Below are 57671 nucleotides of genomic sequence, written 5' to 3'. Positions count from 1 at the left end.
ACATAAAAATCGAATCCTGCAAGTTCTGGAACTTGAAAAGGTGAAATACTGACTTTAGCAAGGATATTGCTGAAGTCGCTCATTTGAGTTTCGAAATCGGCTCTTACTCTTGCGGGCTCAGGTGCAATATTTCCATCGGGGTTTACTGGAATCAGGAAATCCCGGCAGAATTCAAATGTGCCTTGAACTCCCATGCCTGTGAAACCATTACAGTCGAACTCAACATAGGTCTTTCTTTCACTCCCTTTTAATGTAAGCTTTAGTTTATTGCTGATTCTTATTGGAATATCAACTGCCAGATTCAGTCTTGCAACACTGGCTCCCTTTATCCCATTAGGTGTAATGTTTATTTTTGATCCAGAGAAGGCAAGAAAATCTCCTGTAGCAGGTACTTCAACCATTGATGAAGCTGAAATATAGGATGGGCCCTCAGAGTTTAAAACAATACTATCTATTCCAACAAGATAATCCTGACCTCCCATGCTTTTAGATAAGCCAATCGGCATATCAGTAGGTAAAGCCTGATTCATCTGGTTTATAATTCTTCCTTCTTCAATAATTGCTGCATGAATGATTCCTGCATTTGAATAGGAGTCCTGTGCAACAACAATACCTGTAGTAAGGAGAAGGAGAATAGATAGTATTGTTTTCATAAAAAGGTATTAAAATAAGGTTCTTATCTTACTTGCATGCGTAACTTATTTTGCTTTTTTGTTCATAATAGGGCTGATCTGGTCTATTTGAATCCATTACTAAATAATTTCGGCCAACTATAAATCCATCAGAGTTTAAGTTATATTCATAAGTGGTAGTCATTACACCATAACCCGGAATGGTTTCAACTTCTTTAGTAACTAAATTTTTACTTCCTTTTCCATAAAAGCCGGGTATGAAAACTCTATCATCAAAAATATTGTACTTATTTTCATATTGAGAAGTAGTATAAGTTACTTCATGTTTTTCACTGGGAAGAATAACTAATGAAGAAACAAGGTTACCTTCAGAATATACATAGCTTGTAGAATCTACAGAAGTCGATGCATCTTCATAACGTGCCTTTCTAACCTGCAACACAATTTGATTATCGCTATTGTAGGTATAAAAAACAGTATCATAACTTAAATTATTATAGTTCCACATTTGAGAAGAGTAGTTTACACTTCCATTATCATTTAAGTAATGCTCACCTTCGAATAGTTTGGTTCCATTTGCATCATAGCTAACTTCTGTAATTTTATTTGCCGAATAGGTAAAAGCCATGTATCCGTCATACTTACCATCCTTATCAGATTTATTGACTTTTATAAGTTGCTTTTGTGTGTTATATTCAAGTACGTATTTCCCATTATCCTGAAAAGCAATTGTGTCAGGTAAGCAAATAATAGATTGGGCATCGTCAGGCTTCACGTCCTTGTCTTTCTTGCAGGCCGTAAATGCAAGAACTGTCGAGCATATTCCAAAAGTTAAGGTTAAAAGATGTTTTTTCATTTTTTATTGATTGTGTTTTTGATTTATAGATTCATACTCATTTAATCCCTATGTCCAATAATGTTGTTACATTAGGATCATCAGGTAAAGGCTTTAATGTTTTTATTGTAGTTGAAGAATTATTTAACTTACCTTTTGTAACCTTAAACCAATATTCTCTAGGCTCAAGATTATCAAAATATGCGGTTCCATCAGCTCCGGTAGTATCAGCAAAATCACTTGCGCCTAGGCCAAAATAAGTCTGCCAAGAAAATGAATTACTATAAAGTGGGTTTGTATCACTATCATAGTCATCCTTAGTATAGAATAATTGTACAATAGCCCCATCTACTGCATTTCCATTATTCTTAATGTTAAGCTGTAACCGAGTCGGAGTATTTGAAAGATTAGTTTTCAATTGCAGGGAACTATATTCATCACATCCTCCTATATTTCCATGACTCTCATAAACACTTTTACATTTATCGGGATCAGTGCAAATTTCGTTACTCCTGAGATTATTAAGTGAATCTTGTTTTATACGTACCCAATAAAATGTTTTATTCTTGTCATTTACCTGATAAGACCTACGATTAAAGGAGGGAATGATTCTGTTTTGATCAACCAAATAATCTTCTTTAGTTTTATAAAGATAAACTTTAAGGTTAGTTGTATCAGGCTCAGGTGTGAAGTTCCATCTTTCTAATGAAATTTCAGTTGTCCAGGAAATGTCTTTATCACATTTCTCACATGATGAATTTATTATCAATAATAAAATGATAATAATATTTTTATTGAAAGATTTTAATAAAAACAAAGACTTCATGGTACATTCATTTACTTTATTAGCCATTAGAATTAAATGGCCAATATTGATAATTCACATTTTGTCAATATTGTGAGTACTATTATTGTTTGGTTGCTCCATAACACTTTCCAAACTTACCTGTATTAGGATCTAATTCTCGTATTTCATACCAGTCATAATTAAATCGCACACCCATTACCAGAATTTCTTTGTCATCTTTTTCCAAATAAAATGGCCAAAGAAATCTAATATCTTTCTCTGCTTCTTTTCTTCCAACTTCCTTTTCATACTCTTTATATTTATCGGAGACAAGCTGAGGCGGTATAAGGTTTATTCGTAAAGAACCATCTGCATTACATATGCAGGCGTTATATGGAGAGGTTAGATCCTCCAATGCTCCAAAAACTAGAATAACACTATCCTTTTTGGGGGTTATTGATGGAATGAGTCCATGTTTTTGTCTGTCAACAACCCTTTTGGTGATCAATTTACCGCCATAAATCCATGATACTTCAAATCCCATTTCTCCATCCTTTTCAAAAGGATGTTCAGTTCCGAATACATCAACTACTTTTGCGTTTTCTATCATATTATGACCAAATGGCTTTCTGTTATTCCAGATCACTGTTTTGTCGCTCCAAAGCACTGTCCAAACTTACCTGTATTAGGATTTAATTCTCGTATTTCATACCAGTCATTGTTAAATCCAACAGCTATCACCAAAAAATCATGTCCATCCTTTTTAAAATAATATGGCCAAAGAAATCTAATATTCTTTTGCGATTCAATTTTTCCTACTTTTATTTCGTACTCCTTAAATTCTTCTGAAATTAATTTTGGAGGAATTAAATGAACTCGCACAGAGCCATTAGCATTAAATATACATGCGTCATAGGGAGATACTAATCCTTCTAATTCTCCAAAAACTAGAACCATACCATCACCTTTGGGTGTTATGCATGGCATCAATGATTGTTTTTGCCTATCAACTACCTTTTTACTTATCAATCTATCATTATCCAGCCAGGATAATTCCACCCCCATTCTACCTTGTCTAGTAAAATAAAGTTCTCGTCCAAAAACATCTACTACTTTTGCATTTTCAATCATGAGTTTATTTTTTACTTTAACTCTTGTTCTCCAATTAGTTTAAAGAACATGGTGTATGGATTATTTTTATTATTAAACACTCCTTCTAATACTTCATATTGATGACCTCCACCAGGATATGTTTGTCCTGCATTAGGCCCAGTTAATTCTAATTGTGGACCAACTATACCATCTCGAACTTTGGTCGGATTAACTATTTCATATTCTCTCACAACCAGAATACCTTTAGTCTCATCTTTCCAGCTTTGTAAAACTGCGAGCTTCTCTCTTAACTCCTTAACCGTTGAGATTTGATGCCTTGAAATCCATCCTCCGGGTTGCAGTTGAGTACTATATTCGACACAATATATTTTCTCTCCAGGCTCTAATAGCCTCTCTGTAACATAGGTTCCTCCAAAGTAGGGCTCTCCCGTTGGATTTTTTTCTGTAGCTTTTATCAAATATTCATTTACTTCTTTGGAAGTTAAATTTCTTCCCTCTTTAAATCCTAAATCAATTGCCAAATCTCCATCTTTTGATTTAAGTATTTTATAACCACATTCAGTCTGAGTCACACTTTCATACTTCCAGTAAGCTCCCCATTTGGAAACTATAAATTTGCCATTAACAACTTTTCCAATCTCATCCCCCTTTATTCCTTTGATCAATAGAATATTTCCATTTTCAATGCTTAATTTAGCTCCTGATTTTTCAAATTCCGAAATTAAACTTTGTATTTCATCAGTATAGCGGGAGATTAATTCTTCCAATTCTTTGGATAGAGCAGTTATCTCTTCAGTTTTTCCTAATAGCCCATCAAGTTGATCTATTTGAGTTTTATTGATAATACCATCGTCTACTATCTGTTTCCTGTTTCTTTTCCAAAATATAATAGCATCATCTAATCTCTTTGGTAAACCAGTAAGATTAGCACCTACGCTGAAAGTATTATAAATTGTTAATATTGTATGAATATTAGAAATAAAATCACTTCCACTCTGTCCAAATTTATTTTCTATATAACTTTCGACAGACGTGATATCCAATGTAAGTGCCGTTGATGCCGAAATAACATCAAGAACTCCTATAATTTTAACCGTTGATGTAGTTGCATTTCCCACAACTCCAATACCTGTAGCTAAGGCCAGAAAGTTCGCTGAAATTCCGGCAAGTTGAATGACGCTTTTTGTCTTTGCTTTATCTTTTAGCCAGTATAAATATATTGCAGGGACAGCTCCCACATAATAGCCAATTGTATTTGGTAATTCTATTCCAGGTAATTGACTATTACTGATAATTCCAACAGACGAAAAAGGATCAAAGGAAACCTCTATGTAGTCCATGCCTTCTCTGACATGAATTACAGAGGTGAATTCTCCACTGGCATTTGGCTGAATTGTAAAATTAACCCCCTTTTCATTCCATCTGAATACTTTATTGCTATTCCACAGATTGTCCCAGTTATTGTCAAATGGATTAGCTTCTGAAGCAAGTCTGTATAAGGCAAAAATCAAATTGGTGTAATCCTGTGGACCAGTAGGAAGATCGTCTGTTTTATTGATGAAGTTTAGGTATAGCTTGTCCTTCTTTAAATCAGCAATTAAATATCCTGCTTGGGAAAGTGGTGCATACTGCAATAAAGAAACCGAAGCTTTTTCACCTCCATTATTATCAGTAAGATCATACGATGCAAGTATTTTCAAAAAGCGAATACGATCTGAATATGGAATTTTTTCTATATCAAAACTGGCAAGACTGTTGATCAGGGAAATAATGTTTGGAGCAGTTTTAAATTCCGATAGCCTGCTCAAGATATTACTATTTGAAGCGTTTTTTATATCGTTTAAGACAGCGATTATATTGTGAATCTGTTCAATAATAATATTACAACACTGGCTCTGTGTATTGTCACAATCAGAACCATTTGAAGAAGCATTGTCTTTTGCAAAAATATTGTCAAAAAATCTATCCCTGACATCAGGCTGGAGCTTCCTGTCAAAATATATAACAGGCTCAATCGTCTCTTTTATATTCTCCTCTGCAGGTTCAGTTGAAAATGTATAAAGTGCCAATACAACATATACTCCGTCTTCACCAAGGTTACTTTTACGAGCTACATCTTCAATGAACCTTTTCTTTATATTGCTTACTTCCTGTTTTATTTTCTTAAAATCTTCGCTATAAATCTGATCACTATTTAAGGAAAAAGCAGCTTCATATTTATCAGGATCTTCTATGTAATAATGCCAATCCGTGTCTATAAATAATGTATATAATGCTAGAGTTTGAGGCGGTCTTTCGTAGAAGCTTTTAAGGTCTGAATTCAGATTGGGATTGCAACTTATCCGTGATTTATCTTTTCGTAAATCAAAATGAAATTCCTTTTCATTACTTTTCTTCTGTTTATTAATGAAGACAATGGTTTCTTTCAGTAATTTATCATAGCGATCTTCATTAATATAAATTGTATCCTGTTTTTCTCTTCCCAATACATGAAAAGAGAAGAATATAAGATAAACAATGATGCTATTGTACAATAATGTTTTAAATAATTTCATTTAACCTATTTATTAAAATTCTCTTCCTTGTATTTAATTATCAAGGGTTCAATTATTTTTTTCAATTCTTTGTCTGATGGCTTATCCTTGTTCTTTACAGATTCGTAGGCATCAGCAGAAAATGCTTCTATATTTTCCTTTCTCAGTATTTCATTGGCAGCGGCAATTGTTCCATAGAGAGATAGAAGTAACTTCCTTTGCTTTATAAATTCATTTTGTTCAGATGACAAAGTACTGTTGCTTTTAACCCGTAATGGTTTAAAACTCTTTGCTGAACTTGTATCATAATCAAGCGTAGCTTTATTACCTGTCCCAAATTCTATTACAGTGTTTTCGTTTAACTTTTTAAACTGATTCAGATTCGATAAAAATACTTTTTTAAGTTTAACCAAGCTATCGTATTTCTCTTCCCGTATTGCAACCAAAATTTCCTGAAGTATTAACTTAAACTCTTGCGGCACAGAAGGACTCGTTGCAACATTCTTACTTTGTACACTATTCACATTAATCGTCTTCCCATTAGCAACCACAGTATCACCTTCTTTAATCTGCGTATCTTTTGTAACAATCACCTGCTTACCATTAACTGTAATTGTATCACCCTCTTTCACCTGTATATTTCCGTTAAGAATAATCACAAAAACCGAATCCGATTTAGCTGACGGGCTAGCCTTTTCATTTGCCTTATTATTTTTTCCAGAGTTCTTATTTTCTGTTACTTTATTGTCTGGTGTTTCCTGACAAATATCCTTCTTCAAAGGAGGTGTTGGAGCCATTGACCTGTATTTGTCGATGTTGGCTTTTACAGATACTATTTTTCCTTTGTATACCTCATATTTCTTGTTTACACTAATGCTATTAAAAGCTGTAAGAATATAAGTATTAAGAAATGGAATATATGCTACACCTGTTCCTGAAAAGATTCCATTTGTACCATTAGCAGAAGTAACTCTTACCTGAAAGCCATCTACAAGCAATACATCATTGGGAAAAAGCAATTCCAGGTTGGTTGTATTGTCAACAGTTGGTTTATTAACAGAAACACCGCAATCCTGAAATGTGGATGTAACTTTGGTGCTGAATGTATCAATAGGACTGAATTCGCTTTCAATCGGATCGCATGCACTTTGAATCTGGTACTCATACTGCTTATTGGCAGTAAGTCCCTTAATGTCGGATGAATTCTGAAAAGCTTCGTTCTTATACCACGTACTTGTTCCTTTTTCCCTGTAGCGGACAATAAAGCTTTGCGGGCCAAACATCTGATCCCAGTTTATTTTTGCCGTCTGAGGACTCTGAACTTCAGCCTTAATATTGACAGGTGGTTTGCATGGATCTCCATAAGTAAACATACAGACTTCTGAATATCCATTGTTTTTGAAAAGGTCTTTTCCGCCTTTGTCTTTTGCCTGAACTCTCCAGGCATATTGCTGTCCGGGGATTAACTGTGTTTCAGATATGCCATAGTAAAGTGTGGAGTTATCAGTTACCGCCTCAAATATAGGAGGAGAGCTTAACATGGCATCGTTAGGGTTTCTGCCGATTGGCATTATCTGAACCAATCTGAAATGATATTCAGTCGTAAAGGATGCGTTGGGGGAGGTTAAATGCATCGGAAGCCATTGAAATACGATGTTCTGAGGATAAAGCACTTTTATCAGGCTTTGACAGGTTGGGGTAACAATTCTTGGAGGATCATTCAATACAATCCATGCCTGACTAATTGATTTATTCGATATAAGCTTGTTTCTTTCATAATCAAATACCTGAATGGAAAACTTATAAATACCTTCAGGCAAGGAAGCATTTTTCTGGTATTGTTCTTTGGTGATTCCCTGAAAGATCAAATTATTAGGATCAAAATACGGAGCAAGATCAGCTCCGCTCAGTCTTTCCATCATGCCTGAAGTAAGTGCTATTGCAGGATAGTAGCCATCTGGTTTGGACTGTATTTTAATTCCGACTCCTTCAATGGTGAGTTGAAGCTTTACATTGTAGGTCGAAATATTGGCATCGTTGAAAAGGAGACTAACAAACAACTTTTCGTTTTCAGGATTGGCATAATCCGACAAATACAATGAATACGGAGGTATCAATTGAGAATTTACCGTGACAGGATAAGTTTGGGCAAAGACATTCTTTCCTGTTGCGATAATTAAAAATGCTATAAAATAAAAACGTAAAAATCTCTTCATGTTAAAATGTATAGCTATAGCCTAAGTTTCCAGTGAACTCTGTATAATCTGGAGAAACCTTAGAGTATTTGTTTAGAATAATCATGTTTAAAGTCAGATTGCTTTTCTTCTGAAATTTGTATGCAAGTCCTGCCACAAAGTTGATAGCCCTTCCGGTATTCACTTTTTCAGTCAAAAGAAAATTGTATGTTGTAGTCAGGCTCGTTTTTAGTTTTTTGTCTAGAAAAAGCTTGGAGAAAGAAGCATTCGGCCCAACAGCATAGGAATTAATATCAGCCATATTATTCTGATTGGCATTCACGCCTGCCGAAATTGATAGCTGTAATGGCACTAATGAATATCTGTAGGCCAGATTGGTATTATAAAATCTGGATGTGTTATTAGTAATCTGTTCGCCTTGTGTCTGCGTGGCCTTTTGAAATGAGAAGTTGAGATTTACCCCATGTTTCTTTTCTTTTCCTGTAGAATTATATCCTGTATTAAAGCTGGCACTTTCAGACACCTGATAAAAGTTTAATGTATCGAGAGTTTGGAACTGATTGAAGTTCTGAGAGATCTTATTGTAAGTTTTAAAGTTCGAATACTGAGCAGCAAAATTCCATTTCTGATTTGGTACAAAACTTATCGCTCCTGAACCAAGCAATCTTTTTACTGTACTTATTTCCTGTTTATTCAGATTGTTTCTTTGCATTCCGACATTGGCTGAAACATTCATTTTCTGTTTGAACAATCGGACAGAAGGAGCTACTGTGATGTTCTCCAGATCATTGTTAAAGAAATAAGAACCGAGTGTTTTATATTGTGGATCTATTCTTTCATAGATCAGTCCGAGACTATATAAATTAGCACTGTATGTCAGACTGCTTTTAAACGCTCCGTAAAACTGTGTAGAGTTTCTTACAGGAAAGAAAGGACTGAACATGTTCGTTTGTTCCCCTGTTTCAATCGGAGCTCTTAAATCTCTTGTATAAGCGCTTCTGGCATATTCGGCAGCTACTACTATTCTTTTTGCCAGTTCCTTTTGCATATTGATTGAGAAGACCATATTCTCAGCCGGGCGAATATCACTCTTTACAGGAACCTCGATTGATCTTACATCATCTTTTGACGAAAACCAGATCAGATCTATAAAATCACTTCCTTTGCCAACCCCGATTTTAAAACCCATTCCCATTCTTTTATAGGATGGTATTTCACCTGCAACATTCAACGTGTCTTCTTTCACTGCTTTACTGAGTCTTCCATACATGGCTGAAAAGCGGAAGATTCCGGGAGTAAGATCAACTCCACCACCCAGAAAAGTATGTCCTGCCAGACTGTATTGTGAAAAGGTCATGTTGCGATAACCTATATGCGCTGTAACCCACTTCCAGTGAGGTGTAAGTCCATATTGCGAGAACGGCTGGTTATAGGCCATACGGTTCTGGTTAGACCATGTAACGGAGAAGGGGACAACCCACTGGTATATGTTTAAAGTTACCCCTCCATTGATAAAAGTCATAAAAGGAGGTCTTCTGTTAGGAATTCCGCTCACTCCATAAAGAGTCTGAGTAGTTCCAATAGTACCTGAAACTTTAATAGGTTTTTCTTTGCCAATTGCTTCGAGATCCTGAGCCTTTAAATCAGTAAAGGATACCCAAAGTATGGCAAAAAATACCAGAATATAAATTATAAATCTGTCAGTAATAAAAATGTAAAAAGCTGGCATTTTGGTGTTTTTAACTACCCCATGTAAAAAGAATCATACAATATAATGAGATTTTAATTTACGCTCACAAAACGCAAAGTAATTTCGATGAATAAATTATTCTAAGCCTTTTTAAAAATGTTTAATCTAAAATAATGCCGGTAAAATACAATTTTAAACCTTGTAAGATAGAGGGCAGATTGTTATGTTTTTTAAAGTTGTTTGTCCTTGTTTGATCCAGCTATTGAATGTCTGAAATGTTCGGAAACCGTTTTAAAGCATTTTTCAAGGTCTTTATAATCGATCGGTTTAAAGATGTTAGCAGTCATTATTTGGTATCATTTTGAGAAAGTTAATTGGGCTTGAGAGATCTTTGAAGTATATTGAAATTCTTTCAAAGATCTCTTTTAAGGGGTTTTATCACATTATGGTATAACAACCATCTTCTTTGTATCAGAAATGCTATTGCCTGCTTTCATCAAGTAGTAATATGTACCAGCAGGTAAACTAGAATTATTTAATAGCACCATTCCGAATGTATTGTCTACTCTTAGGGTTTTCATTATTGTGCCTTGCTCATTATAAATCACTATCTCGCCTTCGTTTAATGATTCAGGTAATTTGAAATTAATACTTGCAGAGGTTGAAGAGGGGTTAGGGTAGGGAAATGAAAGATTAAAAGGTACCTCTTGCCTTGGATTAAGAGAAGATGTGATTTTGGGCATAGTTCCGGGAAGACTATATACTTCAACTTTGCTATTGTTAGGGCTTACTGGTTGACTATATGTAAGGGCGAATAATTTCCATCCGGTGGCTGTATTGCAATACATTCCTGATTCGTTTTTATTCTCATTTATAAAATTGATCCCTCCATTGTAATTATAACTTGGATAAATTGAATCTATTTCAAAAAGTGAAGAACCGTCTTCAGAGTAAACTATGTATTTATTGGCGAAGGTATAGTCTGCAAAGTTCTGGTAAAATATTCCGAATTCTATTTTCGAATCGGAATTAAACAAATTATCAGATATATGATTGGTTTTGATGGCTTGATAACCTTCTAATTTTGGAATCGAAATAGTTTTATATAGTGAAAAGTCAGAATTGTAAATTCTGTATGTTGTGCCGGTATCATTATTTACAACAAACTTTTCCCCAAGTAAGCTAAAGTTTACATATTTGACAGGTGTTTTCGTATTGGGAATTACTTTTTCCAGTTGGATTTGAGCAATTATGTTATTTGCAAAAAACAAAAGTAATAGTGAACAGATAATTTTGGGTGTAAGCAGAGTTTTTGTGCTAAAGACAGTTGTTTGAAGTTGCACTAATGATTTTTTCATAATAAAAATTGTTTGTTGCCTTAAGGCCTTGAGGCGGGTTAAATTTAAATTGAATATAAGATCATAAAACAAAAAGGGTGGCCTTTAAACTGTCTATCCGACCTAGGAACGGCCAAGCCCCCAAATGGATAAAACAGAATAAGGCGCACCCTTTCTGGATGCGTCCCTAAACTATTTCCCCATTTGATCTTAAAATTGGCCGTTTTAGGTCGGAGAAATTTCAGTTACGCTTATGTTATATGTCTGTTATTTAGTTAGTTTTCTTCTATAGATTATCTTATTTTTTCACAAATTAACCTTAAATTCTTGAAAATTCAACGATTTTTCATTGATAAAGATTTGAGAAATCTCCGATTTAAGAGTTTTTTTTAATTGAAACAGGTAAACGTAGTCCAAGTTGAGAATATTCTCTTAAAACCTCTTAGAATTAGTTATAGAAGCTTCAAAGAATACCTATATTAATTGATTGTACCTTGATTATACCGCCGAAAGAAAAATGCCTTGAAATTATATTTACTTTAAAAACTTAGAATGGTAAAGGGCCAAAAGAAATCAACTCCGTACAGACTTGTCAAGCTAAGATGTCGCAATTGCAATAAGATTGTCGAACGCTATATGTATTTGATTAAAACATTCAAGTATTGTTCCGCAAAATGTAAACAGGTATCAAGCCGAGGGAAGGAACCTGTGAACAAAATCAAGTATGTAGATCTGATTCCTTGTACTTGTGAAAATTCAGATTGTAAAAAAATACTAAAGTTAGCACCTCATAAAGTCAGGAGCTTTAAGTTTTGTAGCCGATACTGTATGTATAAAACTTTAGCTAAGAAAAGAATTACTGACATTGCACCGCAATTGGTAGATATCAATTCTATTAATTTCGTTGGATCATTTGTAAATCAATCCTACGTTTACGAAAATGATTTCGTGAATGAAAAGGAAAAGGGTAAATAATCTTTTGAAATCTGAAAATCTTTCTGAAGTTGAATTATCATATAAGTACAAAGCCAAGCCCTCTTCATTGCCTCAAATAACTTGTTCAGGAGATGCCTATAATTTATTGCTTAGTATTTGGCAGATGGATAAAATTGAATACATCGAAGAGTTTATAGTTCTTTTATTGAATAGAAGCAATAGAGTATTAGGCTGGACTAAGGTAAGTAGTGGGGGAGTATCTGGTACTGTAGCAGACCCAAGAATAATTTTTCAAACAGCTCTTCTTTCGAATGCATCAGGAATTATATTAGCACACAACCATCCCTCAGGCAATATCTATCCATCAGAACCAGACATTCAATTGACTAAAAAAATGAAAGAAGCTGGGAAAGTACTGGAGATTCCAGTATTAGATCACATAATAATTACTTCTGAAAATTACTATAGTTTTGCTGATGAAGGTAAGCTATAAGCTAACTTGATTTAAATACTCAGTAAAAGTTTATAGGACTGCTTATAAAAGTATTTGTCGATTTTGTAATGAAAGTTATTTGGGAAACAGTTCTCTTGTTATAAGCAGTCTATAGCTGTTTTAAAAGTGTTTATTCCTGAAGTTGCATCTCTGCTTCCTGTTTTATTTTATTATTCAGTTCAATAATTCCCTCACAGGTTTTAACAAGAGAAGATTTACTACATAGCTCTTTAAGCTTATATATTAATCTTCTATCTTTTCCTGTATTTTTAAATGTTCCTTTATTTTTTTCTTGTTCAAGCATTTCTAGAACAACATGTTCTCCTCCAAGACTATTTAATCCTAAAATCATTAATTGTTTTTCAAGGTTTCTGATGTCTTTAAAAATAGAAGTATCAAACGATAATTTTTGGTATTTATAAATTTTAAAATATTCGTCGCTCCAATATTTAACCACTTCCTTGTAAAAGTCTTTATCAAATAAATCTTTAACAAGTAAATTTTTTCTGAAAAATTTTAATGCAACAGACTTTTGAAATTTAATTTCATATCGTAAAACATTTTGATTTATAAATTCTGGAATTCTATTAATGCCATAAGCATCTGTTTGTCTTGTTTTGTCATAAAAGGTTAACTTTCTATATGAGTTTTCATAATACAAAGTCCCATTTATAAATGGTGAAGTTTTATAACCTTGAAGTGGGCCTAATAACCTAAAGTAGAACTCAACTTCATTGTCAACAATTATATTTGAAGCAGCTTCAAATAGCATTACTGAGAAATTTTGAATTGGTAGTTTTAACGCTTTTGAAAGTTTATCAAAAGCTTTTTCTGTTGCTATCCTCGTTAAAGTATATTGATTTGTTCCGTGATAGTATTTGCAAATACTTCCTTTAATTACAATTTCTTTTTCTTTTACTTCTACTATTAAATTATCTACTTTGAATTTTAATTTTTGTATAACACCATCTTTACTTTCAATGGTTGTTTCGAATGGTAGATTTGATAATTCAATAAATAGGTTTTCTTTACCTAGAGTATGTGCATCTATTTTGATTAATATATTGTCGTACATTGATTTTAATGTTTAGTAATTAATAGTGATAATAAATATTAATTAAAGAAGTGAAAGCAGACAAAAAGTGTCTGTTTGATACAATATTATTACAAGCAGGACTTTTGACTTATTAAAAATCTAGAGTCTTACTCAACCTAAAAGCTTAAATTCTTATGCAGTTATGCAGGAAGTAGAAAAGTTGAACGTAATGATATTGCTATAAGGAGATTATAAAATAATTATCCTTTTTCTGAGGTCTGCAGGTTCCTGCGTATAATCGATGTTATTTAACCTAAGGTACTGGAATATCCAAGACGTAAATTGTCTGGCAGAAATTCTGCGATAGTCAGGGTATAATTTGACAAAATTTTTAAGTTCAGATTCTTTATCCCAAACTTTTTGTCCCTCGGTAAATCTGGGGTGGAAATAGTTATAGAAGTCAAGATTAGTTCTTTGAATTATTTGCTTCGCAACTACGTTGATTTTTTTCGCAGAGATAATTCCATGCCTCAAGTATAATTGGACACACTCTATCATGAAAGCGTAGAATTTATTCCACTCTTCATCATCCCATTCGTCGAATAGCCTATGCCCGAACTCTGATAGTGGCGTTTTGTTTTTACCGAAATAATTTCCTACTTCAAAATATTCTTGTCTTCTCTCTTCGCTATATCCCCCAGACCCAGTTGGAATGTAGTTACAAGTCATGCAAAATTTACCACTCTCTTTAAATGAGATATTATCTACATTTTCCCAAAGTTTCTTTAATGGTAGTATTCCTGTAATTACCTGAATCATGGAATCAAAATTGAAATTCTTATTCATGTCCTCCATTAAATAGATTTCAGTATATCTCTCAAATCCGGAAAATGCATTTATATCTTTGACTCTTTGATTCCTTCCATCAAAATAGCTTACTCTTCTCACGTAAGATAGGGCTCTTCCAAGAATACTCTTGCCAACGCCTCCTTGAGCTTCATCGTTATCTGATATTTCCTGATCTGTGAATATCACTGCAAATGCTTTCGAAGGATCTTTATAGGTGTGCATTAAATAACCTAAAAGTGTCATTAATGATGACAATCTCTTAGTGTCATTATTACATATCTTGTAGCAAAATTTATAAAAGACTGCATCATTCTCCTTATATTCTATTTTGCAGTATTCCTTCTTAATTATTTGTTTATCCCAGAAAGTGGATTCAAAGTTTTTGTATTCTATTTCTTCAATTGTGTCCATTGTAGTTACGACTACTTTACCCAGGAATGGTAAACAACATTTATCAATTGGATCTTTGAATAACTGTAATTTTTGACTCTTTAAAGTTGATAAAAAATCGTTGCTAAAGTAGGAATTGAGACCCTTTAGAACTTCTTCCTCCAAGTCTTCTTTAGTTAATTCTTTACCATTGGGGAATTTTTTAATAATAGGAGGAAATGACTCTACAATACTTAAGATAAATGATATAACTTCTGTGCGATCTGCAATAGTCAATATGTTCTTTCTCTTTTCTCTCAGTAATTCAGACCTATTATTTTCATTTGTTTTGAATTCTTGTTCCAGTAGTCTTTTTATTTTCCATCTTTCAAGTATTATTTTGCCGTTATCATCATATCTCCAGAATATTTTCAAATCATCTGGATTTTTTATTTCTATATATTCATGTGTCATATTATTTAGTTATTTAGTGAGAATTTGGTTGACAGACTTTTCATTTTGTATTTAAGTACACTTAGTTCCGTTCCTAGATGTAAGTGAGATTTTTCCCTTTTATAGAAACCCTTAATTAAATCATCTATTGGTTTTTCTGTTAAAGCAATATTTAATTGATGATCATTGGGAGGTTTTGAAAAATATACTACATAACCGTATAAAGGATATGCCCCCCAGATCCACCCATTACGGTCAACTTTTAAGAGAGGGAACCATCTATATTCATCATTAATAGGAACAAAGATCAGCGGGTCTGATTCTCCTTTACATTCTTCTCTTATATATGTTATCACTAATTGAATGTGAAAAATTAATTTTCCTAAATTCAAATGGTGAGATTTATTCTTGAAATACGCATCTATTATTCTGAATGATTGATCTGTAGGGTAGAGATACACTTTAACATAACTTTCAAAGTATTTATATTTGTAGCTTGATTTTTTATATCTAGTCATAACTCTTTTAAGTTCTTGGATGATTGATTTTTTTAAGTGAAATATATTTCTACCTTTTTTTATTTGATAAAATGTAGGTATTAGCTGCGTTGTCTATTTCGCTATTTGACTTGACTTTATTTTGGAGAAGCCAATGGTCAAGCTCATCACGTTTAAAATATATGAGCTTTCCAGATGGTTGATAGTGTGGAATGGCGTTCGTATAAGTTTTCTTATACAAAAAAGAATCAGAAACATTTAAATAGATCAATGCTTCTTCGAAGGTTAGAATATTTTTATTGTTGATGTATAATTTCAGCAGCACTTGCTGAATTAAAGAGAGGGTATCTGATAATGATTGTTTTTGCATAGTCTTATTTCGTATTGACTATGCAAACTTACATATATAATTTGGGGGGCTAGGTTACCGTATCGTTACCAGTCTTTACCGCAACCATACCAGTCCTTATAAGACCATAGTTATTATTGATTATTTAATTTATTAATGATTAGGTCTATTATCTGTCCGTTTTTTGTTCCGTTTAAATTTTTTTCTTGTAATGCATATTTGGCCTGCTTTATATTTTGAATTGCTTTATTAGAAGAATTATAAAAATATTTTCCTCTAGATATGATTGAATGATATTGAGTATTTATTGGAATGAAACTATATTCCGTTAATTGATCAATTAAATAAGCAAGGTCAGGTTCAGTTGCATTCCACGTAATTTTAAGTTGTCTATTAAGTTTCATTCCAGAAAAAATACTTAAAAAATCATCTTCATTTGCATCAATTAATTTATATAAAGTAAGTAATGAGAATAGTTTTTTGAGAAGTTCATTTGATTTAAGCCAATTAAATGTTGGTGTTTCTATTTTATGGTCATTAAAAATATTCCACGGTGATTCAAAGCCAAATTTTTTTAAGAGAATCTCATATTCAATTGTATAAACATCATCATCATCTACGTTTATGCCAAATTGTTTAAGCTTGTATTCATAGTTTATTTTTTCTAGATAAATAAAAGACATTACACTTTCATAACCATTCCTATATAGTTTACTTTCTTGTACAGAAAGGAGTTCATTCCCTTTAATCAGTTTATTGCCTTTAAACTTTAAACTATTAGTTAATATATTTAAAAGTGCATCGAAAATGATAGGTTTGGGAATCTCAGATTCTAAGAGTTTTTTATAAAGTTCTTTGAAATCACTTGTAATTTCTTCTTCTGAGTTATATTTTTTGGCCATAAATTAAATTTTAAAAATTGAATGTTGGAATGTTATTTACAGCTTTAGTTTTATTTTTATCCATAATTTTTGCATATATCTGTGTGGTTTTAATATTCTTATGTCCAAGGATTTTCATTACCATATACAGGTCTGTTTGATGTGCAATGAGAAGGGTAGCATGAGTATGTCTTGCGCAATGAAAGGTTATTTTTTTAGTAATCCCAGCTTTCATAACCCATTGTGCTAATTTCAAATTATACCAAGCACTATATCTGAGCCCCTTAAATATTTTCTCTTCGGGAGGCCCTTCTTGGCCAAGCCATTCCCTGGTTTGATTTGTAATTGGTAGATATTCTTGTCCCTTAGTTTTTACCTGGCGAAAAGTTAGGCGCCAGCCATCATGTTTTGAATATTGTAAATTTGACCACTTAATTTCGATGCAGTCGGACCAACGCAGACCACTTAGGCAACTAAAGATAAATGCTCTTTTTAAAATTGGGAATTCGCAATCAGTAACAATTAATGATTGTACCTCTTCTTCTGTTAAATATTCCCTTTCAGGATCTTCTTGTTTAATTCCCTTTATTCTTTTCGCAGGATTATCATTAATGATTTTATTTTCGAAAGCTATCCGTAAGCTTGCACGAAATTTATTAAAATAAGTAGATGCACTGTTTTGAGATACTTCTTTCAACAGATGTTCCTTGAATTTATTAATCAGATTTTCATCAATATCAGCAAAAGTAATTCCTGGCTTTGCAAACTTCTTTAATTGTTGATAACATGAGTTCCAGCTATCAAAATTACTCTTGCTTGAATTCTTGTCTTCTACAAGCATTTTAAAATACTCTAAAAAATCTGTTTGCTTTTTAAATTCAGGAACGAAACCATGACTTAGAGATTGAAGTTCTAATAATCTTTTCGCTCTGATTTTTTCAGCTAAAGCTAGGGTCTCTTTATTTTGTTTGCGTTGTTCGGAAGTAGTAGGAGAGTTAAAAATTTTAAGTTTTAAAAATTCATATTGCCTTTTCCCATTTTTATAGTATTCAAGGTAGAGACTACTTTTCTCTTTTCCTCTTTTTTCTCGCAATGTTACTTTCATATTTTACCAGTTTTATGTTACTATTTGTTACTAATGAATAAATAGTAACAAATTAGTAACAAAGTACGGGTACTTAAATGAAAGAGTCAACCAAAAGTATGAAAATATTTTTCATAACAAACTGTAAATCAGGTGTTTGTTTTCATTTACTTTCATTTGTTTTCATACTTACTTTCCGATACAGAACTTACTAAAAATATTTCCTAGTAAATCGTCTGTAGTTATTTCTCCGGTAATCTCTCCAAGATAAATCAAAGAGCTCCGTATGTCCTGAGCAAGAAGCTCGCCCGAGATACCGTCGTCTAATGCCTCTAAAGCAGCTTTTAAGGCATCTCTTGACTTGATAAGACTTTCGTAGTGACGAACATTGGTGACAATCACGTTACCGGTCTTAAAGTTGGCGAAGTTTACCATTTCCACAAGATTGTTTTTTAATTCTTCAATGCCCACCTTCATTGCAGCTGATATAAAAATGATGCCATCAAAGTTTCTGAATTCAATAATATTGGATTTATCCTTGTCAATCTTGTTGCCTACTACTACAAGGGGGATATTATAACTCTTTAATTCAAGCAGGTTTTCTTTAAGTTCCTTTTCTGAAGTAGAATTAACATCAAACAAATAAATGATGAGGCTGGCCTGCTTCATCTTTTGTTTGGTGCGCTCAATACCTATTGATTCGATCTTATCAGATGAATCCCTCAAACCAGCAGTGTCAATAAAACGAAAACGAATTCCTTCCAACACCATTTCATCCTCAATAAAGTCGCGGGTAGTACCTGGTATTTCAGAAACTATCGCTCTTTCTTCATTGAGCAATACATTGAGAAGCGTGGATTTACCCGCATTGGGCTTTCCGGCAATAACAGTTGGTACACCGTTTTTTATAACATTACCAACATCAAAAGAGCTGATCAGATGATCAATTACTCTTTTAATTTCATAAATAAGGCTCTTTAATTGAGATCTGTCCGCAAACTCAACATCTTCTTCACTGAAGTCCAGCTCCAGTTCTATCAGAGATGCAAAGTTGATGAGTTGTTCTCTCAGTTTTTTTATTTCGAGGGAAAAACCACCTCTCATCTGATTCATCGCTGCCTGGTGCGCAGCTTCAGTCTCAGAATATATAAGGTCTGCAATAGCTTCTGCCTGAGCAAGGTCGAAACGACCGTTTAAGAAAGCTCTTTTGGTAAACTCACCTGGTTTGGCAAGCCTTACACCATTTCTGATCAGTAGTTGAAGGAGTTGTTTTACAATATACTCTGAACCGTGGCAGGAGATTTCAATGACATCCTCTCTGGTAAAAGAGTTTGGTCCTTTAAAAAGAGAAACAACTACTTCATCTAAAATTTTATCTCCATCTCGTATAGTTCCGAAATGAATGGTGTGCGATGCTGCAGTTGCTAAATCCTTACCTTTAAATATCTTTTGTGTTACAGGAATGGCATCTTTGCCGGATATCCTGATTACCGCAATAGCCCCTACACCTGAAGCGGTGGCAAGAGCGGCAATTGTATCTTCACTTTCTATGTTTCTACTATGAGGTTCCACTTAAATGGGGTTAGTTGGCATCGGGACTGTAAGACTGCTGAAATTGCTCCCAGGTTTTTGTCTTATAGTGTTCCTCTCCGTAATAATGTAAAATTTTATCCAAAATATCAACATCCAAATAGCCTGGAACAGGAGAAAGGAGGTTTTCATTGCTGTCGAGATATACAGTAGTAGGGTAACCGGTTGCATTAAAGATAGTTCTGGCAAGGTCTCTTTCTGAAATATCTTTTCCTTTGTATTTTATCATTTTGCCGCTTTCTGCATTCAGTTTTACAGCGTAATATTTTTTATTCAGATACTCGGCAATTTTCGGATCGCTCAATGTGGCTTTATCCATCTTTTTACACCATCCGCACCAGTCAGTATAAACATCTATAAATATTTTCCTTGGCTTTTTAGCATTCAGTTTAATTGCCTCATCATAACTTAACCAATTAACTCCTTCATTTTTAGTGGGATGTTCCAATGAAATGCTGGTCGCATTAACAATTGGCTTATGGAGAATAGTAAATCCTGTAAGGGAAATGCAAATAGAAAGTGCAGAAATTATAAGTACTTTTTTCATTTAGATATATTTAGAAAAAACTCTTTAGGTAACCGAAATTTTAGGGATTTAGTTTTTAATAAACCTGTTTGACAATCCCATTTGACCGGGATTATTACTGATTTTTAAAAGAAATCCTTCCTTTGCTCTCCTCAATGATCATTCCAGTTTTGTAAGTTTGGTTTTTTTTCCTGAAAAGCCCATACCTTGGCGAAAATATAAAGGCAAGAGCAAATATAACTCCTGTCATTGTTGCCATCGCACCAGCAATAGAGCCGTCAATTTGAGTAGCAAGAACATAACCCGAAATAGAACTTAAAATTCCGAATATTCCAGCCCAAACAAGCATTAATTCAAAACGATCTGTAAGAAGGTAAGCAGTTGCTGCCGGAACAATCAAAAAAGCTACTACCAGAATAGCACCCACAGATTCAAAGCTGGCAACTGTTGCCAGGGATACCATACTCATAAGAATATAGTGCCACAAAGCTGTACTATAACCAATAGCTGCAGCATAGGACGGATCAAAAGTGGTCACCAGCAATTCCTTATAGGATGTTAAAATTGTAATCAATACCAGCACAAGTATGCTTCCCATGATCCAGATGGCTTGAGGACCAAGGTTTAATCCGGAATCTGTTATCCAAACATCTAGTGGCACATAGGCTATTTCCCCATATAAAACACATTCCTGGTCTATATCAACTTTATTGGCAAAAACCGAAATCAGGATTACGCCTAGAGCAAACAACCAAGTAAAGGTTACGCCAATGGAGGCATCCTCTTGTAACCTCGCTTTTTTATGAAGGAATTCTATAAGAAAAGTGGTAAGAATACCAAGAATACCTGCACCAATAAGCATTGGAATGGTTTGTCTGGATCCGGAAATCAGGAATGCCAGAACAATACCTGGAAGTACGGCATGCGAAATGGCATCACCTACCATGGCCATTCTTCTTAGTATCAGGTAGCAACCTAGCAGACTGCAGGTTACTGCAACTAAGGCTCCTGTAAGTATAATCCAAAATGAAGACATGTTTTTCTTCTAATTGATTTTTTCTTTAATTTATAATTTCATTCATTCCTATCTACTTAAAAATCTTTATAAGGGATTTTGGTATCATGAGGATCCACTTTGGGATACTGCAACTGTTCCAATATTTTAGATTCCAGTTCCGGAGTAATGATGTGTTCAATAGTTTCAGCATCATCATGTACATGATCAGGTGCAAGCTGAAGATATTGTGTCAGGTATAATTCCCAGAGCCTGTGTAATCTTGCTATTCTTTGACCTTTTGCTTTTCCAGCTTCTGTAAATTTCCAATGATCCTTAGTTTTATTAAGAAAACCTTGTTCGGTTAACCTGGCAAGTCCATTTTTCAAATGGTCCTTTCGCATTGGTCTTCTCTCAAGCAAGGTATGAATGGATCTTTGTGTAAAGAAGTCCTGATCTTTTTCTCCCAACTGAAAGAAAAGCTTCAGAATATTTTCGTCTGTGATTTGTTTCTGGTTCTTTATTTGTTTGCGCAGTCTTGCAAATACACCCTTGACAGGAGCGAAAGTAAAGGATATAATGGCGATCATGGAAATTACCATTACGATCCAGGGGCCCGTTGGCATGGAAGGAGCAAGGTAAGAGATGTATGCACCGAAAATCCCGGAAAAAGCACCCATCATTGCCGCCACCAGCATCATAATGGTCAGGTTATGAGTCCAATACCTTGCAGCGGCGGCAGGTGTAATGAGCATAGCAGCCATTAAAACCACTCCGACCGCCTGAATGCCGGTAACTACAGCCAGTACAGTAATAGATGTGAGCATAAATTCCAGCATTTTTACTGGTAATCCTATTGCCTCTGCAAAATTTCTGTCAAACGAAATGAGGGTAAATTCTTTAAAAAAGAAAAATACACCGATTAGTAGTATGATACCTACAAGTCCAAAGCTATAAAGATCCTCCGGGAGAATGGAGGCTGCTTTTCCAAATAAAAAGCTGTCTAACCCACTTTGGTTGGCGTTTCCGCCATGCTGAATAGCTGTCAGTAATAAAATCCCGATTCCGAAAAAAACAGAAAGGACTATACCAATTGCACTATCTTCTTTAAGTTTGGTTTTGGACGAAATAAATTCTACCAGAAAAATGCTTAGTCCACCAGTAATAAAAGCACCTATTAAAAGTACAAATGGATTTTTATCCCCGGTTAATAAAAAAGAGAGGCAAACTCCAGGCAATACAGAATGGGCAACAGCATCACCGATCAAAGCTCTTTTTCTCAGAAATGTAAAACATCCCACTACCGCTGAGCAGACGGTCATAAGTATCGAACCTGCTACAACATATCTTATATTAGGATCAGTAAATGAGAAGAATTCAAAGAATTTCATATGTTATGAAGCTTAAAGTTGAAAGCTTAAAGCTTAAAGTCATTTAGTTTAATAATATTAATTTAAAGCCATCTTGTAAAATGTCATAAAGAAGCTAGATTCATTTCTATCATTTGCATATCCTATTGTTGCTATTTTCATGTGTAAACACTTCAACTTTCAACTTTCAACTTTTTACTTTCAACTTTAGGCTTTAAGCTTTATCCTCTCGGGACGGAAATTGCTGTTTCTCCAGCAAATCGCCGACTTTGGCCAGTACAGTTAGTTTTCCTCCATAGGTTTCTTGTAGAAGGTCCTGAGTGAATACTTTCTCTGTCGGGCCAGAAGCGACTAAGCGCATATTTAATAATAAAACCCAGTTAAAATAGGTGATGGCAGACTGTAAATCATGATGCACAACAACTACTGTTTTTCCGGATGTTGTCATATTCCTGAGAATCTCAATGATTGCAGCTTCTGTCGCAGCATCTACTCCTGCAAATGGCTCGTCCATAAAATAAATGTCTGCATCCTGAGCCAGAGCTCTGGCTAGAAACACCCTTTGTTGCTGACCTCCTGAAAGTTGAGAAATCTGTCTGTTTGCAAAATTTTCAAGACCTACTTTTCTAAGACACTCCATCGCAACTTCTTTATCTGCTTTCCTTGGCCTATTAAATAATCCGATCTGACTATACCTTCCCATTAGTACAACATCCAATGCTGAAGCAGGGAAATCCCAGTCAACAGATTCTCTTTGTGGTACATAGCTCACTTTTTGCCTCACTTCGTCCAGCTCCTTACCAAATAACCTCACAAAACCACTGCTGAGAGGAATCAGTCCCATAATTGCTTTGATTAGTGTAGATTTACCGGCTCCATTAGGACCAATGATACCGGTAAGAGAGCCTGCTGGCAGGGTTAAATCTACTCCCCATAAAACCGGTTTCCTATGATATGCCACTGTGAGATCGTGGACTTCTAATATTGGATTTGGAACCTGAATAATCATAAAGTTCTGATATATTTATAGTTTACTTTAGGGCAAAAGTGATTTTTTGTACATTGCTGGTAACCATTCCGATATAGGTGCCTTCAAATGTTCCCTGAGCACCCATCGCATCACTGTATAAGGTGCCACCAATTGAGATTTCATGTCCTTTTTCTTTTACTCCTTTCACTACTGCTTCGATAGCTTTGGGAGACACGGAAGACTCTACAAAAACAGCTTTAATTTTTCTCGAAACAATGAAATTTACAAGGCCGGTAATATCATTTAATCCAAAATCAGATGAGGTAGAAATACCTTGGAGACCTTTTACCTCAATTGCATAAGCTTTACCGAAATATCCGAAAGCATCATGTGCCGTAATCAAAACCCTTCTTTCCTGAGGAATAGACTGAATTTCATGTTTTACCCACTTATCAAGAGAGTCGAGTTGTTTTAAATACTTTGCAGCATTATGCTCGTAGTAATCTTTTTTCGAATTATTGATCCTTGTAAGGTTATTATAAATTTCTGCAACAGATTTTGTCCAGAGATGTACATCAAACCAAATATGGGGATCAAATGCATTGGCAAATTGAGGAGCAGTCATTAGAAGGTTATGAGGAATGCCGTTGGAAACCGGAATTACAGGTTTTGTTTTGGCTAGCTTTTCCAGAATTTCTGCCATTTTCCCCTCAAGGTGCAAACCATTATAGAAGATAATATCTGCTTCCGAAAGCTTCTCAAGATCTCCATGAGTAGCCTTATAAAGATGCGGATCAACCCCTGGTCCCATGAGCGCAACAACATCTGCAGAGGTGTCAGCAATGTTTTTTACTGCATCTGCAATCATACCTGTTGTTGTTACAATTAATAGTTTTTTCTTCTTTTGGGGAGCTTTGTCAGAACAGGAAAAAATGGATCCTGAAAAGACTATGAAAAATATTGTGAATAGAGTGTAATTGTATTTTTTCATGATTCTGCGATGAGAATGTTTTTGGCTACTTCATTTGAGACAAGTATCGTTTTTTTATTATCAATCAGGATTTCTAGAGAACCGTCAAATTCAATTTTGTCCATTACCTTAATTTTTGCCCCTATATAAATTCCCGCTTTATCAAGATATTGAAGAAATAAAGGGGAGGTCTCTTTCAATCCTATTACTTTTCCCTGGTTATGTAAATCCGTCTCTGATAAAGGAGTATGTTTCTTTGCTTTCATTTCTCCCCGCCCATTAGGAATCGGGTCTCCATGAGGATCAAAAGGAGGGAAGCCTAAGAATTCATCTAGCCTCTCTATGAGCAAGTTAGATTGAATGTGCTCAAGTTGTTCTGCAATTTCATGAACTTCATCCCAGTTAAAATTTAACTTCTCTACCAGAAAAACTTCCCAAAGCCTGTGTTTGCGAATTATCTGTAAAGCGATCTTTAGGCCACTTGGTGTTAATGAAACACCTTGATATTTTATGTAGTTAATGACTTCTTTCTGCGAAAGTTTTTTGAGCATATCACTAACAGATGCGGGCTTGGTATTTAAAGCATCTGAAATGGCATTTGTTGAAACGTCAAATTTGCCATCCTCGGAAAGGTGGTAAATCGCTTTAAGGTAGTTTTCTTCAGTATAACTCAGCAGCATGATTCAGCCTAATTGTAATACAAATATACAATAATTTAGGTTTGCCTAAAAAAAAATTTAGATTTATTGTATTGTGTTTGCTTTTAGCGGTTTAATATGGTTTTGACAATCTGGAGGAGTTTAATTTCTTCAGAATCCCAGGAGGTATGTTCTGGTTTTGAGGTAAAAAAAATGTGTTGACTTAAATTTTCAAGAAGTTCTTCAGGTTTAGAGTTGTTGAAATCAAAAGTGACAGATGCATTGTATGGGGATGTAATTGAAGTCCAAATGGGATTCGGAGGAATGATCATTGGAAGATACAATGAGAGGTATTCGTATAATTTGGTTGGAATACAATTTTCAGTGCTTTTATTGGGAAGGTAGCTCAGAATTCCTATATCAGAATTGTGAATTTCATTTAAGATATCGGAATGGGCAACTGGTGTATCTCCTCCGAGGAGGTGGATGAAAGGATAATTTCTAATTTCTGATTTTACCACTTTAAGTGTTTCTTTTTTAGGTGAATACCCTATGATGGTTAAAGTGATATTTGAATTTAACTCATGGAGTTTTATTATAAGTTCTATTGTTTTAAATATTCCATAAACTTCAGCAATTGTACCAGAATATAAAAATCGAATACCGCTCTTTGGATTAATCCTTAATTCTTGTTTTAAAACAGGGCTAATTCCCTCATTTTTAAATTTATTCTCAATAATACAGCTTTTGTTTTTGGAAAAGGAAAACTCGGATTCGTAATTTCTTTCCGCAAGCAAATAAAAATCTATTAATGGCCTTGTCAGCATTTCAATAAATCGAACCCCACTTGCAATTATATTTCGAATGAAAGGAGGGAAAGTTGGAGTGAAGCGGATATTACGGTAATAATTTTCCTGAATATCATAGATTAATACAGTTCCAGAGAATAATTTGTATATAATGCTAACTATCAGAATCTCATAGGTAGTAATGATCATTAGTTGAGGTTTTACTTTAAGTAAAAGTCTGAATAATTTTAATTGGGCTCCGATTCTGGAAATGTGTAATCTGGATTCTGAAAATAAGGTGTGAAAGAAGATTTTATCTTCAGCCTTTGAATCTTTTGTCGGAGAAAATCCGGCAATATGGATTTCCACATCATTGAGTTTAAGCAATGATTTTGCAAATTTTTCGTACATTCGGGTCTCATTTACCGGTTTGAGCACCGAGGCCAGAAGTATTTTGGCTGTTTTACTCATTGACACTAAAATTAATACTTTTATATTTTAATACATTTTATAAATGAAAGAGATTATTGAAAGAGCCTGGAATGACAGAAGTATATTGAATGATCAGGAAGTACAAATTGCAATCAGGACAATTATTGAAGAACTGGATAAAGGTATCAGAAGGGTTGCAGAGCCAACTGAAAATGGATGGCAGGTAAATGAGTGGATTAAAAAAGCAGTTATTCTTTATTTCCCGATTCAGAAAATGAAGGTTACAGAAGTAGGTCCACTTGAGTTTCACGATAAAATGGAGCTTAAAAAAGGATATGATAAACTGGGAGTAAGGGTTGTACCTCACGCTGTTGCGAGATATGGAGCATTTCTGGCAAAAGGGGTTATCATGATGCCTTCTTATGTAAATATTGGCGCTTATGTAGATGAAGGAACAATGGTCGACACTTGGGCAACTGTTGGTAGCTGTGCTCAGATTGGAAAAAATGTTCACTTGAGTGGTGGAGTTGGTATAGGTGGTGTTTTAGAACCTGTTCAGGCTGCTCCAGTGATCATCGAGGATGGCGCATTTATCGGATCAAGATGTATAATTGTGGAAGGTGTACGTGTTGGGAAAGAAGCGGTTATAGGGGCAAATGTTTGTCTTACAGGTAGTTCTAAAGTGATTGATGTGACAGGGGATAAACCTGTTGAATATAAAGGGTTTGTGCCGGAAAGATCGGTTGTAATTCCAGGTTCTTACACAAAAAAATTCCCTGCAGGTGACTTTCAGGTTCCTTGTGCATTGATTATTGGGAAAAGAAAACCAAGTACAGACCTTAAGACATCTCTTAATGATGCATTAAGAGAAAATGATGTAGCAGTTTAATAATTATCAAATATCGTAAATCAGGACCCTGGAATTTATTAATGAGATTTCAGGGTCTTTTTTATGTTTTGTGTTAATGAGTTACTTTAACTTTGTTAAGGTAATTTGTTTAAAATGAGTTTTTTGCAATAAGATATACTGGTAGTTTCATTTACAAGATGTACATTCTGAAAAAATCAAAATTTTCAGAAATTTTGATTTATTCCATTACCAATCAATTTTACTGTAATACTTCTAAAACCAGCATTGAAAATCTTTGAATTATTAAAAAACATATTTAGTCGTAAAAATTCCATTCATGATTTTGGGATATTTTTTCCTTCATTATTCTGTCTCATTTTTTAACTATTTGTGAGTGCTATTAACTATTGAAGGTTATTGTTTTTATTATCCATTTTGGATTATTTCTAGTTGAAGTAGACTGATAATAATTAGTCAATATTGGATCATTTTAAGGAGATTAAAGTTCAAAAAGCAGGCCCTGGCAAACTCCAGCTTTTTACCAGATGATTTAATTCTATTCAAAAAATCTATGGCCTGATTAATTTTATCAAATCTATTGATTTAGGTTTTCCTCTCAAATTAGATCATGAATGTTATAAGGAATGTTTAGATTTTAACATAAACATCCCATCTGGCAAGAGGGATTTTGAATATTCTGAAAAGGCTATTCAGGAATTTTGGGAATCGTAGATTCTCTATGAGAAATGAGGTGACTGGTAAAAATACACTATATATTATAATAGTGTATTTTTATAAAAATCTTTCAGCTGGAATCAATTTGTCTTTTCCACTCTTGTTATAATCATAAAATCCTATGCCCGACTTCACACCTTTATGCCCGGCTTCCACCATATTTACCAAAAGAGGACAAGGAGCATATTTAGGATTTCCCAGTCCGTCATGCAGCACTCTTAGAATAGCCAGGCAAACATCTAATCCAATGAAATCAGCCAATTGCAATGGACCCATTGGATGCGCCATTCCAAGTTTCATAACAGTATCTATTTCCGTTACTCCGGCAACTCCTTCGAAAAGACTAAAAATAGATTCATTAATCATAGGCATGAGGATTCTGTTTGCCACAAATCCCGGATAGTCATTAACTTCAACAGGAATTTTTTCAAGCTTAACTGAGATTTCCATAATTGTTTCGGTCGTCAGTTTGGACGTTGAATACCCATTAATGACTTCAACCAGTTTCATGACGGGTACAGGGTTCATAAAGTGCATCCCTATTACTTTGTCAGGTCGTTTTGTTACAGCTGCAATTTTGGTAATGGAAATAGAAGATGTATTTGTTGCCAGAATGGAGGATTGTGGGGCTATAGAATCTAATTCCCGGAATAAATTTAATTTAACATCTTGATTTTCCGTTGCAGCTTCAATAATCAGATCCGCATTTTTTACTCCATCATTTAGTAAAGTAAATGTTTTTATTTTTGATAGAATTTCAGATTTCTGCTCGGGTTTTATTATTTCTTTTTTAATTTGGCGTTCAATATTTTGCTGAATGTTTTTCAGTCCGGTTTCGAGTGCTCCGGCAGATACATCACAAAGGCTTACTTCATATCCGAATTGAGCAAAAACGTGAGCTATTCCATTGCCCATAGTACCCGATCCGATAATTGTTATATTTTTCATGCAATAAATTTGTAGGTTTTAGTGTTATCAAAAAATAAATGTTTTAAAATATTGTTATTAAATAAGCATAAAATTTAGCTCAGATTTTTTTTTTCTTAAAAAGAAGGTATATTTGTCTATTATTCCTATAGGGTAATAGGGTGATGGGCCGATTTTGACAAAATTTTATTTTAACAATTTCTTAACATTTATTCGGTGTCTAAATTTATAGGTATAGTATAATTTTGTAAACAGATTTAATAACAGAGTTCAATAGTCATTTAAAAACAAAATGGAAAATCAAACTTCTTCTACGGGAAAATTTAATTCCTGGTTCGCTGTGGCAGCCATCGTATTGGCAATTCTTTTCAGTTTCATTCTTTATTTCAAAGTGTTGGGTAATCCTGCTAACTTTCAGGGTGATAATATTGCAAACCATCCAAAAGAAGGGAACTATCTTGGTATAGTTTATAAAGGTGGTTTGATTGTACCAATTCTAATGTCATTCAATTTAATGGTACTTGTTTTTTCAATTGAAAGAATCATTACTATAACAAAAGCATCAGGCAGTGGTTCGGTGAATTCTTTCATCAGAAAAATTAAAGGTTATCTTTCTTCAAATGATATCAGAGCTGCTATTGAAGAGTGCGATAAACAAAAAGGTTCTGTAGGAAACGTAGTTAAGTCTGTTCTTTATAAATATGAAGGTCTGTCTAAAGAGGCTGGACTGAGCAAAGATCAGAAACTGGCTTCAATACAGAAAGAGCTTGAAGAAGCTACTTCACTGGAACTTCCAATGCTTGAGAAAAACCTTACAATTATAGCTACTCTTGCATCCGTTGCTACTCTTACTGGTCTATTAGGAACTGTAATTGGTATGATAAAAGCGTTCGCAGCACTTGCTACTGCAGGTTCTCCAGATGCAGTTGCTCTTGCGAACGGTATCTCTGAAGCACTTATCAACACTGCATTGGGTATTGCAGCTTCAGCTTTAGCCATCATTGCATACAACTTCTTCACAAGCAAAATTGATGATCTGACTTATAACATTGACGAAATAGGATTCAGCATCACTCAATCATTTTCAGCAGGTACTAAGTAATCATAAAGCAGGATAATCATGCCAAAAGTAAAAATTCCTAGAAAAAGCATTTCACTGGACATGACAGCCATGTGTGACATGGCCTTCCTGCTGTTGACCTTTTTCATGCTCACAACCAAGTTCAAACCGGAAGAGCCTATCGCTGTAGATATGCCATCTTCAATTTCTGAAAGCATTCTTCCGGATGCCAACATCCTGACGATTTCTATAGGGAAAGAAGGAAGAGTATTTTATGGTTTGGACGGTCAGGAGGCTAAAAGAGAAGTTTTAAAAAACATCTCTTCTAAATATGGGGTAACATTTACTCCTGCTGAAGAGAAGAAATTTATCTTGATGTCTTCATTCGGATCACCTGTGAGCGAACTTAAAAAGGTGTTGGGCTCAAAAGAAGCAGAAATGAAACAACCAGGCATTCCGATAGACTCTAGCAATAATCAGTTAAGAGACTGGATTCTATATTCTGCCAGAGCTGACAAACAGCTGAAAGTCGCTGTGAAAGGTGATAAAGAAACTGACTACAAAGTGATATCAAGGGTTATTGCTATTCTACAAGACCTTAATATCAATAAAATCAAATTGATCACTACAATGGAGGCAAAACCCCAGTAGTTCGTTACTCCAAAGCAATTAATTAAAATTAGTTAGTACTATAAAAATCTAACCTAAAATGGCAGAAGTAAATACCGGCGGGGGTGGTGGTAAGGGTGGTAAAAAAAGGAGTAAGAAGATTTCTACAAAAATAGACATGACACCTATGGTGGATCTTGCTTTCTTACTTATTACATTCTTTATGCTTACGACTACCTTCAATAAACCGAAGATTATGGAGGTAAAGATGCCAGTGAAAACGGAGGATAATAAAAAGACCAATTATAAGGAATCCGAAACAATGACACTGGTATTGGGAGAAGAAAACAAAGTCTTTTATTTCATGGGGCTGACTAATCCGCAAGTAGAATCAACGGATTTCTCGGATCAGGGAATACGAAAAGTATTACTACAGAAAAACAAGTCAATACCGGAATTTAAAGTAGTAATTAAGGCGATGGATACTTCCAAATACAAAAACATGGTAGACATTCTTGATGAAATCCATATCACAGGAGTAAAATACTATGCAATTGGTAAAATCTCTCCGAAGGATATTGAATTAACCAAAACAGTTCAGGGTAGTTAGTTTTATCCGGAATAAACATCTAAAATAAGAATTATGAGCATCCTGGAAGAAACGGAAACGATTTCGGTTAAGAAAACAGAAATAAATTCCCAGGCCACCCTTAATGACATTGTTTTTGAAAACAGAAACAAGGAATACGGTGCTTTTATTATAAGAAAGGAGTATGGACGTTATGTTACTGTTGCTGTTGTAATTTCAGCCGTGGTGTTTTTTGTAGGTTTGGTATCTCCTCTTATCTATAATAAATATAAGCCTGCGGAGCAAGAAGAAATAGTACAAGAAGTTGATCTTGAATTGATGGAGGTCAAGGATGAGAAACCTGAAGAAGAAATTCCTGTTGAACCTCCGCCTCCTGCAGAGGAGCCCCCAAAAGTTGCAATGAGTGAATTTCTTGAGCCTGAGGTAACCAAAGATGAGCAGGTAGTTAAAGATCCTCCCAAAAACGATGATATTGTAAATCCTGGTCCTGTAGATCAGGATGGAGATGCCAACCTGAATGATGTGATTTCTGATGGTAATGGCTCTGGCAATGCTATCGTTGAGGCTGCTCCATCTAATGAACCGCTATTATATGTTCCTGAAATGCCAGAGTTTAAAGGCAACATGGAGGAGTTTTTTAGAAAAAACGTAGTATATCCTACAAAAGCTCAGAATAATGGTATTGAAGGTAAGGTATTCGTCCAATTTGTTATCAATACTGATGGCACTGTTACGGATGTTAAGGCTATCAGAGGTATAGGTTATGGCTGTGATGAAGAAGCAGAGCGTGTAACTAAAAAGATGGTTTGGACTCCTGGTAAGCAGAATGGTGTCCCTGTGAGAATCAAAAAGGTTTTACCAATCCATTTTAAATTACCGGATTAAAATATTAATCTTGTCAAAATTTCCTTAATCAGATTTTGCTTCCCTTTAGGTCTGATTAAGGATTATCTTTTTATAAGAAAAATAGTTAAAGTTTAAAAGTCAATAAGGTAGTGCAGAACGCGTTTTTTTATTTCAAATTATTAATGTCCTTTTTCTATGTGGGAATAGGCATTTACTTCATTGTTTATCATCAAACAATTCAGTTGTTAAGTCCTCAGATGAATATAGGGCTGGGTGCATTACTTATCCTTTATGGTGGGTTCAGGGGATACAGGGCTATTAAAGATCGTGAAGAATAAAATGCAATCTAATTTTCGGATATATCAGCTCTTTATTTTGCTAATTCTGACATTTTCCTGCCAGGAGGAGAAAAATAATAATAATAATAATAATAATGATAATGATGTCCCGGAAGATACTCCCGTAAAGGGGAAGATTCACATATTTTCAGAGTCTTCTTTTAAACCAGCCATTCTTCCTGAAAAAAATACTTTTGAAGGTATATATACCAACGCCAAAATTGATATATCCTTCACTTCTGAAAGATCAGCAATAGATTCCTTTTTAAGGGGTAAAACCGAAATGATAGTAGTTGGGAGGCCCTTAAACGATAAGGAATTATCTCCCTTTAAAGCAAAAGGAATCAAAGTTATTCAGGATATAATGGCTAAAGACGCAATAGCTTTTGTCCTCAATAAAAATTTCCCTGATTCATTATTAAGTCTTAATCAACTCAGGGATATACTCTCTGGTAAGGTAAAAAACTGGAGAGATATCAGCCCCTCATTTCCATTAGGTAAAATAGTAATTGCTGCCGACCAGAGCAATTCAGGAAACTTGTTTTTCCTTAAAGATAGTTTAGGCCTGGATATCAAAAATATAGAAATTTTTTCTGCTGATTCTGTTGCGGGAGTTATAGATTATGTAAAAGGTCATTCAAATGCTATGGGAATCATTGGCGTTTCTTGGTTGAGTGATGCCGATAACATTGATTCTAATGATTATTATAAACAAATCAAGGTAGCAGGACTATATGAAGACGACAAGGAAAAGTTTTCTTTACCCTTTCAGGGAAATATTGCCGATGGTTCATATCCACTGAAAAGAAATATTTACCTGATTTATAGCGGAGCACGAACTGGCCTTAGAACAGGATTCGCCTCTTTTATTCTGGGGGATCGCGGACAGAAAATAATTCTTAAGACAGGAATCGTTCCGGCTAAGATGCCGGGAAGAGATATAGAGTTTAAATACGAATAAAAATTAACTAGCAATGAGAAATGGTATTTTAGCTGGTTTTGCATTAATGCAAACATTGATGGTGAATGCTCAGACAGTTCAGGATGCTACCAGAAGTATTGAACTGGAACAGTATGAAAAAGCCAAAAAAACTTTGGTGGAGCTAAGTAAAAAGGATCAGAAGAACCCTGAAATTGCTTACCTGCTTTCTGATGTTTATTTTCAGACAGGAAATGCAGACTCGGCAAAGGTAGTTGCAGAGCAGGCTTTGGCAAAAAATGAAAGCCCCCTTTATTATGTTGCACTTGGCAAATCTGTTTATGAGGGAAATGATAAATCCGGGGAAAACTATTTTGAAAAAGCCCTTGTACTTTCAAAATCAAAAGACCCTAAAGTATTGGCTGGCATTGCTGAGTTTTATATCAATTCTCCAAAATACAGAAATCCAGATAAAGCTATTGGTTTGCTTCAAACTGCAATAAGCAAGGATGATAAAAATCCATATTACTATTCATTAATGGGGGATGCTTATCTTGCAAAAAATGATGGTTCCAAAGCAATCGAAAATTTTAAGAAAGCTTTGAATGCCAAACCTGGCTATCCTATGGCATATCTGAAGATGGGTAATATTTACAATAAGGCAAGAAATTATAATGAAGGGTTAAAGTATTATAATGAAGGTCTTGAGAAAAATCCTGATTATGTGCTGTTTCACCGTCAGATCGGAGACTTGTACTATCGTGCCAAACAATATCAAAAGGCCATTGCAAGCTATAAGGTTTATGTAGAAAACACAGACAAAAATGCAGATAATGATTTTCGATATGCGTCTTTCCTTTTCCTGAATGAAAACTATAAAGATGCCTTAAATATATTTGAAAATCTAAAGAAAAAAGATTACCCCAATCCAATACTTTACAGACTTCTGGGATACAGTTATTATGAAACAGGTGATGTTTCAAAAGGCTTAGAATCTATGAATGAATATTGGAAAAAAACAAATGACAAACTGGTTATAGGAACTGATTATGAATATATGGGTAAGATTTATTCAAAATCAGGCAATGACTCATTAGCTATAATCAATTATATAAAAGCAGTTGAAAAAGACTCATCTAAAATTGAATTGATCAGTGAAGTTGCAGGGATGTATTTTACAAATAAGCAATATGGAAAGGCAGCAGAAATGTTTGAAGCCAGAATTACAAAAATCACCCCAACAGCACAGGATTACCTGAATCTTGGAAAATCTTATTACTATGACAAAAACTATTCAGCTGCAGATTCTGCTTTTGTTAAAATAGTTGAAATGATTCCAGCATCTCCTACAGGATATCTTTGGAGAGCCAGAGCCAATTATTCAGCAGATACTGCACCTGACAAAGGAAAAGCCAAACCTTACTATGAAAAAGTGATCGAACTGACTCAGGAAGATGTTCAGAAAAATAAAAAAGAAATTACTGATTCCTATGCGTATCTGGCTTATTACTATTCAGTGAACAAGGATAAAGCCAAATCCAATGAATACTGGACGAAAGTGTTGGAATTAGATCCTGAAAATAAATTGGCGAAACAAGCTCTCGGAAAAAAATAACAGAGTTGATAATATATATAATTTTAAAGGTGCCTGAAGAAATTCAGGCACCTTTTTTGTGTGTAATTTTCTGTAGAATTTCAAGAAAAAATGTAACAAATCAAGAGTAAAACAGATTAATATAGTAATTAATATAAGGCCCAAAAACTAGTTATATGTCAACACAAAATATTCACATCGCAATGGGAAGCCTGGCCTACTCAATTGCAAAGGCTGATGGTGCAATTCAATCAGAGGAAAAAGAAACGATTAAAAACTTAGCACAAAAGGAATTTCAGCTGGGAGACGGTGATATTGAATGGATTGATCAAATGTTCAATAAGTTGGAGAAGGCTAATATACCTTTGGAAGAAGCTTACAATTATGCTTTAGATACTCTGGAAGCAAACAGGTTTCATTTTGATTTTACCCAAAGTATGAAATCAAAATGCATTAGTTTCATGGAAAGGGTAGCAGAAGCTTTTAATGAAACTTCAGTTGAAGAGAGATCTATTATTTCCAGGTTTAAAAAGGATGTGCAACGCTTTTAGTTGTTTAAAAGATTGCATCCAGAATACCGGCCACTGCAAGGAAGATAATCAATACTCCAATTAAGGCAATTATAACAATTGTTCTTATTATTGTTCCCATTTCTTTGTTTTGGATTATTTACATATTAACTAACCAGACACTCCATTGTTAATTACAAGAGGGGTATTGCATATAAATTTTTAGAATTTGGGGCCTGAATCAATAATTGAATTTGGAGGATTTGCCATTCTTCTTGCACTCGTGTTTATAGAGACTGGTTTGCTCATTGGCATATTAATCCCCGGTGGTGAAACTCTTCTATTTACAGCTGGCCTTTTATCCGGAACTGAGGTACTTAATGTGCCTCTGCCTCTTTTAATGATCACTCTGACATTGGCCTCCATTGCGGGAGATCTCACAGGGTATACAATTGGGATGAAAACCAGAAGGCATCTGTTTAACAGAGAAGACAGTTTTATTTTTAAAAGGAGTTACCTGGAAAGAGCTAAAGCATTCTACAGAAAACATGGTCCGGTCGCAATTATACTGGGCCGCTTTTTTCCAATTATCAGAACAGTCAATCCTTTAATGAATGGCGCTATAGATCAGCCTTACATGCGCTTTTTTTCCCTGACGGCCATTGGTTGTACACTGTATGTAAACTCAATTCTTCTGATTGGTTTTTATCTGGGTAAAACTTTCCCTTTTTTGAAAAGCTACCTTGAAGTCATTCTCCTTGGCATTGTTTTACTCTTTGTTCTGCCACTTTTAATAAGGATTAGAAAGGAAAAGAAAAACAAGGAAGGTTAATTCAAATTATTGAATAATTTTGTTCTCCCAATAATTAAGAATTAAAATCTTCCGGATGGGAGAAAACGTATCAGAATGATTGAAATAGTTGCATTATACTTCTTACTCAAAAACTTAGGTAAAATTGCCAAAGAAAAAGGACAATCATCCTTGCAATGGATAATATTTGGCTTTCTTGCTTGGATTTGTGGTGAGCTTAGTGGTATTGTTTTGGTACTCAATTTTATAGGACAGGAATATTTTATTTTTAGTATGTTTTTTGGAATCGGAATGGCTTATCTCTTCTTTTTGATCGTAAAAAGTAAGTTACAGGGCCTTCCTGATACTGAAAACTGATATTATATGAGTAAAAAGCTATTTCTGTTCGTATTAAACTTTATTTCCCTAGTTGCCTTCGGTCAAAAACATGCGAATACAAATCTGCAATCTCTGGGCAATCCTGTAAATACTCTTGAAAATTCTGAATTTGCTCCAACCATTAGTGCAGACGGAAATACATTAATTTTTGAATCCGATAAGGGCGGTCGATGGAGATTGTATATGAGCTCTCAGGTACAGCCAGGAGTTTGGTCAAAACCGATAGACATAGCAGCAATTAATAATGTAGTTGGTCCAAATGATTTCTTAGGTGGGCCTTGTCTGAGCTATGACGGCTCCACATTGTTCTTTACTTCAAATATGAAAGGTGGTATGGGGGGGATTGATATTTGGTACAGTAAACGAACTGGAAATAACTGGAGTGCTCCTAAAAATCTTGGAAAGCCTGTTAATTCAGCCGGGTACGATGGCTTTCCTTCTTTATCTCCTGATGGCAAAATTCTCTATTTTATGAGAGCGGGAGAAAAGAATACTTCAACAGGCCAGAGGTGCTGCAAACTTTTTACAGCTACACGACAAGGTGCATTTTTTATAAACCCGGTTCCATTGCCATATCCGATAAATACCGGATGTGAAGGATATCCGAGAATAATGGCAGATGGTAAAACTCTCATTTATTCATCATATAAACCGGAAGGCAAAGGAGGATACGATCTTTATGAGTCCAAACTTAAATATGGCAAATGGACAAAGCCAGTGCCATTGGATTTCATTAATACATCAAAAGACGATGAATTGATTTCTGTACCTGCTTCCGGAGATGTAATTTATCTTTCATCTACTTCGAGTAATAATAAGGATGATATTTATAAAGTGGAATTACCTGGTGAGTTTAGACCGGAAAAGGTGATTTCTGTAGAGGGTTTTATTAAGGATGAAGAAACCAACAAGCCTATTGCTTCAACCATTCAGCTTAACAATTTTAAAACCAAAGAAAAAGTATCAGAAGTTACCAATGACTCTCTTACCGGGAAATTTCAAGTATACATAGAGGAAGGCAAGACTTATGACTTTTCCATAAGTTCAAAAGGTCATACTTTTCATTCAGAGGTTCTAAAACCTGATTCTGTGAAGAGGTATCAAAAGTTTGAAAAAAATATTAAATTGAAGCCTCTCAAAAAGAATACTTCTTTTGTTTTAAATAATATTTTCTTCGAGTTTGATTCTGCTTCGTTATCTACAACTTCTTTTTTTGAGTTGGACAGGGTGGTGGATCTCATGAAGGCAAATAAAACTCTTGTAGTAGAAATTTCTGCACACACAGACGACAAAGGAAGTGATGATTACAACAATAAGTTATCTCAAAACAGAGCAGAATCAGTTGTTAGGTATTTAAAATCAAAAGGTATTATAGCTGAAAGACTTGTAGCCAGAGGTTTTGGTAAGACAATGCCTGCGGTACCTAATGATTCTGATGAAAACCGTGCTAAAAACCGAAGGGTGGAATTCAAAATTTTGAAAATCTGAAATATGTCAACTGAACAGATTAAGACAGCAATAGCGGGATATGGGGCCGCAGGTGAATTTTATCATGCGCCTTTTATCGCAAGTTTACCTCAATTTAAATTAACCAGTGTTCAGGAAAGACATAAAGAACAATCAAAGGTGAAGTTTCCTGATGTAAGGGTGGTCAGAGCTTTTACAGAATTAACTAAGGACCCGGATATTGAATTAATTATTATAACTACTCCTAATGAATATCATTTTTCTATGGCAAAAGAAGCGATGGAAATGGGTAAACATGTTGTAGTGGATAAACCAATTACAGTTACGTCAAAAGAAGCTGAGCAACTGATTAATATTTCCAAAGAGACTGGAAAGATCCTTACTGTTTATCAAAACAGAAGACTTGATGCCGGTTTACTTACAATTAAAAAGATAAAAGAGGAGAATGGATTTGGGAAAATCAGGCACTATGAAGCGCACTTTGATCGTTTTCGTCCTGCCATTAAAGATTCCTGGAGAGAGAAAGAAACTCCAGGAGGGGGGCTGTTGTATGATCTGGGTGTTCATTTGCTTGATCAGACTATTTACCTTTGGGGTAAGCCTCAGTCTATAACTGCAAAGATCGAAAGACAAAGACCTGATGCGGTAGTAGATGATTTCTTTGAGATCAGTCTTCAATATAATGGATTCAAAGCAGTCGTAAAAGCAGGGATGCTGGTGGAAGAAAAAACACCTCAGCTTTATGTGGAAGGTTCCAAATTAACTTACTTCCGTTATGATCTGGATCCGCAGGAAGCAGCTCTAAAAAAAGGATTGTTCCCCAGAGATGCGACATGGGAAAAAGAAACTGTCCCTACTCCTGGATTTATCAGAAATGCTGATTGTGAAGAATCAGAATACTCTTCAGAAAGAGGAAATTACCCTTATTTCTACAAGAATCTGGCAAAGGTGATTAGGGAAGGAGGTGACCTTTTTGTAAAGCCAGAAGAGGCGCTGTATGTAATTAAACTGATTGAGTTTGCAAAAGCAAGCAGTGAAGGGCAAAGAACCATTGATTTAAGTAATGTTTAAGCCAGAAGAAATTAAAGAAAAGGGAAAGGTTGCAGAGGCAATTAACAAAAAGTTTTTTGATAAGCTGAGAAAAGTTTCTCTGGATCATCTGGATAAAATCGTGCATCCTGTGCATGAAGATGTTTTTGAAGAAGTGGATTGTCTTACCTGTGCCAATTGCTGTAAGACTACAAGCCCTATATTTTATCAGGCAGATATAGAAAGGGTAGCCAGAAAATTAAGAGTAAAACCTTCCGAATTTATAGACCAATATTTGCATTTAGATGAAGATAACGATTATGTACTGAATTCAGCTCCGTGTCCTTTCCTTGATGGAGAGAATTATTGTCTTGTTTATGAATCTAGGCCTACAGCCTGCCGAGAATATCCACATACAAACAGAAAAAGGTTTCGTCAGATACTTAATCTTACTCTAAAAAATACACAGGTTTGTCCTGCTGTATTTGAGATTGTTGAAAGGTTGAAAGTAAAACTTGATTTTGGTAAATGAGTTCAGATTATTTTGATAGATGAAACGATTTCTCAGATATGTTGTAACTGCCATAATTTCTATCTTATTTATTCAGTCGTCTTTTATTGCTGCAGATGGGCTTTGGGATGATAATGTAAAAGCGGATTGTATTCTGATTCTTGGTAATAAGGTCAATGAAGATGGAACACTTTCTCCCAGATTGAAAGCTCGTGTGGATAAGGGTCTTCAGTTATTTCATGAAAATCCGTCTTCGATCATTATTGTATCAGGTGGATTAGGTAAAGAAGGCTATTATGAAGGTACAGAGATGAAAAAGTATCTAGTTGATCATGGAGTTCCTGCTGGAAATATTATAGCAGATGATCAAGGATATAATACTCTAAAGACTGCTAATAATTATCTGATAATTAGTAAGAGACATCATTTGAATAGCGTGACTGTTGTTTCTCAATACTACCATATTTCCCGAACTAAATATTTGTTAAGGAAAGTAGGAGCAGCTCATGTTTATGGTGCTCATGCAAACTTTTTTGAGTGGAGGGATTTTTATTCTATGTTTAGAGAATGCATAGCTTTTTATAAATACTGGCAAGTGTAAAATATTTTGGAATTATGAATTCCAACCCTAACGAATTAAAGTAATATTGATTACTTTGTTTTCATTGACAACAATAGCATAATAACCAGCATCTGCCATTGTTCCATCTGTTTTTGTCCCGTCCCAGACTGCAGGTGCAACAAGTTCTCTGATTAAATTTCTTCCGGAATCCAGAATTTTAATCTTGCCTGGAGTCTCAATAAAATAAGAGTCCATGTAACCATCACCATTTGGACTGAATACTGCCTGACAGTCTTTAGGTTTTTTAAGGGTGAAAGATGTTGAGCCATTACAATTAAACTGGTCACTAACTGTAAACTTATACATTCCAGCTTCCAGGTTATTATACCTGAAATTATCAATTGTAAGTGTATCAGATTTTGTGACTGATTTGATGCCAAAACGAAAAGGAGGGGTTCCTCCATTATGTTCAACACCATTCAACTCTATTGAAATACCCTCTTTGCAGTCTTCCGAAATGACATTTAAGGTTTTAAATGATAATTCGATACATGGTTTTATGTCTAGAACCAACTTAGTACTCTTAAGTGCAAGAAAAGGAAGGGTCTGCAATCTTATTTCCTGATAATACTCACCTGACTGTTCCAGAGTTAGAGGAGATAAAGTCAGATCGGATGATTTAATATTAATATCAGCAACCCCATTTTTGAACCACTGATAAGTTACAGGAAGTGTTGCATCTACCTTAGGGTCATAACTGAAGGAATTGGCGCTGTCTTTCAACTCAAGCCTCTGATCAATAATAAATGGCTTTTGAGGACTATAAATAAATTTGTTAAACTGAGGATGAATTTTCAGTGGTAAGATATCTTCAAATGTGAGATAATTATCAGAAATATCCACATTATTCAGGTTTGGTTTTGTTAGCAGATCAGGAAGACTGGATAACTTATTATTGGATACATTATAGGTTGTCAGAGTTGTATTAGTTTTAAGATCAGACAAGTCTTTGAGATTATTTCCTTGAATAAATAATACTTCAAGGAAATTCAGATCTTTTAAACCTATTATGGTATCAAGCCCCAAATGATTTAAATGTAATTGTTTAAGATTTTTTAGGTTGGATACATTTTGAAAAATAGGCATCGGATTGTTTCCGGCAACAAGTATTTCCAGATTTTCATAACCTGAAAGATCCGGTAGCTCTGAAAGTTGATTACTGGAACAATACAGGTTTTTTAAATTTTTAGAAACAGGTAATGCCGGCAATTTCTTAAGTTGGTTATTGTAAACCTGAAGGTCCTGTAAATTAACAAGAGTATAAAGATCAGGTAACTCTATAATGACATTATTAGTCAGGTATAGATTTCGTAAGTTTGTAAGGCCCGATATATCGGGAATAGTAGTGAGTTGATTATAGCTAAGTTTTAGACTATAAATACTATGAAAGTGAGAAATGCCGGTAGCATCTTTGATGTTTGAGTATTGCAAATCCAACTCCCCGATATATTCCTGAGCTTTTTTGATATCTAGTAGGCCATTTTTCATCAGAGAAAAGTAATCCTTCTCTAGCTTTGCCCTAAAATTGGGATCTGGTATTTCAGCAAAATCCTGAGCACTGACTTTGACGCCAATCAAAACAAAAGCCATTAAAAGGAAAACCCTTTTAAGCTTTAACGTTCTTATATGAAGGTTACTCAAAATCATTTTAATACCGTAATCTGTCCGTTTTCTTTCCCACCATTAGCATATTCGACTATATAAACATATAATCCGGCTAGTGCCAGATTGCCAGTCATATCTGTTCCTGTCCATTCTACTATTTCTCCCTGGCCTGTTTTGGTCTTAAATATAAGCAATCCTGCTCTATTGTATATTGAAAGTATTCCCGGTTCTTCTGAAGAAACAGAAATTTTCAAAGTCTCACCAAGTTCCGGACTAAAGCTGAAAGATTGCTTCTTATAACATTCCTTTGCTGATACCTGGATTGATTTCTCTTTTAAACAACCTGACTGGTCTCTGACTTTGACGGTGTAACTACCTGGTCTTAGATTTGAGTAACTTGATTCGGAAGAAAAATTTCCGCTACCATTCAATTCGAAGAAATATGGCCCCGTGCCACCTTTAAGGCTTTTTTCTTCAACCTTAACTTCTCCCGTTGCACCATCAATACAAGAGCTTGCTGAGGTAAGTTTAAAAATAATATTTACATCCGCGCAAGCGTCTGATTTCTTATCGAGAGTTGCTAGGATCGCTAATGAATCAGATGTAATTGTTACTGTTTCTTTTTGTAATATAATCTCATTCTTTATTTCTAAAGGAACCGTATCTATAAGGCTTTCGGAAGAGTTCCTGATTTGAGGGTTTTTCCATACCTCTTTATTTACAGGCTTTTTAGTTTTCGGATCTATTGGTATTTCATTATTTTGAGATGGATCAGCTTTTTGAACAAATTGTGTTTCTGCAACACTGTTTACAGATCTTGGCTTTTCTGATTCATTGTTACTTGAGATACCAAAAATTGTGGCTGCACCAATAAGGAGGAGGATTGATCCTCCCAATAACCATTTTTTGATGTTATTTTTTTGATCTAGATTGTTAATGTCTTTTTTGATCCTATCTCTCAGAATGTCCAGTTCAGCACCAAGAACAATCTTATTAAGCAACTTCTGATTGGCAACCTCATCTCTCAGAGCAGGATCTTCAGCAAGTGCTTTTTCGAATTTTAATAAAGCATCATTGCTCAGCTCCCCACTGAGGTATTGGTCAATCTCAAAGTAATATTCAACTCCTTCTTTCAATGCTTTAATAAATTTAAAAGATTCTTATCTTCATTTACTAGTTTTTGCAAATACTGCTTGCACCTATAGTTGTTGGTCTTAGCGACATTTTCACTTGCATACCCCATCTTCTCACTGATTTCCTTCATGCTTAATTTTTCAAATATAGAGAAGCGAAGGATTTTCTGGCATTTTTCATCTAGTTTCTCAAATACCAATCTCATTGCAGAAGACTTTTCTTTTGTAATTAAATCTCCAAGATGATCAGAGTTATCGGAATATTCACTTTCCATAAGGCTCAGGTCTTTACTCTGAATGCGCTTATCTCTTCTAACCTTATCAATCCAAAGATTGCGGGAAACAGAAAAAATAAAACCATCAATTCCATATTGCTGGTTAAATTTATTTTGCTTCACCTGATTGAAAAATATTACAACTGCATCCTGAAAGATGTCACTTGCTTCTTCCTGAGAACCATTATTCTGAAGAACATATCTTCGGACCTTTTTCAAAGTATGTTCATAAAGATAAGCAAGTACAGGGTCATTTTCACCCTGTTGGATACATTCTATAATTTTTGAATCTATTTTATTCACACTTCCTGATCCTACGATTTGAAAATAAAAAAGTAAACACTAGCTTCACGGCTATTATTTTTAATTTTACGAGAATAACTGTTAAAAATTACAGAAATTATTCCTGTGTCCGGATTCAGACTAATTATATTAGTAATTTTTATTACTCCTTCTTTTGTCAGAGGCCAGTCCCGATCAGAAGTCCCGGATCTCTTCGATCAGTTTTTTAATAATTATTACTTACTTAATCCTGCAGCTCAAGATACAAGCTATAAATTTAAAATCAGGGGAGAAAACAGAACTCAAACAGGGCTTTTTGAGGGGATAAGTAAGCTTTATGCTGACGCAGATTTTAAAATAAGAGAAAAAGATGGACGATCTCAATTCATTGGATTGCAGGCTGTAAATTTTAAAGAAGGTGATTTTATAAACAGAAGCAGGCTTTATGGAAGGTATTCCTGGAGGACAAATCTTTCGGAATATTCTTCATTGTCAGCTGGAGCAGCTTTCGGAATAGTGAATTACAATTTCAGAGGTTCTCAGGCTGGAGCTGGCGGAAGTTCAACTGTTATGGACGGAAGTGCTGGTATATGGTATAGTTGGAAAAGCCTTTATTTGGGAGTTGCAGGTCAGCAAATATTAAGGAATAAGCTTCAACCTATAAATCAAGAGTTTCAGTTGGACAGATATTGGAATTGCAATATGTTATATAGTTTTCAGATATCGCATTTTCTTGATTTTACTCCCCATTTATATACGAGATTGCAAAAAGGAACTGATAATGTTCAGCTAGCTGGGATTTTTGATATTTATGATTTGGCAAGTGCAGGTGTAAATTTAAAATATAAAAGAGGCATTGCGTTTATTGTCGGGTTAAAAAATTTAAAAGTAGGAAACTCCGCTTTCTCATTTTATGCTTCTTATTTGGCTGGTACAAACAGCCCGTCAATATTGGATGACAATGCCGTGGAATTTTATCTGAGCTTTCAACGCTGAAATCTGATTTAGTTATTTGTTTATTTTTTTCAATTTTTTTTTATCCAACTGTTTACATTTCATTTTCCACTCCGTATAAGGTTTGATTTTTTCGCAAAAAGAAAAATACAAATCGGATCATACATGAAGAATACACTATTCTTATTACCAATTTTAATGCTTTTAATGTGGATTCAGCAATCTGCAATTGCTCAAGCTACGAATACCTGGAAAAATGTTGCAATAGGAGCTGGTGGGTTTGTATCAAGTATTATCACAAGTAAAACCGAAGCTAATTTAGTGTATGCACGAACAGATGTGGGTGGAGCTTACAGATGGGATCCCGTTAAAAATGTTTGGATTCCTCTTACGGATTGGGTTTCTGATAGTGAAACAGGATATCTTGGTGTAGAAGCACTGGCTATAGATCCTCAGGATTCTAAGAAGGTTTATATGCTGGTAGGGATAGATTATTTTAATGGAGGTAAAACAGCTATTCTTCGTTCCAGTGACTATGGAAATACTTTTTCAGTAACAGAAGTCACAGCTCAATTTAAAGCACATGGCAATGGCATGGGACGTCAGAATGGTGAAAAACTGGTTGTAGATCCGAATTTAAGTACTTTACTTTTTTGTGGAACCAGAAGAAACGGTCTTTTTAAAAGCACTAATTCAGGTGCTACATGGAGTAAAGTGAGTGCTTTAAATGTTGCCAGCACGCCTAATGATAATGGTATCAGTTTCGTTCTGATCGATCCTGCAAGTGGAACTAAAGGTAGTGCTTCAAAAACAATTTTTGCCGGTGTTTCCCGGACAGGAACTAACTTATATGTAAGTAAAGATGGAGGGGCTACTTTCAATGCTATTTCTGGTGGTCCTACCGACTTTATGCCTCAGAGAGCAGTACTCGCTGCTGATGGAAACTTGTTCATTACTTATGCTAATGGAGCAGGACCGCACGGGCACTGGAGCGCTCCCGAGCCTATGGATGATGGGGCAATCTGGAAATACAACACTAAAACAGGAACATGGACTAATGTAACACCTTCAGGCTACGCTAGAGCTTTTGCAGGTATTTGTGTTGATCCTAACAATTCAAACAGGCTTGTAGCTTCTACTATCAACACATACCTTCCTCATAACAATGCCTGGGGAGATAGAATCTTTCTCAGTACAAATGGTGGAACATCCTGGACAGATCTTTTTGCAGGTGGTATGACACTGGATGCAAATGGTTGCCCGTGGATTGCTAATCAGGCAATACATTGGGCAGGATCTATTGAATTTGACCCATTTAATACAGCAAAAGTCTGGGTGACTTCAGGAAATGGTGTTTTCAAGACGGAAAATGTCAATGCATCAAAGACAACATGGAAGTTTATGCAAAATGGCCTTGAAGAAACAGTGCCTCTTGACATGGTGAGCATTCCTGGAGGACCTCTGGTTTCAGCAATAGGTGATTATGATGGATTTGTTCATACGGATATTACTAAATATTATTCCAGACATACTCCAAATACTGGTACTACGACAGGTATTGCATTTGCATCTAAAAATACAAGTGTAATGCTACGTGTTGGAAATGATATGTATTACTCTACAAATCAAGGTGGAAGCTGGACGAAGTGTGATAAAAATGGTCTAAGCGGTGTTAAGGGTAGTGTAGCAATATCTGCAGATGGAAAAGTATTCCTCGCTTGTCCTGAGAATTCTTCCACCACTTACAGATCTACAGACAATGGAAATTCATGGACAGCATGTTCGGGCATAAACATAACAGGAGCTTTTCCTGTAGCCGATGCTGAAAATCCCAAAAAGTTTTACGCTTTCAATGAATCAAGCGGTACTATGCTGGTAAGCACAGATGGTGGTGTTTCTTTCAGTACTTCAGGAAATGCAGGATCAGGTGGATCCCGAGTCATTCGCTCTGCTCCGGGCAAAGAAGGACATCTCTGGGTGCCACTTTGGAATGGCCTGGTTAGGTCGACTAATTCAGGACAAACATTTACCAAAGTTAACAATGTAACTTATTGCGGTGCAGTAGGGCTGGGTAAAGAAGCTCCGGGTAAAAGTTATCCTACCATTTATATATGGGGAACAATAAATAATGTCATAGGTGTTTACCGCTCAGTAGATGAAGGTGCTACCTGGGTAAGAGTAAATGATAACGAACATGAGTTCGGAGGACCTGGCAATGCCAAAATGGTGCTGGGAGATATGAATGTATATGGAAGAGTATACATGAGCACGGCGGGAAGGGGGATCGTATATACAGAAACCGGAACCCCGGATTGTGCAGGAGTAATAGGCGGCTCAGCCTATCTTGATAATTGTAGTACCTGTGTTGGCGGAACCACCGAAAAACAGCCATGTGTGGCAGACTGTAACGGAGATTTTGGAGGTACAGCTTTCAAAGACAACTGTGATGTTTGTGTAGGAGGAAAAACAGGCAAAACAGCCTGTGTGAAAGATTGCAATGGTGTTTTTGGTGGGACTGCACTTATAGACAATTGTAATATTTGTGTAGGCGGAAATACTGGTAAATTTGCCTGCGTAAAAGATTGCCATGGCGAATATGGCGGAAAAGCTTATTTGGACAACTGTCAGACCTGTGTTGGCGGTAGCACAGGGATGACAGCTTGCTCCAAAGATTGTAATGGAGACTGGGGCGGCACAGCATCCTTAGACGTCTGTAATGTTTGTTCGGGTGGAAAAACAGGAAAAGTGCCTGTTGTAAATCAAAGAGAGTGTACTATTACATCCATTGATAATATTCAATCTGGTGAGATGGTATCAGTTTATCCAAATCCTTTTAATACTGATTTTACTATTGCATCAGAGGGGCAGTTTTATTATACTATTATCAACTTCACTGGTAATACAGTGGCATTTGGTGCAGCAGAAGGTCTATTGGTGTTAGGTGCTGATCTTTCAGCAGGCATGTATCTTGTAAAAGTTGAAAAGGCTGGTAAAACAACAATCAGAAAGGTTGTAAAATACTAAATTAAAGACTCTGGGGAATAGTCGAATGAGTGAAATGATTTATAAGGTCTTTCACTTTCTTCACTTCCTAGATAGCATTAAGCAAAGGAATCAAATCGATAATAACTAAATTTTTGTTGATAGTTTAATTAGTGAAATGATCCATCAGGTCTTTCACTTATCTCCTTAGCTTAATTTCAAAATGAATGGTTTGGGTTTACCGAATTCCCTTTTTCGGTGCTTAAATACAGGTTGATAGAAGTATGTATGAAGGATTCTTAACGGGATCCTTCATTTTTTAATGCTGATCAGAGAATTTGTAGCATCCCTGAACAGGAACATGATCTGAAATTTGTATCGAATCAAATGTCTGAAAGTTTTTTATCGATAATTTCCTTGGCTCAAAGAACTGATGATCGATTCTTAAAAAAGCTTTATTCGGTAAAAATGTAAATCCAAAGCCATTACCTTTTTCTTCAAATCCATTGTTCAGCTTTTTTTTCATTTTTTGGTAAACATAGCTATATGGAGTTTCATTGAAATCACCAGCAACAATCAATGGAAAGGAAGTAGAATCGATGAAAGCAATTAGTTTTTTAACCTGAGTGCTTCTGATTTCGCTCGTTTCCTTTAGCCAATAAGCATTTCTCAGCACTTTTTTTAGCGGAAAGAATGGATTTCCCTTTTTCAGATTGTTGGATTCAAAATGAACACTGACAATTCTTAGTAACTTACCCTTTATAAGTACATCAGCATAAATGCCCTTGTTAAAATCGCTTCTGCCTTCAAATACCAATCCATTGCGAATAATCGGGTATTTAGAGAAAATTGTTACTCCAACTACATTTTTTTTGGCGAAAACAACCTGATAAGGATATAGCGCTTCAAGAAAGGGCCCCTTTTCAGGAAAGAACTCCTGTAAGCAAACGAAATCTGTATTTTTTTCAGAAATAACTCTTGCCAAATTTTCTTTAAATCCCAGTTCATGAGAAATATTATATCCGCTTACATTGTATGAAAGAACATTAAAATCACAATTAGTATCTGTGGTTTCATTTATGTTGTTTATTCTTAAAAGAGTAGAAAAATAAAAAAATGAGAGAAGGAAAAATAACATTCCAACCCATTTCATTTTTGATCTCTTCTTAAAAAAAAACAGAAATAGAATTATAATAAAATTAAAATAAACGAAGACAGGAATTAATAAGGTGCCGATTTCAGAAATCCAAAGTATATGTGGGGGGATGTATAATGAAATCAGAGCAAAGGTAAAAGTGAGATAAAAAAGTATCAAAAAGCAATTGCCTATTAAGACAGGATTGCGTCTTGAATAATTCGAAACTGAACTCATATTAAATTTTTGAAATATTAATCTTACTTTTTGAGTAAGTAACTTGCGAGGCGAATTTAAAGATAAATTTCTACTAACTTTTTGAAAAGTCAAATGATTTTCAAAAATCAAGGACTTATTTATTCCTGAAGAATGAACTGAAAAGCATTTATTTTCAAATGAATAAGCCCATTTGCAGTGGTAACTGATATGAGAATCTTTATTTTCGAAAGATAGTGCTGGAAACTTGACTTCTCTTATTCTCAAAATAAATAATATGATCCATTAGATTTCATCTTAAGCTATAAATGAACTTTTTGGCTTAAAAAATATTCCATGATCACCATCGTTCTATCAGTCAATTCAGCTATTCTCGTCAGTAATTTTGGCGAAAATCTTATTACTCCTATTCTTCCATGGACCTGCGTTTATATCTATTCGTTTTTCTGTTCTTATTTAATATTAGAGGTATATATGCCCAGTCTGATACTACAACTATTTTGAAGAAAAAAAAGTGGTATCAGAGAAATTCAGTAAAATATTTTGCCGCACCTGCAATTTTAGTTGGTTATGGAGTTTCTGTATCAGGGAAGCATGGTTTTTACAGCAGTATCGATACAAAAAAAGATATTCATCATTTATTTCCTGATTTTTCTACAGATGCAGACGATTATATAAAATATGTTCCCTATGGTCAATATGTATTGTTAAAGTTGCTGGGAACGTCTTCCCAGCATGATTTTCTCAATGTAGCGCTGCTTATTATTAAGTCAAATATCATTGCTTCTGCTATGGTTTTTCCTTTAAAAAATATAGTAGGCAGAGAGCGGCCTGACAGGTCAGATTTTATGTCTTTTCCTTCGGGGCATACTGCTGATGCATTTGTTGCAGCGGCTATTTTGCATCAGGAATTTAAAGATGTAAGCCCCTGGATAGGTGTATCTGGATATGTTGTTGCAGCCTCTGTGGGAGTATGCAGAATGCTAAATAATAAACACTGGCAATCGGATGTTTTGGCTGGAGCGGGAATTGGCATTTTATCCGTTCATCTTGCTTATCTCACACATCTCAATCGTTTTCATTTACCCAAAAAACTTACAATTTCACCTATAGTAAATTTTCATGCAAAAGGGATTGGTATTAAATATAGCTTTTAATCAGAATTTATAAGTCATTGAAAATCCCTGATAAGGGCCAATAACAGGATCAAATGACATGTTTTTATTCTTTTTACGAGGTTTGTGAAGTTCTGGAACTACAATTCCAATTGCAGCGCCAGCTATAGTTCCTACTATTAGATCAGAGGGAAAATGCATCCCGGCTTTATATCTGAAATAGGCAGTTAAAACAGGAGGAATAACTGCCAGACCGTATAAAACCGGTACAAGTTTGGATCCTTTGTGATAATCAGCAAATACCTTTGCAGCAAAAAAAGAACATGTGGCAGCAGCAGCAGCATGGCCTCCATAGAATGAATTTTTGGATCCGTTTCGGGTTCGTCTTTCAATGCTTTCATTTGGATTATAAACATATGGGCGGTATCTGTTAATCCGGCCTACTCCCCATGAATAACAGTTGGACATAAGCGAAATGGTAGTCAGGTAAATAACTCCGATTCTTAAAGCATCCTGCCTGATTTTTTTGTCAAATAATAATAATCCGGGCAAAATAACAGTGGTTGTAAGAGTTATATCTGACATGTGCATGGCAGTTTCTGCAAATGCTGGATTTTGCCTTGTAGCTCCCCGGTCAAATTTTGGAACATCCTCAGGGCCTAAGGTAAGAACAGTTGCTTCATCAATTCCTTTTTTCCCTTTTAATACACGAACACCATAATAATTAGAGACTAAACCTCCGACTATTATGGGGGCATCAATATACCATTTTACTCTATATATATGCTGTTTTCTTAATCTTTCATTTGAAACAGAGTCCTTTTGCTGACCAAAAGTCTGAAAAAACAAAAAAGAAAGAATAAAAGGCAGATAAATTCTTTTCATGAACCAGATCGGAATGGACTTTGTACTTAAAACAACTTTAGAATTAAAGATTTTGTTAAATTCGCATCTGATAAACATTTTACTTAATATGAAAAGCAATCACGAAATAGATTACAAAATTTATGGTGAGGAAATGCAGTTTGTAGAAATCGAACTGGATCCTCAGGAAACTGTAGTTGCTGAATCCGGCAGCTTTATGATGATGGAAGAAGGGATAAGAATGGAAACTATTTTTGGTGACGGATCACAGCAACAGGGAGGATTTCTGGGGAAAATATTTACTGCAGGAAAAAGACTTCTGACTGGAGAGAGCTTGTTTATGACTGCTTTCACTAACGGAGGGGCTGGTAAAAAACATGTAAGTTTTGCATCTCCTTATCCAGGGAAAATTATACCTATGAACCTTCTGGAACTGAATGGCAGATTAATTTGTCAGAAAGATTCCTTTTTATGTGCTGCGAAAGGGGTATCAATTGGAATTGAGTTTCAGAAAAAACTTGGTACAGGACTTTTTGGGGGAGAAGGGTTCATTATGCAAAAGCTGGAAGGTGATGGATTTGCTTTTGTACATGCAGGTGGGATGGTTACTGAAAAAACACTCCAGCCAGGTGAAGTACTTAAGGTAGATACGGGCTGTATCGTTGCATTCACAAATGGAGTAGATTATGATATCGAATTTGTAGGAGGAATAAAAAATTCACTTTTTGGTGGTGAGGGGTTATTTTTCGCAACCCTTAGAGGACCTGGAAAAGTTTGGGTACAATCTTTACCTATAAGCCGACTTGCTTCCAGAATGATGGCATATGGCATTGGACAACGCAAGGAAGAAGGTAGTATCCTTGGTGGATTGGGTAATCTTATTGATGGAGATTAGAAATATCAATTTGTTAATAAAAAAGAGATTGGCAGAAATGGTAATCTCTTTTTTTTGCACTCCGTTGCCTATCCTTTTAAAGCTTTAAATATGGATGATATTGAGTTATCTTTTATTTGAAATTTGTTATTAAAACAGTCTTATTGTTGTACCTGTTATCCATTTAAAAGACAGAATAATGGAAACGGAAATCAATTGGAGATCGGTAATAGGTGGGGCAGTGGCCGGGGCAATTTTAGGATATCTTATGAGAAGAAGACCTGCTCCGATTAAGGTAGAGCGAAAAATAGATCTGAATAGATATCAAGGTAGATGGTATGAAATTGCTGCAATACCTTCAAAGTTTGAAAAGGGATGTATTAATGTAACTTCTGAGTATTCATTGCAAAAAGATGGAACATTTAACATTGTGAATGAATGCAGGGTCATTGAATCGGGGAATCTGAAAAAATCATTTGGTAAAGCTATATTGAAGGATCCTGTAACAAATTCAAAGTTTAAATTAAAATTCAGAGGCCCATTTAAAAGAGATTACCAAATCCTTTCTGTAGGAAATGAGTATGAATATGCATTAGCCGGAGATCAGTCCAGAAAAAGACTTTGGATATTGTCCAGGAAGCCGGTATTGTCAAAAAATATTGTTGATCAATTAATAGATAAAGCAAAAAACGAAGGATTTGATATTGGAAAGATTGTTTTTATTAAACACAACCATTTGAATGAGCCTTGTAATTAAAAGATGGATCACAAAGAACTTATTTTATTGTTTTAAGCTTTTATCCCAAGTATGTATATTTAATCCCATTATAATCGTAACATATACATATTAGCTCAGTTAATTAATATTAAATTATTTTTTAAGTTGGCTGAAAATTTATTTGAATAGAAAAACAAAATTAAACGTGATTAAACTAACATTTTCTCTGCTGTTCTTAAATATACTTTTAGCCTTTACATCTGTAGGGGGTGATTGGGAATTAAAAAAGGAGCAGGAAGGAATTAAAATTTATACCGGAGATAAAGATGCGGGTATCAAAAAAATTAAAATAGAAACCAGCATCAATTATTCTGCAGCTAAAGTGCTTGAAATACTTAAAGATAAGGAAAAATATACAAATTGGGTTTATAAATGCAGTGAAGCAAAGTTGTTGAAAAAGGTTAATGAAAACGAATATTACCATTATCAGATGACGAGTGCACCATGGCCAATACAAGACCGTGATATGATTGTGCACCTTAAAATTGCAGAAAATCCCAATGGAGAATACATTTTAACTGGTAAAGGAATTCCGGATTACCTGCCTGAAAGAAGTGGAAGAGTCAGAATTAAACATTACCAGACACTTTGGAAAATAACACCGATTACAGATAATTCATGTCAGGTAATTTACGAAATGAGAGTTGATCCTTCCGGAGCAATTCCAGCATGGCTCTATAATCTTGGGTCAACAGAAGGTCCGCTTATAACAGCTCAAAATTTGAAAAAAGAAGTAGAGAAAAGATTCCATTAATTTCACCAAATTCTTAATAACTTCCTTAAAAGAACTATCTGACCTGTATGGTAAGCTGTATGATCGCAGATTAATATGGCTTCCCTTAAAAGGTTTTGCCCTGTCCCATTTGGAATAGGGGCCAGAAGATTAGAAGAAGAGTCTTTGATCAAATTTACAAAAGAATTTCTATCCTCTTTGAAATTGCGTAGGCACTCTTGCCATTGCTGAATTGTAGGTTCAGTATCTGCAGGCCAGTAATCATCAGGCCACTTTGGTTCTTGATATTTGGTATTGGTACAAAATTCAAGAATATCTTTTTGTGTAAACTGAATATGGGAACTTAGTTGCCAGATATTATATGGGAAAATTGTTTCTGATTTTCCTGCCGTTTTGTAATCTATACCCTTAACTGCGTCTTCAAATGAGATGTGGGCCTGGTCTTTTTCCAGCATGTTCAAAAGTTGAATCCGAATGCTTTTCTGTTCATCTTTCATTTAAGAGAAACAGAGAACAGAATCTCTTGTTTAATTAAAGCACTGAATCTTCTTTTACTGAATTTCTTTATGATGTTTTCCGCTAATTAGAGAACTGCTGACAGGAATGTACCCTTCATTAAAGATAATTTCTTTTCCTTCCTCACTTTTTATAAAATCAATAAAGGCTTTTAATTTTATATAAGTATCAGCGGTATAATACAGATATAAAGGCCTTACAAATTTATAGTGGAAATTTTCCACGTGTTCATTTCTTAGTTTTATGAAAGTTTTCCCTTTATCAAAAGAGATATCAAGTGGTTCTACTGAGTAATTCAATTGTGCAAATGAAACATACCCAATTGCATTTTGATATTTGCGAACAGAATCAATTATATCTTTACTGTTTTTAAGGTGTACTGTAGTTTCAGAAAAGTTTTCATTGTTCAGTATTTGTTCCTTAAAATATCGATATGTACCCGATGTGCTATCTCTTCCAAAGATGCGTATTTGCTTATTAAGGCCAGTACTTACTTCCCACTCATTAATGTTTCCTGTAAAAATTTCTTTTACCATTTCTTTCGTTAAGCCCCTAACTTTATTATTTACATTTACAATAATAGCAAGTGCATCACCACCAAGATATAGTTCAACGAAATCAAGCTTTCTTTTATGAAAATCATATTTATGATTTTCATTCATTATTGCTGAAGTCATGGCTATGTCTGCATCTTGCGTTTTTAACGTTTCTATTCCAGACTGGCTTCCGGAAGCTTCTATATGAAAAACATATAAATTATTCTTTTTTTCAAACCTTGAAATTAACTTTTCCATAACCGGAGCCACTGTAGTGCTGCCTTTGATAGAAATTTTTATCTGATTTGAAACCTTATTTTCAAGAGTAGTATCTTTTTTAATTTCAGTAACAGAATTTTCTAAAACTGCTGAAGAAAGATTTAAGGTATTAGTGCCATCACAGGAGAATATGAATACGGCAAAGAATATCAATAATAACTTGTTCACAAATGCGGTAATTTGTTCGAAAATAATTAATTGAAGCAACTTGACAAAAGAATTTTTCCTAGACAGGTGTGTGTTGTAACTCCTAAAACATCGCAAAGACTAGGTGATTCAAATTTAGGCTTTATGCAAGAATAATATTAATCGAAACATAGATTTAATGATTATTTAACAGCATTTTTTAAAAAATCAAGTCTTAAGACCCTTAAACAATTATTCAATCTACCAGTTATACCAACAATTTTTAAATCAATAAAACATGAAAAAACTTTTATTTTTTGTGATATTCTTATCAGCTGCCTATTTGGCAAAAGCTGGAGGGTACCAGGTAAATCTCATTGGAATTCGATATATCGGAATGGGGCATATTGGTACAGGGCTTACGATGGATGCTGGTTCTATTTTCTTTAATCCAGGAGCATTGTCTTTAATTAAAGACAAATATAGCATTACAGGGAGCGTAAGTGGTATATTTTCATACACCCAATTCCGCTCTGCCGATGCGGGTTTTACTGCCAGGACAGATAACCCTTTGTCTACACCTTTCTCAGTATTTGCCAGTGCCAAAATTACTGATGATTTAAGTGCAGGAATAGGAGTGTATACCCCATTTGGCAGTTCCATTGTATGGGGTGATAACTGGGGTGGAAAATATTTGATACAGGATATTAAATTAAAATCCATATTGTTCCAACCAACCCTTTCTTATAAAATAGGTGATAAGCTTGGTATAGGTGCAGGACTTGTATTTGCCTATGGAAAGGTAGATCTTAACAGGGCATTACCGGTAACTTTTGCTGATGGAAGTTCAGGCCAAGTCAATTTAAAAGGGCATGCAACCAATTGGGGGTATAATGTTGGAATATCTTTTAAACCAATAGAAGCCCTGACAATAGGTTTGAATTACAGGTCTAAAATAAAGATGGATCTTAAAGACGGGGATGCTAATTTTACTGTACCCTCATCATTATCACCAAATTTTCCTGCAGGAAATAAATTTAATGCCACTCTTCCACTACCGGCTACTTTCAGTGGTGGGATCTCATATAATATCAATGATAAATTCCTGATCGGAGCTCAGGTTGATTATGTTAGATGGAGCGCTTATGATTCACTGATTTTTGATTTCAAACAAAATACACCATCATTACCTGATTCCAGAAATCCAAGAAAGTATGAAAATACTTTTATATTCAGACTAGGAGGGCAATATAAAGCCACTGATATGTTTACTGTGAGACTGGGTGGATATTATGATCAAACTCCTATAAGAAAAGATTATGTAAATCCTGAAACGCCCGATGGAAATAGAATCGGGCTATCTGCAGGGCTTTCCATTTATCCCTCAGAGAAATTAAGTATAGACTTGTCATTTTTATTTGTCAATCAGCTGAAACGAGATTCGGAGTACGCACCTGCGAATTTTAAAGGGGCATACAAAACCTATGCATACATTCCGGGAATTGGCTTATCATATAATTTTTAATCAGAAAGGAACTATGAAACTTAAGATAGCACATTTGTATATTGCTCTGGCAATTTTAACATTTGGATGCAAACCGGATATAAAAGAAGATGTTACAATCACTTCCGGAACTGCTGATTTTTCAAAGTACGTAGCAGTCGGAAATTCTTTAACAGCTGGTTATTCAAATGGAGCCCTTTACAAATCCGGGCAGTCATATGCTTTTCCTAATATTCTTGCTCAGCAATTTTCATTAGCCGGAGGAGGTCCATTTAAGATTCCCTACATGGTAGATGAAAATGGAATCGGTGTTCAAAATGGCCAACCAGTTACCAAAAGGGTTTTGGGTACCGTAACAGATTGTAAAGGAGTAACTTCTTTGGGGCCTGTTTTTGCAGGAACCCCCAATCTCCTGAATCTTGCACCTATAGGGTCGACAGGACCATTTAATAATATGGGAGTCCCCGGAGCAAAGTCATTTCATTTACTGACTCCTTTATTTGGCAGATCTTTAGATCAAGGAGGTAATCCTTTTTACTATCGGATAGCCAGTAATCCGGGAGTTTCCACAGTGGTAGGAGATGCGGCAGCTCAAAATCCTTCCTTTGTTTCTTTTTGGATTGGGAATAATGACGTACTTGGATATGCTACAACAGGTGGAGAAGGAGGAGGGGACAGTATTACAAATCCAGTTGCCTTTACTCAATATCTGAATGCAATTGTAAATACATTATTGGCAGGGGGAGCTAAAGGAGTAATTGCAAACATTACTGATATAACAAAAATTCCATTCTTCACAACAGTACCTTACAATGGATTGGTATTAACTTCTCAGGCGCAGGTAGATGCCCTAAACCTTAACTACGGTCCCTTAGGAATTACATTCAATCTTGGACAAAATCCTTTTATCATTAGTGATCAGAATGCTCCGGGAGGTAGAAGACAAATAAAAAGCGATGAATTAATTTTATTAACGATCCCTCAGGATTCCATAAAATGTTATGGTTGGGGAAGTCAAACCCCAATTCCAGGCAAATATGTCCTTGATCAGACTGAAATTGCCAATGTTAAAGCTGCAACAGCTGCATATAATCAGGCAATCGTGACTGTAGCACAGCAAAAAGATCTGGCATTTGCGGATATGGCATCATTGCTGTCTTCTCTTAGTACAGGTTTGACTTTTAATGGTCTCACATTTACAACAACATTTGTGACCGGTGGAGCATTTTCTTTGGATGGAATTCACCTTACACCTCAGGGAAATGCCGTTGTTGCTAACGGATTTATTAATGCTATAAATCTTAAATATGGATCAACTTTGCCTCAGGTCAATGTTGCCTCATATCCTGGCATTGTTTTCCCATAAAAGTTTAAAACTTTATAAACAGAGGTTGTCTGGTATTCGGGCAACCTCTTTTTTTTATCACGTTTAAAGCAAAATAAAAATTTATGAGCCAAAGATTTAACATATCCTTCCTAATAGAAAAATATCCTTGTTAAGGAATTAAGTTAAATTCATATATTTGCCGCTAATTATATTAGGAATATAGTAATATTACTATTCCGTAAATAGAATTTAAATTATATAAATTGTTGAATATTTGTATGTTAGTAGATTTAGG

At 35.0% G+C, this 57671-nt stretch carries 56 protein-coding genes (1 of these 56 running past the window's edge); 25 read left to right on the top strand and 31 right to left on the bottom strand.

Going from position 1 to position 57671, the window contains the following annotated elements:
- The 9 genes from MYP_RS19610 to MYP_RS19570 form a co-directional block, all read right to left on the bottom strand.
- Positions 1-653, bottom strand: partial view of a hypothetical protein gene (locus MYP_RS19610; RefSeq protein ID WP_045467311.1) — the beginning only. The gene continues 3718 nt to the left of window position 1, outside the view; only the first 653 of its 4371 coding nucleotides appear in the window; the start codon lies at positions 651-653; its stop codon lies beyond the left edge, outside the window.
- 28 nt (positions 654-681) lie between these two features.
- The gene (locus tag MYP_RS19605) at positions 682-1488 is read right to left on the bottom strand and encodes a DUF4595 domain-containing protein (RefSeq protein ID WP_045467310.1); all 807 of its coding nucleotides are present in this window, start codon (positions 1486-1488) and stop codon (positions 682-684) included.
- A 37-nt stretch (positions 1489-1525) separates the two neighbouring features.
- Positions 1526-2320 (bottom strand): hypothetical protein, encoded by a 795-nt coding sequence (locus MYP_RS19600; protein ID WP_045467309.1) that lies wholly within the window; start codon positions 2318-2320, stop codon positions 1526-1528.
- A 55-nt stretch (positions 2321-2375) separates the two neighbouring features.
- Complete coding sequence (locus MYP_RS19595) at positions 2376-2900, bottom strand: hypothetical protein (RefSeq protein WP_045467308.1); 525 nt, start codon at positions 2898-2900, stop codon at positions 2376-2378.
- A complete protein-coding gene (locus tag MYP_RS19590; RefSeq protein WP_045467306.1) occupies positions 2897-3385 on the bottom strand; it encodes a hypothetical protein in 489 nt (162 codons plus the stop codon). The genes MYP_RS19595 and MYP_RS19590 overlap by 4 nt, the downstream gene beginning before the upstream one ends.
- Positions 3386-3396: 11 nt before the next feature.
- Entirely contained in the window at positions 3397-5922 is a 2526-nt protein-coding gene (locus MYP_RS19585) for a hypothetical protein (protein ID WP_045467304.1), read from the bottom strand.
- A gap of 5 nt (positions 5923-5927) precedes the next feature.
- On the bottom strand, positions 5928-8117 hold the full coding sequence (locus tag MYP_RS19580) for a hypothetical protein (RefSeq protein WP_045467302.1): 2190 nt from the start codon (positions 8115-8117) through the stop codon (positions 5928-5930).
- A 1-nt stretch (position 8118) separates the two neighbouring features.
- Positions 8119-9825, bottom strand: a complete 1707-nt coding sequence (locus MYP_RS19575; RefSeq protein ID WP_052430367.1) for a hypothetical protein — start codon at positions 9823-9825, stop codon at positions 8119-8121.
- Positions 9826-10229: 404 nt separating this feature from the next.
- Positions 10230-11144, bottom strand: coding sequence for a T9SS type A sorting domain-containing protein (locus tag MYP_RS19570; RefSeq protein ID WP_045467300.1), 915 nt, complete (start codon positions 11142-11144; stop codon positions 10230-10232).
- An 807-nt stretch (positions 11145-11951) separates the two neighbouring features.
- On the opposite strand from MYP_RS19570, the gene MYP_RS26205 reads away from it, so the two are divergent.
- Both MYP_RS26205 and MYP_RS19560 read left to right on the top strand, forming a co-directional pair.
- Positions 11952-12098, top strand: a complete 147-nt coding sequence (locus tag MYP_RS26205) for a hypothetical protein (protein ID WP_156140744.1) — start codon at positions 11952-11954, stop codon at positions 12096-12098.
- Complete coding sequence (locus tag MYP_RS19560) at positions 12076-12552, top strand: JAB domain-containing protein (protein WP_045467296.1); 477 nt, start codon at positions 12076-12078, stop codon at positions 12550-12552. Before MYP_RS26205 ends, MYP_RS19560 begins: the two co-directional genes overlap by 23 nt.
- Before the next feature lie 130 nt (positions 12553-12682).
- Here the strand turns inward: MYP_RS19560 and MYP_RS19555 are convergent, their stop codons facing one another.
- The 14 genes from MYP_RS19555 to MYP_RS19490 form a co-directional block, all read right to left on the bottom strand.
- A complete protein-coding gene (locus MYP_RS19555) occupies positions 12683-13627 on the bottom strand; it encodes a phage/plasmid replication domain-containing protein (RefSeq protein ID WP_045467294.1) in 945 nt (314 codons plus the stop codon).
- Between the two features lie 210 nt (positions 13628-13837).
- Complete coding sequence (locus MYP_RS19550; RefSeq protein ID WP_045467292.1) at positions 13838-15280, bottom strand: hypothetical protein; 1443 nt, start codon at positions 15278-15280, stop codon at positions 13838-13840.
- Between the two features lie 5 nt (positions 15281-15285).
- A complete protein-coding gene (locus MYP_RS19545) occupies positions 15286-15777 on the bottom strand; it encodes a hypothetical protein (RefSeq protein ID WP_045467290.1) in 492 nt (163 codons plus the stop codon).
- 49 nt (positions 15778-15826) lie between these two features.
- Positions 15827-16126, bottom strand: coding sequence for an excisionase family DNA-binding protein (locus MYP_RS19540; RefSeq protein WP_045467288.1), 300 nt, complete (start codon positions 16124-16126; stop codon positions 15827-15829).
- A gap of 113 nt (positions 16127-16239) precedes the next feature.
- On the bottom strand, positions 16240-17007 hold the full coding sequence (locus tag MYP_RS19535; protein WP_045467285.1) for a hypothetical protein: 768 nt from the start codon (positions 17005-17007) through the stop codon (positions 16240-16242).
- 10 nt (positions 17008-17017) lie between these two features.
- Entirely contained in the window at positions 17018-18091 is a 1074-nt protein-coding gene (locus MYP_RS19530; RefSeq protein ID WP_045467283.1) for a site-specific integrase, read from the bottom strand.
- A gap of 168 nt (positions 18092-18259) precedes the next feature.
- Positions 18260-19642 carry a tRNA uridine-5-carboxymethylaminomethyl(34) synthesis GTPase MnmE gene (mnmE, locus tag MYP_RS19525; RefSeq protein WP_045467281.1) on the bottom strand — a complete coding sequence of 461 codons (1383 nt, stop codon included), beginning with the start codon at positions 19640-19642 and terminating at the stop codon, positions 18260-18262.
- A gap of 10 nt (positions 19643-19652) precedes the next feature.
- Positions 19653-20207, bottom strand: a complete 555-nt coding sequence (locus MYP_RS19520; protein WP_045467279.1) for a thioredoxin family protein — start codon at positions 20205-20207, stop codon at positions 19653-19655.
- Positions 20208-20301: 94 nt separating this feature from the next.
- Entirely contained in the window at positions 20302-21222 is a 921-nt protein-coding gene (locus MYP_RS19515; protein WP_045467277.1) for a metal ABC transporter permease, read from the bottom strand.
- A gap of 56 nt (positions 21223-21278) precedes the next feature.
- Positions 21279-22571, bottom strand: coding sequence for a metal ABC transporter permease (locus MYP_RS19510; protein ID WP_045467275.1), 1293 nt, complete (start codon positions 22569-22571; stop codon positions 21279-21281).
- 193 nt (positions 22572-22764) lie between these two features.
- Complete coding sequence (locus tag MYP_RS19505; RefSeq protein ID WP_045467274.1) at positions 22765-23559, bottom strand: metal ABC transporter ATP-binding protein; 795 nt, start codon at positions 23557-23559, stop codon at positions 22765-22767.
- A gap of 22 nt (positions 23560-23581) precedes the next feature.
- Positions 23582-24511: a metal ABC transporter solute-binding protein, Zn/Mn family gene (locus MYP_RS19500; RefSeq protein ID WP_045467273.1), complete on the bottom strand. Its 930-nt coding sequence runs from the start codon at positions 24509-24511 to the stop codon at positions 23582-23584.
- Positions 24508-25170 carry a metal-dependent transcriptional regulator gene (locus MYP_RS19495; protein ID WP_197060138.1) on the bottom strand — a complete coding sequence of 221 codons (663 nt, stop codon included), beginning with the start codon at positions 25168-25170 and terminating at the stop codon, positions 24508-24510. Before MYP_RS19495 ends, MYP_RS19500 begins: the two co-directional genes overlap by 4 nt.
- A gap of 83 nt (positions 25171-25253) precedes the next feature.
- Positions 25254-26387, bottom strand: a complete 1134-nt coding sequence (locus tag MYP_RS19490; protein ID WP_045467272.1) for a hypothetical protein — start codon at positions 26385-26387, stop codon at positions 25254-25256.
- A gap of 43 nt (positions 26388-26430) precedes the next feature.
- On the opposite strand from MYP_RS19490, the gene MYP_RS19485 reads away from it, so the two are divergent.
- On the top strand, positions 26431-27237 hold the full coding sequence (locus tag MYP_RS19485; RefSeq protein ID WP_045467271.1) for a 2,3,4,5-tetrahydropyridine-2,6-dicarboxylate N-succinyltransferase: 807 nt from the start codon (positions 26431-26433) through the stop codon (positions 27235-27237).
- Between the two features lie 753 nt (positions 27238-27990).
- Here MYP_RS19485 and MYP_RS19480 read toward each other — a convergent pair.
- Entirely contained in the window at positions 27991-28881 is an 891-nt protein-coding gene (locus MYP_RS19480) for a 3-hydroxyacyl-CoA dehydrogenase family protein (RefSeq protein WP_045467270.1), read from the bottom strand.
- Between the two features lie 271 nt (positions 28882-29152).
- Between MYP_RS19480 and MYP_RS19475 the strand changes: the two genes are divergently transcribed.
- The 14 genes from MYP_RS19475 (at position 29153) to MYP_RS19410 (ending at position 40121) form a co-directional block, all read left to right on the top strand.
- Entirely contained in the window at positions 29153-29962 is an 810-nt protein-coding gene (locus tag MYP_RS19475) for a MotA/TolQ/ExbB proton channel family protein (protein WP_045467269.1), read from the top strand.
- An 18-nt stretch (positions 29963-29980) separates the two neighbouring features.
- Entirely contained in the window at positions 29981-30571 is a 591-nt protein-coding gene (locus MYP_RS19470) for an ExbD/TolR family protein (protein WP_045467267.1), read from the top strand.
- Positions 30572-30629: 58 nt separating this feature from the next.
- Positions 30630-31139 (top strand): ExbD/TolR family protein, encoded by a 510-nt coding sequence (locus tag MYP_RS19465; RefSeq protein WP_045467265.1) that lies wholly within the window; start codon positions 30630-30632, stop codon positions 31137-31139.
- Between the two features lie 33 nt (positions 31140-31172).
- A complete protein-coding gene (locus MYP_RS19460; protein ID WP_045467263.1) occupies positions 31173-32003 on the top strand; it encodes an energy transducer TonB in 831 nt (276 codons plus the stop codon).
- Positions 32004-32146: 143 nt separating this feature from the next.
- The gene (locus MYP_RS26430; protein ID WP_197060137.1) at positions 32147-32302 is read left to right on the top strand and encodes a hypothetical protein; all 156 of its coding nucleotides are present in this window, start codon (positions 32147-32149) and stop codon (positions 32300-32302) included.
- Position 32303: 1 nt separating this feature from the next.
- The gene (locus MYP_RS19450) at positions 32304-33263 is read left to right on the top strand and encodes a PstS family phosphate ABC transporter substrate-binding protein (protein ID WP_197060136.1); all 960 of its coding nucleotides are present in this window, start codon (positions 32304-32306) and stop codon (positions 33261-33263) included.
- 13 nt (positions 33264-33276) lie between these two features.
- Positions 33277-34836 (top strand): tetratricopeptide repeat protein, encoded by a 1560-nt coding sequence (locus tag MYP_RS19445; protein WP_045467256.1) that lies wholly within the window; start codon positions 33277-33279, stop codon positions 34834-34836.
- 155 nt (positions 34837-34991) lie between these two features.
- Positions 34992-35366, top strand: coding sequence for a TerB family tellurite resistance protein (locus MYP_RS19440; protein WP_045467254.1), 375 nt, complete (start codon positions 34992-34994; stop codon positions 35364-35366).
- A 187-nt stretch (positions 35367-35553) separates the two neighbouring features.
- On the top strand, positions 35554-36156 hold the full coding sequence (locus tag MYP_RS19435; RefSeq protein ID WP_045467252.1) for a DedA family protein: 603 nt from the start codon (positions 35554-35556) through the stop codon (positions 36154-36156).
- A gap of 75 nt (positions 36157-36231) precedes the next feature.
- Positions 36232-36492, top strand: a complete 261-nt coding sequence (locus MYP_RS19430) for a hypothetical protein (protein WP_045467250.1) — start codon at positions 36232-36234, stop codon at positions 36490-36492.
- A gap of 6 nt (positions 36493-36498) precedes the next feature.
- Positions 36499-38001 carry an OmpA family protein gene (locus MYP_RS19425; protein WP_045467248.1) on the top strand — a complete coding sequence of 501 codons (1503 nt, stop codon included), beginning with the start codon at positions 36499-36501 and terminating at the stop codon, positions 37999-38001.
- A gap of 3 nt (positions 38002-38004) precedes the next feature.
- Positions 38005-39051: a Gfo/Idh/MocA family oxidoreductase gene (locus MYP_RS19420; protein ID WP_045467246.1), complete on the top strand. Its 1047-nt coding sequence runs from the start codon at positions 38005-38007 to the stop codon at positions 39049-39051.
- Positions 39044-39541, top strand: coding sequence for a YkgJ family cysteine cluster protein (locus MYP_RS19415; RefSeq protein WP_045467245.1), 498 nt, complete (start codon positions 39044-39046; stop codon positions 39539-39541). The genes MYP_RS19420 and MYP_RS19415 overlap by 8 nt, the downstream gene beginning before the upstream one ends.
- A gap of 19 nt (positions 39542-39560) precedes the next feature.
- Entirely contained in the window at positions 39561-40121 is a 561-nt protein-coding gene (locus MYP_RS19410; RefSeq protein WP_045467243.1) for a YdcF family protein, read from the top strand.
- A gap of 27 nt (positions 40122-40148) precedes the next feature.
- On the opposite strand, the gene MYP_RS19405 is transcribed toward MYP_RS19410, so the two are convergent.
- Genes MYP_RS19405 through MYP_RS19395 form a run of 3 tightly spaced genes read right to left on the bottom strand, consistent with a single transcriptional unit; the run spans position 40149 to position 43458 of the window.
- The gene (locus tag MYP_RS19405) at positions 40149-41732 is read right to left on the bottom strand and encodes a hypothetical protein (protein WP_045467241.1); all 1584 of its coding nucleotides are present in this window, start codon (positions 41730-41732) and stop codon (positions 40149-40151) included.
- Positions 41733-41785: 53 nt separating this feature from the next.
- Positions 41786-42883, bottom strand: a complete 1098-nt coding sequence (locus MYP_RS19400; RefSeq protein WP_045467239.1) for a gliding motility-associated C-terminal domain-containing protein — start codon at positions 42881-42883, stop codon at positions 41786-41788.
- Entirely contained in the window at positions 42880-43458 is a 579-nt protein-coding gene (locus MYP_RS19395) for an RNA polymerase sigma factor (protein WP_045467236.1), read from the bottom strand. The genes MYP_RS19400 and MYP_RS19395 overlap by 4 nt, the downstream gene beginning before the upstream one ends.
- Positions 43459-43563: 105 nt before the next feature.
- Between MYP_RS19395 and MYP_RS19390 the strand changes: the two genes are divergently transcribed.
- Both MYP_RS19390 and MYP_RS19385 read left to right on the top strand, forming a co-directional pair.
- Positions 43564-44433 carry a type IX secretion system membrane protein PorP/SprF gene (locus MYP_RS19390; RefSeq protein WP_052430366.1) on the top strand — a complete coding sequence of 290 codons (870 nt, stop codon included), beginning with the start codon at positions 43564-43566 and terminating at the stop codon, positions 44431-44433.
- Positions 44434-44556: 123 nt separating this feature from the next.
- Complete coding sequence (locus tag MYP_RS19385; protein ID WP_081990608.1) at positions 44557-47415, top strand: T9SS type A sorting domain-containing protein; 2859 nt, start codon at positions 44557-44559, stop codon at positions 47413-47415.
- Between the two features lie 277 nt (positions 47416-47692).
- Here MYP_RS19385 and MYP_RS19380 read toward each other — a convergent pair whose 3' ends face one another.
- Positions 47693-48526 carry an endonuclease/exonuclease/phosphatase family protein gene (locus tag MYP_RS19380; protein WP_197060135.1) on the bottom strand — a complete coding sequence of 278 codons (834 nt, stop codon included), beginning with the start codon at positions 48524-48526 and terminating at the stop codon, positions 47693-47695.
- Between the two features lie 698 nt (positions 48527-49224).
- On the opposite strand from MYP_RS19380, the gene MYP_RS19375 reads away from it, so the two are divergent.
- On the top strand, positions 49225-49881 hold the full coding sequence (locus MYP_RS19375; protein ID WP_197060134.1) for a phosphatase PAP2 family protein: 657 nt from the start codon (positions 49225-49227) through the stop codon (positions 49879-49881).
- On the opposite strand, the gene MYP_RS25415 is transcribed toward MYP_RS19375, so the two are convergent.
- Positions 49882-50724: a phosphatase PAP2 family protein gene (locus tag MYP_RS25415; RefSeq protein ID WP_052430364.1), complete on the bottom strand. Its 843-nt coding sequence runs from the start codon at positions 50722-50724 to the stop codon at positions 49882-49884. It abuts the gene before it with no gap.
- Positions 50725-50812: 88 nt separating this feature from the next.
- Here MYP_RS25415 and MYP_RS19365 point away from each other — a divergent pair, with 88 nt between their 5' ends.
- The 3 genes from MYP_RS19365 to MYP_RS19355 all read left to right on the top strand — a co-directional run bounded on the left by MYP_RS19365 (position 50813) and on the right by MYP_RS19355 (position 53109).
- The gene (locus MYP_RS19365; RefSeq protein ID WP_045467392.1) at positions 50813-51598 is read left to right on the top strand and encodes a TIGR00266 family protein; all 786 of its coding nucleotides are present in this window, start codon (positions 50813-50815) and stop codon (positions 51596-51598) included.
- A 178-nt stretch (positions 51599-51776) separates the two neighbouring features.
- Complete coding sequence (locus tag MYP_RS19360; protein ID WP_052430363.1) at positions 51777-52334, top strand: lipocalin family protein; 558 nt, start codon at positions 51777-51779, stop codon at positions 52332-52334.
- Positions 52335-52500: 166 nt separating this feature from the next.
- A complete protein-coding gene (locus MYP_RS19355; RefSeq protein WP_197060133.1) occupies positions 52501-53109 on the top strand; it encodes an START domain-containing protein in 609 nt (202 codons plus the stop codon).
- Positions 53110-53111: 2 nt separating this feature from the next.
- On the opposite strand, the gene MYP_RS19350 is transcribed toward MYP_RS19355, so the two are convergent.
- Both MYP_RS19350 and MYP_RS19345 read right to left on the bottom strand, forming a co-directional pair.
- The gene (locus tag MYP_RS19350; RefSeq protein ID WP_045467228.1) at positions 53112-53585 is read right to left on the bottom strand and encodes a DinB family protein; all 474 of its coding nucleotides are present in this window, start codon (positions 53583-53585) and stop codon (positions 53112-53114) included.
- 54 nt (positions 53586-53639) lie between these two features.
- Positions 53640-54587, bottom strand: coding sequence for a PstS family phosphate ABC transporter substrate-binding protein (locus MYP_RS19345; protein WP_197060132.1), 948 nt, complete (start codon positions 54585-54587; stop codon positions 53640-53642).
- A gap of 256 nt (positions 54588-54843) precedes the next feature.
- Between MYP_RS19345 and MYP_RS19340 the strand changes: the two genes are divergently transcribed.
- Together MYP_RS19340 and MYP_RS19335 are read left to right on the top strand one after the other, a co-directional pair.
- Positions 54844-56070 carry an OmpP1/FadL family transporter gene (locus MYP_RS19340; protein WP_045467226.1) on the top strand — a complete coding sequence of 409 codons (1227 nt, stop codon included), beginning with the start codon at positions 54844-54846 and terminating at the stop codon, positions 56068-56070.
- Positions 56071-56083: 13 nt separating this feature from the next.
- On the top strand, positions 56084-57415 hold the full coding sequence (locus tag MYP_RS19335) for an SGNH/GDSL hydrolase family protein (protein WP_045467385.1): 1332 nt from the start codon (positions 56084-56086) through the stop codon (positions 57413-57415).
- Positions 57416-57671: the final 256 nt, after the last annotated feature.

It is taken from the genome of Sporocytophaga myxococcoides (assembly GCF_000775915.1).
Lineage (GTDB): Bacteria > Bacteroidota > Bacteroidia > Cytophagales > Cytophagaceae > Sporocytophaga > Sporocytophaga myxococcoides_A.
This window is presented reverse-complemented; position numbering and strand designations above follow the sequence as displayed.

Coding starts and splice junctions, on each gene's coding strand:
- MYP_RS19530 (WP_045467283.1), bottom strand. CDS start 18,091: ATGAAAGTAACATTGCGAGAAAAAAGAGGAAAAGAGAAAAGTAGTCTC.
- MYP_RS19410 (WP_045467243.1), top strand. CDS start 39,561: ATGAAACGATTTCTCAGATATGTTGTAACTGCCATAATTTCTATCTTA.
- MYP_RS26205 (WP_156140744.1), top strand. CDS start 11,952: ATGTATAAAACTTTAGCTAAGAAAAGAATTACTGACATTGCACCGCAA.
- MYP_RS19585 (WP_045467304.1), bottom strand. CDS start 5,922: ATGAAATTATTTAAAACATTATTGTACAATAGCATCATTGTTTATCTT.
- MYP_RS19425 (WP_045467248.1), top strand. CDS start 36,499: ATGAGTAAAAAGCTATTTCTGTTCGTATTAAACTTTATTTCCCTAGTT.
- MYP_RS25415 (WP_052430364.1), bottom strand. CDS start 50,724: ATGAAAAGAATTTATCTGCCTTTTATTCTTTCTTTTTTGTTTTTTCAG.
- MYP_RS19350 (WP_045467228.1), bottom strand. CDS start 53,585: ATGAAAGATGAACAGAAAAGCATTCGGATTCAACTTTTGAACATGCTG.
- MYP_RS19445 (WP_045467256.1), top strand. CDS start 33,277: ATGAGAAATGGTATTTTAGCTGGTTTTGCATTAATGCAAACATTGATG.
- MYP_RS19580 (WP_045467302.1), bottom strand. CDS start 8,117: ATGAAGAGATTTTTACGTTTTTATTTTATAGCATTTTTAATTATCGCA.
- MYP_RS19415 (WP_045467245.1), top strand. CDS start 39,044: ATGTTTAAGCCAGAAGAAATTAAAGAAAAGGGAAAGGTTGCAGAGGCA.
- MYP_RS19385 (WP_081990608.1), top strand. CDS start 44,557: ATGAAGAATACACTATTCTTATTACCAATTTTAATGCTTTTAATGTGG.
- MYP_RS19490 (WP_045467272.1), bottom strand. CDS start 26,387: ATGAGTAAAACAGCCAAAATACTTCTGGCCTCGGTGCTCAAACCGGTA.
- MYP_RS19505 (WP_045467274.1), bottom strand. CDS start 23,559: ATGATTATTCAGGTTCCAAATCCAATATTAGAAGTCCACGATCTCACA.
- MYP_RS19430 (WP_045467250.1), top strand. CDS start 36,232: ATGATTGAAATAGTTGCATTATACTTCTTACTCAAAAACTTAGGTAAA.
- MYP_RS19500 (WP_045467273.1), bottom strand. CDS start 24,511: ATGAAAAAATACAATTACACTCTATTCACAATATTTTTCATAGTCTTT.
- MYP_RS19405 (WP_045467241.1), bottom strand. CDS start 41,732: ATGGCTTTTGTTTTGATTGGCGTCAAAGTCAGTGCTCAGGATTTTGCT.
- MYP_RS19360 (WP_052430363.1), top strand. CDS start 51,777: ATGGAAACGGAAATCAATTGGAGATCGGTAATAGGTGGGGCAGTGGCC.
- MYP_RS19560 (WP_045467296.1), top strand. CDS start 12,076: ATGAAAAGGAAAAGGGTAAATAATCTTTTGAAATCTGAAAATCTTTCT.
- MYP_RS19510 (WP_045467275.1), bottom strand. CDS start 22,571: ATGAAATTCTTTGAATTCTTCTCATTTACTGATCCTAATATAAGATAT.
- MYP_RS19420 (WP_045467246.1), top strand. CDS start 38,005: ATGTCAACTGAACAGATTAAGACAGCAATAGCGGGATATGGGGCCGCA.
- MYP_RS19545 (WP_045467290.1), bottom strand. CDS start 15,777: ATGACTAGATATAAAAAATCAAGCTACAAATATAAATACTTTGAAAGT.
- MYP_RS19575 (WP_052430367.1), bottom strand. CDS start 9,825: ATGCCAGCTTTTTACATTTTTATTACTGACAGATTTATAATTTATATT.
- MYP_RS19460 (WP_045467263.1), top strand. CDS start 31,173: ATGAGCATCCTGGAAGAAACGGAAACGATTTCGGTTAAGAAAACAGAA.
- MYP_RS19365 (WP_045467392.1), top strand. CDS start 50,813: ATGAAAAGCAATCACGAAATAGATTACAAAATTTATGGTGAGGAAATG.
- MYP_RS19475 (WP_045467269.1), top strand. CDS start 29,153: ATGGAAAATCAAACTTCTTCTACGGGAAAATTTAATTCCTGGTTCGCT.
- MYP_RS19440 (WP_045467254.1), top strand. CDS start 34,992: ATGTCAACACAAAATATTCACATCGCAATGGGAAGCCTGGCCTACTCA.
- MYP_RS19335 (WP_045467385.1), top strand. CDS start 56,084: ATGAAACTTAAGATAGCACATTTGTATATTGCTCTGGCAATTTTAACA.
- MYP_RS19485 (WP_045467271.1), top strand. CDS start 26,431: ATGAAAGAGATTATTGAAAGAGCCTGGAATGACAGAAGTATATTGAAT.
- MYP_RS19340 (WP_045467226.1), top strand. CDS start 54,844: ATGAAAAAACTTTTATTTTTTGTGATATTCTTATCAGCTGCCTATTTG.
- MYP_RS19555 (WP_045467294.1), bottom strand. CDS start 13,627: ATGTACGACAATATATTAATCAAAATAGATGCACATACTCTAGGTAAA.
- MYP_RS19550 (WP_045467292.1), bottom strand. CDS start 15,280: ATGACACATGAATATATAGAAATAAAAAATCCAGATGATTTGAAAATA.
- MYP_RS19520 (WP_045467279.1), bottom strand. CDS start 20,207: ATGAAAAAAGTACTTATAATTTCTGCACTTTCTATTTGCATTTCCCTT.
- MYP_RS19450 (WP_197060136.1), top strand. CDS start 32,304: ATGCAATCTAATTTTCGGATATATCAGCTCTTTATTTTGCTAATTCTG.
- MYP_RS26430 (WP_197060137.1), top strand. CDS start 32,147: ATGTCCTTTTTCTATGTGGGAATAGGCATTTACTTCATTGTTTATCAT.
- MYP_RS19480 (WP_045467270.1), bottom strand. CDS start 28,881: ATGAAAAATATAACAATTATCGGATCGGGTACTATGGGCAATGGAATA.
- MYP_RS19465 (WP_045467265.1), top strand. CDS start 30,630: ATGGCAGAAGTAAATACCGGCGGGGGTGGTGGTAAGGGTGGTAAAAAA.
- MYP_RS19605 (WP_045467310.1), bottom strand. CDS start 1,488: ATGAAAAAACATCTTTTAACCTTAACTTTTGGAATATGCTCGACAGTT.
- MYP_RS19590 (WP_045467306.1), bottom strand. CDS start 3,385: ATGATTGAAAATGCAAAAGTAGTAGATGTTTTTGGACGAGAACTTTAT.
- MYP_RS19515 (WP_045467277.1), bottom strand. CDS start 21,222: ATGTCTTCATTTTGGATTATACTTACAGGAGCCTTAGTTGCAGTAACC.
- MYP_RS19380 (WP_197060135.1), bottom strand. CDS start 48,526: ATGAAATGGGTTGGAATGTTATTTTTCCTTCTCTCATTTTTTTATTTT.
- MYP_RS19535 (WP_045467285.1), bottom strand. CDS start 17,007: ATGGCCAAAAAATATAACTCAGAAGAAGAAATTACAAGTGATTTCAAA.
- MYP_RS19600 (WP_045467309.1), bottom strand. CDS start 2,320: ATGGCTAATAAAGTAAATGAATGTACCATGAAGTCTTTGTTTTTATTA.
- MYP_RS19570 (WP_045467300.1), bottom strand. CDS start 11,144: ATGAAAAAATCATTAGTGCAACTTCAAACAACTGTCTTTAGCACAAAA.
- MYP_RS19540 (WP_045467288.1), bottom strand. CDS start 16,126: ATGCAAAAACAATCATTATCAGATACCCTCTCTTTAATTCAGCAAGTG.
- MYP_RS19495 (WP_197060138.1), bottom strand. CDS start 25,170: ATGCTGCTGAGTTATACTGAAGAAAACTACCTTAAAGCGATTTACCAC.
- MYP_RS19470 (WP_045467267.1), top strand. CDS start 29,981: ATGCCAAAAGTAAAAATTCCTAGAAAAAGCATTTCACTGGACATGACA.